This is a genomic window from Nocardia sp. CA-151230 (genome assembly GCF_050942175.1).
Taxonomy (GTDB): domain Bacteria; phylum Actinomycetota; class Actinomycetes; order Mycobacteriales; family Mycobacteriaceae; genus Nocardia.
In genome coordinates, this window is sequence record NZ_CP192061.1 from 399,863 (window position 1) to 456,730 (window position 56,868).

The window sequence follows — 56,868 nt, forward strand, 5'->3', positions numbered from 1 at the left end:
GCTGGGCCAGCGCCCAGCCGGCCAGGCACACCGCGGCCACCACCAGCCACAGCATCTTCAGGGTGGTGGTGAACAGGACCGCGATCAGGATGATGGCGATCAGGTCGTCCACCACGGCCAGACTGAGCAGGAACACCCGGGCGCTGGCCGGAATCCGCGATCCGGTCATGGCGAGCACGGCCAGCGCGAAGGCGATATCGGTGGCGACCGGGATGGCCCAGCCGCGGTCCATGCCCGGCGCGCCCCAGCCGACGGCGGTGGCGATGAGCGCGGGCATCACCACACCACCGACGGCGGCCACGATGGGCAGGGTGGCACGTTTGCGATCGGCGAGTTCGCCGATCACCAGCTCCCGTTTGAGCTCCAGCCCGGCCACGAAGAAGAAGATGGCCAGCAGGCCGTCCTTGGTCCAGTCGGCCAGCGTGAGGTCGAGGTGGAGGGCGGGAATGGCGAGCTTGGTGTCGACCATGGTCGTGTAGCTCGCGCCCCACGGCGAGTTGACCCAGATGAGCGCTGCCGCGGCCGCGATGAGAAGCAGTGCGCCGCCGAAGGTTTCGGTTCTCAGATAGCGGGCCAGCTCGGAACGGACCTGAGTGATCACGGTGCAGCCTTTCGGTCGGTCGACGAAAAAGCGGCGTGCTACACCACTCCAGGGACCGACGGCACAACCGCATGCCGACCAGACTTCCCGGCACACCTTTTGCGCAATTCTAACGGTTGGCCTGGAACTTCTTGACCACCCCATACCCGAAGCGGCCCCCTGATCGTTGATCGGGGGGCCGCTTGCGGGGTGTGCTTGTTCAGGCGTTGCCGGCGCGGATGGATTCGAAGACGTTGGGGTCGAGCAGGGTTGAGGTGTCGCCGAGTTCGCGGCCTTCGGCGACGTCGCGCAGCAGGCGGCGCATGATTTTGCCCGAGCGGGTCTTGGGTAGTTCGGGGACGATGTGGATTTCGCGGGGGCGGGCGATGGGGGAGATCTCGCGGGAGACCTCGGCTTTGAGTTGGGTGATCAGGTCGGTGCCGGTGTCGGTGGCTTCGGCGGTGAGGATGACGAAGGCGACGATGCCTTGGCCGGTGGTGTCGTCGGAGGCGCCGACGACGGCTGCTTCGGCGACGCTGGAGTGGCCGACGAGTGCGGATTCGACCTCGGCGGTGGAGATGCGGTGGCCGGAGACGTTCATGACGTCGTCGACGCGTCCGAGGACCCACAGGTCCCCGTCGGTGTCGAGTTTGGCGCCGTCACCGGCGAAGTACCAGCCTTTCTCGGCGTAGCGGGACCAGTAGGTGTCGCGGTAGCGTTCGTTGTCGCCCCAGATGCCGCGCAGCATGGACGGCCAGGGCTGGTCGAGGACCAGGTATCCGTTGGCCTCGGTCTCGCCGAGACAGACCGGGTTGCCTTCCTCGTCGACGACTTTCGCGCAGATGCCGGGCAGTGGGGTCATGGCCGCGCCGGGTTTGGCGGCGGTGACGCCGGGTAGCGGGGAGATCATGATGGCGCCGGTCTCGGTTTGCCACCAGGTGTCGACGATGGGAGTTTTGTTGGCGCCCACCACGTCCCGGTACCAGCGCCAGGCCTCGGGGTTGATCGGTTCGCCGACCGAGCCGAGCAGCCGCAGGCTCGACAGGTCGTGGGAGTCGGGGATCTCGCGGCCCCACTTCATGAACGTGCGTACCAGTGTCGGTGCCGTGTAGTAGATGGTGACGCCGTATTTTTCGATGATCTGCCAGTGGCGGTGCTCGTCGGGGAAGTTCGGGGTGCCCTCGTAGACGACCTCGGTGGCGCCGTTGGCCAGCGGCCCGTAGACGATGTAGCTGTGCCCGGTGACCCAGCCGATGTCGGCGGTGCACCAGTACACGTCGTGGCCGGGTTTGTGGTCGAAGACGTGGTGGTGGGTGTAGGCGGCCTGGGTCAGGTAGCCGCCGGAGGTGTGCAGGATGCCCTTGGGTTTTCCGGTGGTGCCGGAGGTGTAGAGGATGAACAGCGGGTGCTCGGCGTCGAAGGCTTGGGCCTGGTGCTCGGGGGAGGAGAGTGCGACGGTCTGGTCCCACCACAGGTCGCGGCCTTCGGTCATCTCGGTGTCGATGCCGGTGCGGCGCACCACGAGTACGTGCTCGACGGTCGAATCGCCTTCGGCGAGAGCCTCGTCCACGGCCGCCTTGAGCGGGGCGGGTTTGCCGCGCCGCCACTGGCCGTCGGTGGTGAGGACCAGTTTGGCCGCGGCGTCGTCGACGCGCTGGCGCAGGGCGCTGGGGGAGAAGCCGGCGAAGACCACCGAGTGGGTCAGGCCCAGGCGGGCGCTGGCGAGCATGGCCACGATGGCCTCGGGGACCATCGGCATGTAGATGGCGACGCGGTCGCCCGCGGACAGTCCCAGGCCGGTGAAGTAGTTGGCGGCGCGTGACACCTCGGCCAGCAGTTCGGCGTAGGTGATGTCGCGGGAGTCGCCGGGCTCGCCTTCCCAGTGGATGGCGACCCGGTCGCCGTGTCCGTCGAGTACGTGCCGGTCCACGCAGTTGTAGGCGACGTTGAGCTTGCCGTCGGCGAACCACTTGGCGAAGGGCGCGTCGTCCCAGTCCAGCACCTGGGTGAAGGGCTGATGCCAGTGCAGGCGTTGTGCCTGCTCGGCCCAGAACCCGTCGCGATCGGCTTGGGCTCGAGCATAAAGAGAGGCGTCGCCGTTGGCGGCGGCCGCGAACTCAGCGCTGGGCGGATAGGCATCCAGGTGGTCGGCGGTGGTTTCGGTCATCTCGTCTCTTCTTCTCTCGCATGCAGGCCGCGTAGGGGTGACGGCGGCCACGTTCGACCCTAACCGACTGTGACCTGCGTCGTGTTTCGCCGTCTCGATCGGTGGGCGGGCGTGACGAGGCTCCCATCGGCGGCATGACCGAACCGTGAACGCGAGGTCCCCGCTGCTGTGCGCTGTGTCACGTAGGGTCTCCCATTCGGATGCCCCATGTTGCCGGATTGCTAACAAGCCGAACATTCCCGTTTCGATCCGCTGACAACAGCGACCGCGATCGTTAATGTCCGATTCACCCGAGGCCGACCGTTTCCTGGGATGGGAGAAACGCGTTGCGAATCAAGACGATCACCGCGCTCGCCGTGGCGGCACTGGCCACAAGCCTCAGCCTGACCGCATGCTCCTCCGGTGAGGACAACAATTCCGACTACGTCACAGTGAACGGCGCCGAACCACAGAATCCGTTGGTGCCCACCAATACCAACGAGAACATGGGCGGCCGCGTGGTCGACCGGCTCTGGGCGGGGCTGAAGTACTACGACGCCAACGGCACTCCGCACGACGAGATGGCGCAGTCCATCGTCACGCCGGACCGCCAGCACTACACCATCACCATCAAGCCGGACTGGACGTTCACCGACGGCACCGCGGTGACCTCGAAATCCTTTGTGGACGCGTGGAATTACGGCGCCCTGGGCACCAACGCGCAGCTGCAGAACTGGGTCTTCACCCCCATCGTCGGCTACGACGACGTCGCGGCGAACCCGCCCAAGGCGCCGACCATGTCGGGCCTGAAAGTGGTCGACGACCACACCTTCACCGTCGACCTCAAACAGCCGTCCATCGACTTCGAGCTGGAACTCGGCTTCGCACCGTTCTATCCGCTGCCCGCCGTGGCCTACAAGGACATGAAGGCCTTCGGCGAGAACCCGATCGGCAACGGCCCCTACAAGTTCGCCGGTGCCGGTGCCTGGCAGCACAATGTTCAGATCGACGTGGTGCCCAACCCGGACTACAAGGGCGGGCGGCCCGCCAAGAACAAGGGCCTGCGTTTCAAGATGTACGCGAACATGGACACCGCGTACGCCGATCTGCTGCAGGGCAATCTGGACGGCCTGGACGTGATCCCGGATACCGCGCTGGCCACCTACGAGAAGGACCTGGGCGACCGGGCCATCCACAAGCCCATCGCCTACAGCCAGCACATCGGCATCCAGCCCAATGTCGCCCACTTCTCCGGACCCGAAGGAGTGCTACGGCGCAAGGCGATTTCGATGGCCATCAACCGGGAACAGATCGCCGCCAACATCTTCCACAACACCCGCGTCCCCTGCCAGGACTTCACCGCCTTCACCCTGCCCGGATTCCGCGCCGGTCTGCCGGGTTCCGAAGTGCTGAAGTTCAATCCGGACGAGGCGAAGAAGCTGTGGGCGCAGGCCGACGCCATCTCGCCGTGGTCGGGCACCTTCCAGATCGCCTACAACTCCGACGGCGGTCATCAGGCCTGGGTCGAGGCCACCGCGAACAGCATCAAGAACACCCTCGGCATCGACGCGGTCGGCGCGCCCTACGCGACGTTCAAGAACATTCGCGACGAGATCGTGCACGAGAACGTGGGCAAGGCGTTCCGCTACGGCTGGCAGGGCGACTACCCGTCCATGTTCGAATACCTGACCGCGCTGTTCCTGAGCACCTCGGAAACCAATGACGTGCACTACAAGAGCCCGGAATTCGACCGGCTGCTCAACAGCGCCCTCGCCGCCGCCACACCCGAACAGGCGTATGACGGCATCGCGCAGGCGCAGACCGTGCTGTTCCGGGACATGGCCGATATCCCGATCTTCGACTACAACGTCGCGGCCGGTCGCTCGGACAAGGTGAAGCAGGCGCCCGTCTCCTGGTCGGGGCTGTTCGACTTCGAGAACATCGAGAAGTAGCCCGGCATGGTGTGGTACGTCGTCCGGCGGCTGCTCCAGATGGTCCCGGTGTTCTTCGGGGCGACGCTGCTCATCTACGCGATGGTCTTCCTGATCCCCGGCGACCCCATCCAGGCGCTCGCCGGGGACCGGCAGATGACCCCGGCGGTGGAGGCGTCCCTGCGCGCCCGCTACCACCTGGATCAGCCGTTCTTCATCCAATACCTGGAGTACCTGAAAGGCATTGTCACGCTGGACTTCGGGACGTCCTTCTCGGGGCGGCCGGTGCGCGAGGAGCTTGCCCGCGCGTTCCCGATCACCTTCCGGCTGTCCGTCATGGCCGTCTGCATCGAAGCGGTCTTCGGTGTGACGTTCGGGCTGATCGCGGGGCTGCGCAAGGGCAAGCTCTTCGACTCCACCATGCTGGTGCTCAGCCTGGTGATCATCGCGGTGCCGATCTTCGTGGTGGGCTTCCTCGCCCAGTTCCTGCTCGGCGTGAAGTGGGGCATCGCACCGGTCACCGTCGGGGCGAAGGCGAGCTTCACGGACCTGCTGGTACCGGCGTTCGTGCTCGCGTCGCTGTCGTTCGCCTACGTGTTGCGGCTGACGCGGAACGCGGTGGCGGAGAACATGACCGCCGACTTCGTGCGCACCGCCACCGCCAAGGGGCTGAGCCGCAGACGGGTGATCGTGGTGCACATCCTGCGCAATTCGATGATCCCGGTGGTCACCTTCCTCGGCACCGATCTGGGCTTCCTGCTCGGCGGCGCGGTGGTCACCGAGGGCATCTTCAATATCCCGGGCGTCGGCGGCACGCTCTACCAGGCCATTACGCGCGGGGAACCGCCCACGGTGGTGGCCTTCGTGACGGTGCTGATCGTGATCCTGTTGCTGTCCAACCTGATCGTCGACCTGCTCTACGCCGCCCTCGACCCGAGGATCCGCTATGCCTGAACCCGAGGCCCGCGACAGCCGGCAACCCGCGGTCCGCGAAATGCGGCGTGGCCAGGAGCATTTCGTGGCGCCGCCCGACGAGGTCCAGGTCCTGGCCACCGACACACTGGACGAGACCGCCGCCCCGACCAGCGTGTGGCAGGACGCCTGGCGGCAGCTGCGACGCAATCCCATCTTCCTCGCGGCGGCGGTGCTGATCGTGCTGGTGGTGCTGGTCGCCGTATGGCCACAGCTGTTCACCAGCCAGGATCCGCGCTACTGCAACGGCGACTTCAGCATGCAGAAGCCGTCCGGGGCACACTGGTTCGGCTTCGACAAGCAAGGCTGCGACATCTACGCCCGCACCATCTACGGCGCCCGCGCCTCGGTGGTGACCGGCGTCGGCGCGACGCTGATCTACGTGCTCATCGGCGGCACCGTGGGCGCGATCGCCGGATACTATGGCGGGCTGCTGGATTCGGTGGTGTCGCGGATCGCGGAGGTGTTCTACGCGCTGCCGCTCATGCTGGCCTCCATCGTGCTCATGCAGCTGCTCGCCTCGCGCACGGTGTGGACGGTCATGCTCACACTGGCCTCCTTCAGCTGGCCGCAGGCCGCGCGCATCGTGCGCGGCGCGGTGATCGAGTCGAAGAACAGCGAGTACGTCACGGCGGCGAAGGCGCTGGGCGTCTCCAGATTCCGGACGCTGGTGCGGCACGTGCTGCCCAACTCGGCCGGGCCGCTCATCGTGGTGAGCACCATCGCGCTGGGCGTCTTCATCGTCACCGAGGCGACGCTGTCGTATCTGGGCGTCGGGCTCACCCGGCAGACCGTGTCGTGGGGATCGGATATCGCCGTGGACCAGAAGGAGATTCGCACATCGGCCATCCTGTTCTACCCGGCCACCGCGCTCGCGCTGACCGTGCTCAGCTTCATCATGCTCGGCGACGCCGTGCGCGACGCCTTCGACCCCAAGGCCCGCAAGAGGTGAGCGCCATGACCGAACCACTGCTCGAGGTCCGCGATCTGAACGTGGCCTTCACCGCCGACCGGCGCGAGATCCCGGCGGTGCGCGGGGTGAGCCTGACGGTGTATCCGGGGCAGACGGTCGCCATCGTCGGCGAATCCGGATCCGGCAAATCGACCACCGCGCACGCCATCATCGACCTGCTGCCCGGCACCGGCCGGATCACCTCCGGCTCGGTCCTCTTCGACGGCAAGGACCTGTCGAAGGCCACCGGCCGCGAGATCGTCGGGGTGCGCGGGCGCGGTATCGGCTTCGTGCCGCAGGACCCCATGTCCAACCTGAACCCGGTGTGGAAGGTCGGATTCCAGATCCGGGAAACCCTGGAGGCCAATGGCGTTGCCAAGGGCCGGGCCGCCCGGCAGCGGGCCGTCGAACTGCTCGCCGAGGCCGGTATGCCCGATGCCGAACGACGCGTCAACCAGTACCCCCACGAATTCTCCGGCGGCATGCGCCAACGCGCGCTCATCGCCATCGGTCTGTCCTGCCGGCCGAAACTGCTCATCGCCGATGAACCCACCTCGGCGCTCGACGTCACCGTGCAGCGCCAGATCCTCGACCACCTCGACGGCCTGACCACCGAACTCGGCACCGCGGTCCTGCTCATCACCCACGACCTGGGCCTGGCCGCCGAACGGGCCGAACACCTGGTCGTCATGTACCGCGGCCGCGTGGTGGAATCCGGTCCGGCACTGCAGATCCTGCGCGAACCCCAGCACCTGTACACCAAGAAACTGGTGAACTCCGCGCCCTCGCTGGCCTCGCAGCGGCTGTCCTCGGTGCGCAAGCGGGCCGAGGTACGGGAGCAGGCCGTCCAGGTCGCCGGGCAGCTGGCCGAGACCGACGCCGAATTCGCCAGTGCCCCCGACGATCTGCTCGTCGCCGACCACCTCACCCGGGTTTTCCGCATTCGCGGCAACGCGCCGTGGCGATCCTCCGAACTCGTTGCGGTGGATGATGTCTCGTTCACCCTGCGGCGCGGCACCACCACCGCGATCGTCGGGGAATCCGGTTCCGGCAAATCCACGGTGGCGCAGATGGTGCTGGGCCTGCTGCCGCCCACCGCCGGTCGTGTCACCTTCGACGGTCGCGAGGTGGCGACCCTGGATGCCAAGGCCGCCTTCGCTTTCCGCCGCCGCGTGCAACCCGTGTTCCAGGACCCGTACGGGTCCCTCGACCCGATGTACTCCATCTACCGGACCATCGAGGAGCCGCTGCGCACCCATCGCCTCGGCACCCCGGCCGAGCGCGAGGCCACCGTGCGCGACCTGCTCGACAAGGTCTCGCTCCCGGCCTCGGTCATGCGCCGCTACCCGAACGAGCTCTCCGGTGGGCAGCGCCAGCGGGTGGCCATCGCCCGGGCCCTGGCGCTCTCCCCTGAGCTGGTGGTCTGCGACGAGGCCGTCTCCGCCCTCGACGTGCTGGTGCAGGCCCAGATCTTGCAACTGCTCAACGAACTACAGGCCGATCTCGGCCTCACCTATCTGTTCATCACCCACGACCTGGCCGTGGTCCGCCAGATCGCCGACGACGTCCTGGTCATGCAGGAGGGCAGGGTGGTCGAGGCCGCATCCACCACCGAGGTGTTCGACAACCCGCAATCCGAATACACCCGCCGCCTCCTCGACGCCATCCCCGGTCGCGACCTCCTCGCGGGTTGACCGCCCGGGTGTCGGCGGGCGATCCGATACCCGGCAGTAGCCTCGTACCTCGTGACCGACCCGCTGCAGCCCCTCGTCGACCTGCCCGGCGTGCGCGATGCCGCCGACAAGGCCCGTGACGCCCTCGCCGAGGTGCATCGCCACCGGGCGAACCGCCGCGGCTGGCCCACCACCGCCGCCGAGGCCGCCGTCCGCGCGGCCCGCTCCTCCGCCGCCATCGACGGCGGCACCATCGATCTCCCCGCCGACGGCCGCGTCGACGACCCGATCCTGGCCGGCTCCCTGCGCGTGGGTCAGGCCCTCGACGCCGAGGCCCTCACCAACCTGGTCGGCGTCTGGCAGCGCGCCCCGCTCCAGGCTCTCGCCCGCCTGCACCTGCTCGCCGCCGCCGACATGGTCGACGACGAACAGCAGCTGGGCCGCCCCCGCAGTGTCCCCGGCGTCGCCGAACGGCTGGACCTGTTGGTCCAGACCATCACCAGCACCAAGGCCCCGGCCCCGGTGATCGCGGCCGTCGTCCACGGCGAACTGCTCTCCCTGCGGCCCTTCGGCACCGCCGACGGCATCGTCGCCCGGGCCGCCTCCCGCCTGGTCGCCGTGTCCAGTGGCCTGGACCCGCACAGCCTCGGCGTCCCCGAAGTCTTCTGGCTCCGCCGCCGCCAGGCCTACCTCGACGCCGCGGCCGCCTTCGGCATGGGAACCGCGGAGGGCGTCGGCGGCTGGGTGATCTTCACGTGTGGCGCCCTCGAAGACGGCGCCCGCGAGGCCCGCTCGATCGCCGACGCCGCCTCGGGGTAGTAAGCCCCCTGATCGCGAAACTGCGTGTACGCCAAGGGTTTCCGGGGGCCATACACGTCAAAGCGGGCGGCGTTGCCGCGAATTGCGACCTCACCGCCCGCTAGCACGGACTACCCGGTTACCAAGCGTGCTTTTCTGGTTGTGTTTTCTTCGGCCTCGGCGAGCTCTCCAGGATCCGGCGGTTCATCCCCGCATTGATTGCGAGGCCGTTGCCGTCAATATCCTGGATAACGCAGGCCCACAACTACTGTTGCCCTTGTCGCGGCGTGCTCCGCGTGGGTGCCTGGTGTCCGTGCTGGGAAGGGTGGGATGGGAGGTCGAATCTTCTCTTCCGATCCGATCTTGGCCTTCCGTCCTTCCGTGCCTCCATTGTTACCCCGTGACCGCTGTCACATCAAGACCTGGGGAAACTTTCAAAAACTCGGCGTGTCCCGCCATTTTTCATCCGCGCGTTTCCGGCGGGCCGCCGTCAGCGGCGGCGCCGCAGCAGCCGGTAGGTGAGCGCTCCGGCCGCCAGCGCGCTGAGTCCGACCGCGGCGGTCGCGGCCACCGTGGTGGTGGTCGGAGCCGGGATCCGCGCCCACAGCGACACCGGATTGGAGAAGGCGAGAATCGGCCAGCCGCGGGTGGTGGCCTCGCGCCGCAGGCCCCGATCCGGATTCACCGCCGTGGGGTGACCGACCACCTCGAGCATGGGCAGATCGGTGACCGAGTCGGAGTAGGCGTAACAGCGTGACAGGTCGTAATCATATTGCGCCGCAAGCTTTTCGATGGCCTCGACCTTGCCCGGGCCATAGCAGTAGAACTCGACTTCGCCCGCGTACCTGCCGTTTTCGATGACCATGCGGGTGGCGGCGAAGTGATCCGCGCCCAGCGCCGCGGCGATCGGGGCCACCATCTCCTCGCCGGAGGCGGAGACGATCACCACGTCGTGGCCTCGAATCCGGTGGTCCGCAATGAGATCCGCGGCCTCGGCGTAGATGAGCGGGTCCACGATGTCGTGCAGGGTCTCGGCGACGATCGAGCGCACCTGGTCCACATCCCAGCCCGCGCACATCTTGGTCAGATGCTCGCGCATGCGTTCCATCTGATCGTGATCGGCGCCGGACAGCAGGAACAGGAAGTGGGCGTAGCTGCTCTCCAGCACGGCCCGCCGGCTGAGCAGGCCCTGGTCCAGGAACGGCTTGCTGAACACGAAGGCGCTCGACCTGGCGATCACCGTCTTGTCGAGATCGAAGAAGGCGGCGACTCGTCCGCGTTCGGCTGTCACGTCGTCCAGGATATGGTTCTGCGCCGCGCCATTTCATTCGCCTCTGCCGCGGGCGTGGCGAGGGTCACCGCGAGACCCGGTTCATCCGGGTTAGCCAGGCGGAAGCCGGGCCGTCGGGGCGGGAAAAAGACTCGCCGGGCGGACTTGCAATCCGGTCGGGGCTTGGGTGTAGTATCGCAGATACCTGGACATGGTCCAGGCGCGTTCAGCCCGACCCCCCGGGGCTGAACCCGACGGCCCCAGCCTCCTCCCCCCCCGGCTGGGGCCGTCCTCTATTTACCGGCAGTTCCGGATCCGTTCCCGCTCCCCGAGTTCTGCACAGGTCGCGTGTTATCCACACTCGCCGTGGAGGCGCTTTCGCCGCTGCTCCGATCGGGCGACGCTGACCTGCATGAACTCCGATGTCGCCACCCCACCGGCCCTGTCGCTGGTCGCCGATCCCCGCCTGCGCGACGAGATTCGCCGCATCGCCGCCGCGGCCGACCGCCCGCTCGACGAGCGTGTGCCGCCGCCGGGCCGCCACGCCTGGACCGCCGCGTCCGTGATCATCGTCGATACCGCTGCCGCACATAGCTGTGCGTCCGCCGCCCACCCCCGTCGTCCGGGGATTCTCCTGGTAACCGATGGCGAGCCGGGTTTGCTCGACTGGCAGGCCGCCACCACGGCCGGCGCCGAACAGGTGCTGCCGCTGCCCGCGGCCGCCGACGCCTTGATCGCTGCCTTCGCCGCCCACGACGGCCGGCGCCCCGGCGACGGCGCGGTCCTCGCGGTGGCAGGCGCGGGCGCGGGATCGGGCGCCTCCGTCCTGGCCGCCGCCGTAGCCCTCACGGCCGCAGGCCGTTTCCGCGACCGCACCCTGCTGGTCGACTGTGCGCCTTACGGCGGCGGCCTCGACCTCCTCCTCGGCCTGGAGAGGGCGCCGGGGCTGCGCTGGCCCGACCTCACCATCGAACACGGCCGCGTTTCCGCCCCCGCTCTGCACGAGGCGCTGCCCGCCACTGCGGGACTGGCCGTACTCTCCTGCGGAAGGGGTGCTCCCACAACCGAACTCGACGCGCTCTCGCCGAGCGCGGACCCGATCACCGCTGGGCGCAGTTCCATGGGTGGTGATGCTTCCCGCGTGCAGCCCACACCGTCGCTTCATCCCGCCATGCTTTGTTCGGACGGAACGTCCTCGCTCGCAACGGACCTCGACCGGTCATCGTCCTGCGTGGTCGACCGCGGCGTTGCCGTCTTCGGTCCGCAGGCGTTTTCCGGTACGACCACTGACCCCGCGGCCGAGTTGAGCCGTGTGGCGGCAGGACTCGCGCCGGCCGCAGTGCGAGCCGTCCTCGAGGGCGGCCGGGCGGCCGGTGATCTCGTGGTCGCAGACCTGTCCAGCGACCACGGGCCGCACACCGACCAGGTCCTCGATGTGGCCGATCTGGTGGTGCTGGTGACCCAGGCACGCCTGCGCTCGATCGCCGCGGCCGAATCCGCCGCGGCCTACCTGACCGCGCGAAATCCCAATGTGCGCTTGATCGTCCGGGGTCCCGCGCCCGGTGGCCTCGCCCCGTCCGACATCTCCGAGGCGCTCACCCTGCCGCTGCTCACCGCGGTCCCGTCGCAGCCGGGCCTGACGGAGCGCCTCGAACGCGGGGGCCTGACCGTCCGCCGTCGCGGTCCGCTTCGCACCGCCGCCGAAACCGCCTTGACCGCACTGTTTTCCGAGAATCCCCGCTACGGCGGCCGGCCGCCCGGCGGCCCGGGTCCCTCGTGGTGGCGCATCGCCCGCACTCAGGGTTCGACCTGTGGTTCTCCGCTGCCGCAACCCATGGGAGCCCGAAAATGACAGCGGCACAAGGCAACCGGTCGTCTCGGATCTCTGCAGCCACGGTGCGGCCGCGGCGGGACCCCTCCTTGGGGATGTGGCCCGACGTGCGGGGCTCGCGAGCGGTCCGGTCGCACAGCACGTCCGGCCCGGCCGGGCGGGTCGGATATTGCCGCATCGGGTCCGGGCGGGATCGTCGCCGGCCGGCCGTCAGCCTCGAGGTGCGCGATGAGTGAGCTGGTGACGACCGAGCTGCTGGAGCGGGTGCGGGAGCGGCTGGCGGAAGGGACGGCGGATCCGGATCCGGCGCGGGTGGCAGCGGCAATCCGGGCCGAGGCGGGCGGGGTGCTCGCGGACACCGATCTGTTGCGGGCCTTGCGATTGCTGCAGACCGAGATGACCGGCGCGGGCGTGCTGGAGCCGCTGCTGCACGACCCCGAGGTGGCCGATGTGCTGGTCACCGGGCCGGATTCGGTATGGGTCGATCGGGGGCGGGGCCTGCGGCGCACCTCGGTGCGGTTTCCGGACGAGGCGGCGGTGCGACGGCTGGCGCAGCGATTGGCCCTGGCGGCCGGGCGGCGGCTGGATGATGCGCAGCCGTGGGTGGACGGACGGCTGGCGGGAACCGAAGCGGCGTCGGGGGACTCCTTCGGAGTGCGATTGCACGCGGTGCTGTCGCCGATCGCGCACGGCGGCACCTGCCTGTCGCTGCGCGTGCTGCGCCCCGCCACCCTGGGGCTGGACGCGCTGGCCGCGGCCGGTGCGGTGCCGCCGGACGCGAAGCTCCTGCTGGAGCACATCATTCGTGCTCGGCTCGCCTTCCTGGTGGTCGGTGGCACCGGCGCGGGTAAGACCACACTGCTGTCGGGCCTGCTGGCCAAGGTGGCCCCGGCCGAGCGGATCATCTGCGTCGAGGACGCGGCCGAGCTCGCGCCACCGCATCCGCATGTGGTCCGTCTGGTCGCCCGCCCCGCCAATGTCGAGGGCGCGGGCCAGGTCACCGTGCGCGATCTGGTCCGCCAGGCGCTCCGTATGCGCCCGGATCGCATTGTGGTGGGGGAGGTTCGGGGCGCCGAGGTCGTCGACCTGCTGACCGCGCTCAATACCGGCCATGACGGTGGGGCGGGGACCGTGCACGCCAACTCGCCCGGCGAGGTCCCGGCCCGGCTGGAGGCGCTCGCGGCCCTGGGCGGTATGCCCGCGCCCGCCCTGCACAGTCAGCTGGCCGCCGCGATCCAGGTGATCCTGCACGTCCACCGCCGGCCCGACGGCCGTCGCGCCCTCCGCGAAATCGGCGTGGTCACCCCGGTCGACGGCCGGGTGCGGATCGCACCCGCATGGGCCGCCGGCACCCGGCCGACCCCGGGCGCCGTGCTCCTCAGGAAACTCCTGGACGAAAGGACTCCAGATGACCCCCGCGAGTGAAGACTGCCCGGGCCCGTGCGGTTGCCCTCGGCCCCGGTCGAATTCGTCGTTCCACGGTTCGATTCCGCCCAGCACTACCGACTCGGATCGGCTGTGCTGCAGCTCTTTCGGGCTGCGTGGTTCGCGGTTTCCGGGATTGCGGTTGGCGCGGCGTGATGGCTGTTGCCAGTCGAGTGTCACCGATTCGACGGGTGCCGAAGACGATCCGGGCTCGCAGCAGTCTGGAGGCGACTGATGGGATCCGGTTTCGTCCCGCACGCGCTCGCGCCGGTCTGCCTCGCGCTGGCGCTACTCGTGGTGCCTCCGCCGATCGCTCGGCGGCGCATGTCCCGGCTGTTCAAACTTCGCGAGTGCGGGCGAAAGCCGTCGCGCAGCTCGATGATTCGCGTTGCGCCGTTGTCGGCGGTGCCCCTGATGCTCCTCATCGGCCCCGGTCCGGTGGTGGCCGCTGTGCTGCTGGCGACCACCGTGCTGATTCGATGCCGCCGCACCAGGCGAGAACGGCAGCGGGACATCGAGATAGCACAACTGCTCGAGGGGTTGGAGGCGGTGATCGGGGAGCTGCGGATCGGTGCGCATCCGAGCACCGCGGCCCAAGTGGCGGCCCGTGAGACCGCGGGCGATGTGGCACGGGCCTTCGCGGTCAGCGCGGCGCGGAGCCGGTTGGGCGGGTCCGGCGCGGAGGGCCTGCGGCGTCACGGCTCGGTGGTGACGCGGGAACTGTCCCGAGTCGCCGGAGCCTGGCGGGTTGCCGAGCGGCACGGGCTCGCCCTGGCCGAACTGCTGGCCGCCGCGCGCTCGGATCTGCTGGGCCGCAAGCGCTTCCGCGACCGCACGTCCGCGGCGCTCGCCGGGGCCCGGGCGACCGCCATGGTGCTGGCCCTGCTGCCCCTGCTCGGCCTCGGCCTGGGCGAGCTGATGGGTGCGTCCCCGCTGCGTGTGCTGTTGCTGTCCTCGGCGGGCACGTTGCTGCTGCCCCTGGGGTCCGCCCTGACCTGCGCCGGTCTGCTGTGGGCCGATGCCATCACCGACAAGGTGCTGCGATGACTCCGTCCGTGGCCGCGGTCCTGGCGGCGATCGCGGTGCTCATGCTGCCAGGCAGGGCCGGTGCGGTCCGCAGGCTGCGCCGGCTGCGGTACCCGGCGCACGGTAATCCACTGCCGCAGCCGGAGTTCCGGGCCGAGCCGGATCCGCTCGGGGTCGCCTCCGCCCTCGATCTGCTGGCGGCGTGCCTGCGTTCCGGGCTGCCCACCGCCTCCGCTGCCGCGGCGGTCGCGTCCGAGGCTCCCGATCCACTGGCCTCGGCCCTGCGCCGGGTTGCCGACCTGCTGGCGCTGGGCGCGGATCCGGCCACCGCGTGGGAGCAGGCCACGGCCGGCTCCGCCGAGGAGACGGTGACGGCGCTGGCGCGGCTGGCCCGCCGCTCGGCGCGCTCGGGAACCGGATTGGCCACAGCGGTGGCCGAATTGGCGGAGCGCCGCCGGGGCGAGCTCGAGGATGTGGCCGCGGCCCGGGCCGAGCGGGCCGGGGTGCTGATCGGCGGCCCGCTGGGCCTCTGCTTCCTGCCCGCCTTCCTGTGCCTGGGAATCGTCCCGGTGGTGATCGGCCTGGCGGGCCGGGTGCTGGAAGGCGGTCTGCTGTGACCGCCGGGGGCCGCGAGGTTCACGACCGTGCCGGCGCGGATCAGCCGTGCCGGAGTGAGGGAAGGAGCGAGCATGGGAACGACCGTCCGAAACCTGATCTGGGAACTGCGGACCCGGCTGCTGCACGCCGTGACCGCCGACCACGGCATGAGCACCGCCGAATACGCGATCGGGACGATCGCGGCCGCCGCCTTCGGGGCGGTGCTCTACACCGTCGTGACCGGAGACAGCATTGTGAGCGCCCTGACCAAGATCATCGACAAGGCGCTGAAGACTCCCGTCAAGTGACGTATGCCACACCACCTCCCCATGCCGAGGCGGGCATGGCGACCGTGGAGGCGGCCATTGCGCTGGCCGCCCTCGTCGCGGTCCTGGTCCTGGGCGTCGGTGCCCTGCTGGCGGTATCGGCGCAGGTGCGTTGTGTCGATGCCGCCCGCGAGGCGGCCCGTCTCGCCGCCCGCGGTGATACCGACGTCGGCGTCTCCACCGCCCGCCGGGTCGCACCGCCCGGTGCCCGGGTCGTCGTCCGCACCGACGGTGACCTGGTCGTGGCCGAGGTGAGTGCCCGCGCCACCCTCGTTCCGGTCACTCTGCACGCGGCAGCGGTGGCGGCACGGGAACCCGGAGCATCCCGATGAGGCGCACGACTGTGGATCGGGCCGGGAGCGAGGCGGGTGGAGTAACCGTCACCGCGTGCCTGGCCCTGATCGGCCTGCTGGCCGTCGCGGTCCTGATTGCCCAGGTCGGTGTGGCGGTGGCGGCCCGGCACCGGGTGCAGGCCGCCGCGGATCTGGGTGCGCTGGCCGCGGCCGGTGCGCTGGATGGCGGCGTATCCGCCGCGTGCGGCCGGGCCGCGGACGTCGCGGGCCGGATGGGTGTGCGCCCGGCCGGATGCGTGGTGCTGGGCTGGGACGTGACGGTGACGGTCGCCGGGCGGATATCGCTGGGCCCGCTGGGGGAGCGGGACGTGCGCGCCGCGGCGCGGGCGGGCCCGTCGGACGAGCCGAGGTAGCGAGGCAATATCTCGTACCGAGCGGTTGGTTAGAAATATGATGGCGCGGGCCACATCAGTAGTCGATCAATGTCGAAATTCGATGAATGCGAGAGGCGAATAAGTTGAGTGTCGATTGCTTTCCAATTCGTTCCCGGAGACTCATTCGAATGAATGCACAGGTAAATCCGGGAGCGGCATTATCGAACGGAGCAATCTCTCAGTTAACAGGATAGCATACCTTTTTAATCGACTTGGGTCCTCGGCGTGTCGCGGCCACCCCTCAGCATCCGGATTCCGCCCGATATCAGCCAGCTGACAGGGCCGACCGGTTGGTCGTGTGGAGCTCCGGTCTCACGGCGGAAACGGCCGTGTCACAGTTCGGGAGAGCGGTCGTCATCTTCCCCGAGTTCGACCAGTACGGCCCGCAGTAGCCGGGCCGCGCCGGCCTTGTCCAGCGGGTTGTTGCCGTTGCCGCACTTGGGTGACTGCACGCAGGACGGACACCCGTGCGCGCACACGCAGGACTCGATGGCGCCCAGCGTGGCCGTCAGCCAATGCCGCAGCCGGACGAAGCCACGCTCGGCGAAGCCCGCTCCGCCCGGATGCCCGTCGTAGACGAAGACCGTGGGCAGCCCGGTGTCGGCGTGTTCGGCAGTCGACACGCCGCCGATATCCCACCGATCGCACGTCGCCACCAGCGGCAGCATGCCGATCGCGGCGTGTTCGGCCGCGTGCAGCGCGCCCGCGGTGTGCCGGGCGTCGATCCCGGCCCGGGCCAGCAGGTCCGGCGTGACCGTGTAGAAGACGGCCCGGGTGGGCAGCGTCTGCGCCGGCAGGTCCAGTGGCACCAGGTCCAGCACCTCGCCGCTGGGCAGCCGGCGCAGGTACCCGACCACCTGGCGGGTCACCAGGACCTGCGCCAAAGCCGTTGTGACCGAGCCGCATCGGCGCTCCTCGGTCACCGCCTCGATCTCCAGTGAGGTGACCACCCGCGCACTGGTGCTCCAACCAGGCGTGTCGGCACGCACCAGGGCGACGCCCTCCTCGAGGTCCAGCTCGTCGACCACATAGCTCTCGCCCTGATGCAGGTGCACCGCGCCCGGATGCAGTGTGGCCGGAGCGCGCCCGGCGTCGGTGGTGCCCAGCATGCGGCCCGACTCGACGTCCACCACCGCCACCGCCGTGCCGATGCCGCCGCGCACGTCCACCGCGTCGTGCGGATGCGCGTCGGCGGTCACGAACCAGCGCGCCGACCCGTCCCGCGCGACGCCCGCGCGCCGCCGGATCAAACCCTGTTCGGCCAGGTCGGACAGCAGTTCCCAGGCCTGGAAGGCATGCACTTCGGCATCGCTGAGCGGCTGTTCCATGGCCGCGCACAGTAGATGCGGCCCGAGCACGTACGGGTTGTGCGGGTCGGTGATGGTGGCTTCCAGGGGCCGACCGAGCAGTGCCTGCGGGTGATGCACGAGGTAGGTGTCCAGCGGGTCGTCCCGCGCGATGAGCAGCACCAGCGACCCCTGGGTGCGCCGCCCGGCGCGCCCGGCCTGCTGCCAGAACGAGGCGACCGTCCCCGGATACCCCGCCACCACAACGGCATCCAGCCCGGCGATGTCCACGCCCAGTTCCAGGGCATTCGTGGTGGCCGCGCCCAGCAGCGAGCCGTCCGAGAGCGCCGCTTCCAGCGCCCGCCGGTCCTCGGCCAGGTACCCGGCCCGATAGGCCGCCACACGCCCGGGGAGCTCGGCATCCACCTCCGCCAGCAGCCGCCGCGTGTCCATGGCGACCAGTTCGGCGCTGCGCCGCGACCGTACGAAGGTCAGCGTGCGCGCCCCCTCGACCACCAGATCCGCCATTACGGTGGCGGCCTCGGCCCCGGCCGAACGCCGCACGGCCGCACCGTTTTCCCCGGTCACGCCGCTGCCGAGCAACGGCGGCTCCCACAGCGCCACGGTCCGCGCGCCCTGCGGCGACCCGTCGTCGGTGACCGCTACACACGGCGCGCCGATCAGCTTTTCGGCGGTGGCCGCCGGATCTGCCGTGGTCGCCGAGCACAGCACGAAAACCGGATCAGCCCCGTAGCGCTCGGCTAGTCGCCGTAACCGGCGCAGCACCAGTGCCACGTGCGAGCCGAAAACCCCGCGATAGATATGACATTCATCGACCACGATGTATTTGAGCTGACGCAACAATCGCGCCCACCGCTGATGAGACCGCAGCATTCCGACGTGCAGCATGTCCGGATTGGTGAACACCCATCGCGCGTGCGCCCGCACCCACTGCCGGATTTCCGCCGGCGTATCGCCGTCATACGGCGCGGGATGAATGGTGCGCAGCGGATCTTCACTGGTCAGCTCATTGACCATGCGCAGCTGATCGGCCCCCAGCGCTTTGGTCGGCGACAGATAGAGCGCCGTGGCCCGCGGATCCTGTTGCAACGCGGTCAAAACCGGCAGCTGATACGCCAGCGATTTCCCGGACGCCGTCCCGGTCGACACCACTACGTGCCGCCCCGCCGCAGCCAATTCCGCGGCCCGGCTCTGGTGGCTCCACGGCTCCGCGACTCCGGCCGCCTGAACTGCGGCGATGACATCCGGAGATGTCCATTCGGGCCATTCCGTAATCTGCGCCGCGCGCGGCGGTAGCTCGCTGACATGGGTGAGTCGGGAGTCACCCGAAACAGGGCTTTCAAGGACACGATTCAGCAACGATCTCCCGTAGCTGATGCCGCTGTTGTCTCCGGATCGACGCATCGGATCTCCGCTATTCATCGAAGCGTCACCGCGACACGCCCAACGGGTGCGAAACGTGTGTGCGCCCGCAGCCTCACCTGCCATTTCACTGCAGAGTAGCGACCTGCCTCACACCCTGTTTGCCAGATGCTCGCTCTGTTATCCGGAAGCAAACCAACTTCAAGTACGGATTTGGGCATTATGCCCCTCACCTGCGCATTCGCAAGATCAACTTTTTTGCAAATTGTGGGTAACTCCGCTGTTGAATTCCCGGAAGACATGGTTCACTGGTTCCTGGTCGCAAGCTTCTGTGTTCGAGGGAACGGATCGAAAGTCCAAACCATCAGCAGGATCGATGTTGCGAACGGTGTACTAGGTGCTTTCCTGCAGGGGGAACAGAGTACAGCGGTCTCAACGGACCCGGTGGATGAACCCAGTTGTCCGCCGTTCCGGTATGGAAAGAGAAGGAACAGAATGGCACAGGGAACTGTGAAGTGGTTCAACGCGGAGAAGGGGTTCGGCTTCATCGCGCCCGAGGACGGCTCCGCTGACGTCTTCGTCCACTACTCCGAGATCCAGGGGTCGGGCTTCCGCACCCTCGAGGAGAACCAGAAGGTCGAGTTCGAGGTTGGTCAGGGCACCAAGGGCCCGCAGGCCACCGGTGTTCGCGCGCTCTCCTGAGCGAGCCAACCCCTCAGGTTCCGTCCCCCATCGCCCCCGGCGGTGGGGGACGACCCATATCTGGACCCATTACACTCGATCACGATCAGGGGCTACATCGTCGCCGTGCACCAGCCACGGCGTTCGAACACGGTATAAACGTTGCTGGCAGCGATATCGGACATCGCAGCCGTTTGCCCCAGCCGCGTAGAGCGCGTACACCAGCGCCGACGCGGATCGAGACGAAAGGTGTGTTCGCCGGTGGCAACACGAGACCGCGGTGCAGCGCCGAACCCCCAGGCAGCGCCCGACCAGGGCCGTTCCCTGCGTCGTCTCGTGATTGTCGAGTCGCCGACGAAGGCCAAGAAGATTGCTCCTTACCTGGGCCGCGGCTATGTCGTGGAGGCCTCGGTCGGTCATATTCGGGACCTGCCGCGGGGTGCGGCGGATGTGCCCGCCAAATACAAAGGACAGCAGTGGGCGCGGCTCGGCGTGGATGTCGATCACGATTTCGAGCCCATCTATGTGGTCAGCCCCGATAAGAAGGGGAAGGTCAGTGAGCTGAAGAGCCTGCTGGCCGATGCCGACGAGCTCTACCTCGCCACCGACCCCGACCGCGAGGGCGAGGCCATCGCCTGGCACCTGCTGGAGACACTCAAGCCCAAGGTGCCGGTGCGGCGCATGGTGTTCCACGAGATCACCGAGCCCGCCATCCAGGCCGCCGCGGCCGATACCCGTGAGCTGGACAAGGATCTGGTCGACGCGCAGGAGACGCGGCGCATCCTGGACCGGCTCTACGGCTACGAGGTCTCGCCGGTGCTGTGGAAGAAGGTCATGCCGCGACTGTCGGCGGGCCGGGTGCAGTCGGTGGCGACGCGCGTCATCGTGCAGCGCGAGCGGGAGCGCATGGCGTTCCGGTCCGCGGAGTACTGGGATATCGCGGCCAAGCTGGATGCCGGCGGGCGCAGGCAGGAGGACGGCGGGAATCCGCGGGTCTTCGGTGCGCGGTTGGTCAGTGTCGAGGGCGCTCGTGTGGCGACCGGTCGCGATTTCGGATCCGATGGGCAGCTGAAATCGCAGGGTGTCGTCGTACTCGACGCCGGATATGCGCAGCGGCTGGCGGAATCGCTGCACGGGGTGGATCTCACAGTCAGCTCGGTGGAATCCAAGCCGTACACGCGAAAGCCGTACGCGCCGTTCATGACCTCGACGCTGCAGCAGGAGGCCGCGCGCAAGCTGCGTTTCACCTCCGAGCGCACCATGCGGGTGGCGCAGCGGCTGTATGAGAACGGTTACATCACTTATATGCGTACCGACTCGACGACTTTGTCGGAGTCGGCGATTCAGGCGGCCCGGGCACAGGCCACGCAGTTGTACGGCGCGGAATACGTGAGTCCCACTCCGCGGCAGTACACCCGCAAGGTCAAGAATGCACAGGAGGCGCACGAGGCCATTCGTCCCGCCGGTGACACTTTCGCCACACCGGGACAGTTGCATGCCAAGCTCGACGGCGACGAATTCCGTTTGTACGAGCTGATCTGGCAGCGCACGGTGGCCTCGCAGATGCAGGACGCGCGCGGCACCACGCTGACGGTGCGCATTACCGGCATCGCGAACAGCGGTGAGGAGTGCGTGTTCTCGGCGTCCGGCCGGACGATCACCTTCGCGGGATTCCTCAAGGCGTATGTGGAGAGTGTCGACGAGGAGGCGGGCGGCCAGTCCGACGACGCCGAATCGCGACTGCCGGCCCTGACCGAGGGCCAGGGCGTGACGGCCATCGAGCTCGAGCCGGACGGGCACACCACCAATCCGCCCGCACGCTTCACCGAAGCCTCGCTGATCAAGGCGCTGGAAGATCTCGGCATCGGCCGTCCTTCCACCTACTCCTCGATCATCAAGACGATTCTCGACCGCGGCTATGTGTACAAGCGCGGTAGCGCGCTGGTGCCGTCGTGGGTGGCGTTCGCGGTGATCGGGCTGCTGGAGGACCACTTCGGGCGGCTGGTGGACTTCGACTTCACCGCCGCCATGGAGGACGATCTCGACGCCATCGCAGGTGGCCGCGAGCAGCGCGGAAACTGGTTGTCCTCCTTCTATTTCGGTGGCGATCACGGTGCCGAGGGTTCGGTGGCGCGGTCGGGCGGCCTGAAAAGGATGGTGGGCGAACGACTCGACGGCATCGACGCGCGAGAAGTCAACTCCATCAAGCTTTTCACCGATGACGAGGGTCGCGATGTAGTGGTCCGGGTCGGCAAGTTCGGGCCGTACCTGGAGCGCATGGTCGTCAATCCTGATGACCCGGACGGGAATCCGGTGTCGCAGCGGGCCAACCTGCCCGATGATCTGCCGCCGGACGAGCTGTCGCCCGAGGTTGCGGAGAAGCTGTTCGCGACTCCGCAGGAAGGTCGCTCGCTGGGCACCGATCCGGAGACCGGGCGCGAAATCGTCGCCAAGGAAGGACGTTTCGGCCCGTACGTCACCGAGATCCTGCCGGAACCGGCCGAGGATCTGGACACCACGGCGAAGAAGGCCACCAAGAAGGCGGCCGACAAGCCGAAGCCGCGCACCGGGTCGCTGTTCAAGTCCATGAGTGTGGAGTCGGTGACCCTGGACGACGCGCTCAAGCTGCTGTCGCTGCCGCGCGTGGTGGGTGTGGACCCGGCCTCCGGGGACGAGATCACCGCGCAGAACGGACGGTACGGGCCGTACCTGAAGAAGGGCACGGACTCGCGCTCGCTCACCGGTGAGGACCAGATCTTCACGGTCACGCTGGAGGACGCGCTCAAGATCTACGCCGAGCCCAAGCGGCGGGGCGGGCAGTCGGCCAGTGCACCGCCACTGCGCGAGCTGGGTGTGGACCCGGTGTCGGAGAAGCCGATGGTGATCAAGGACGGGCGGTTCGGCCCGTATGTCACCGACGGTGAGACCAATGCCAGCCTGCGCAAGGGCGACGAGGTCGAATCCATCACCGACGCACGGGCTTCGGAGCTGCTGGCGGACCGGCGGGCGCGCGGGCCGGTGAAGAAGGCCGCGAAGAAGACCGCCAAGAAGGCGGCCGCGAAGAAGACCGCGGTGGCCAAGACCGTGGTCAAGAAGGCCGCGGCGAAGAAGGCGGCGGCCAAGACGGCCGACGGCGTCACCACCAAGAAGGCAGCGGCAGCCAAGAAGACCCCGGCCAAGAAGGCGGCGGCGAAGAAGACCGCGGCCTCGCAGTCCTGACCTGATCGAAGCGCCCCCGTCGCGACGGGGGCGCTTTGCTTTTCGGCCGGTGTTTCTGTCGGTGGCCTGCCGTAGCGTGTAATCCGGAACACGCACCAGCGGAAGGGTATTCGATGACCGTCGACCACGAGCGTGAAGAACTGATCAAGATCCTGGACAGCCAGCGCGAGCTGTTCCGGATCACCGTCCGCGGCATCGACGACGAGCAGGCGCGCCAGCGCACCACGGTCAGTGAACTCACCCTCGGCGGTCTGCTCAGCCACGCGGTGAATATCGAGCGGCACTGGACCACCATCCTCGTCGAGCGCGACCCGAACTCCGAATTCGATGTCTCCCGAATGGATTCCGAGTATCGGCTGGACCCGGAGCAGACGGTCGCCGGCCTGCTGGCCGAGTGGGAGGTGGTGGCCGAGCACACCGGCAAGCTGATCCGCGAGCTACCCAACCTCGACGATTCGGTGCCAACGCCGACCGCGCCCTGGGCGCCGGAGCGGGAATGGCTCACCGTGCGCTACATCCTGCTGCACATCTTCCGGGAGATCGCGCACCACTCCGGGCACGCGGACATCATCCGCGAGGCCCTGGACGGCGCGAACACGACGTATCAGCGCGCGAACTGACTCCCGGCCGGGCTGTCGGGGGTGGCGGCTAAGGTGGTCGGCGTGGCGGGTGTCTTCGATCGGCTGGTCGGCCAGGGTGCGGTCGAGTCCGAGTTGACGGCTGCGGCGGTGGCGGCGCGGGGTGGGGCCGGATCGTCGTCGGCCATGACGCATTCGTGGTTGTTCACCGGGCCGCCCGGATCGGGGCGGTCGGTGGCGGCGCTGTGCTTCGCGGCGGCGCTGCAGTGCACGGACGAGGGGACGCCCGGGTGCGGGCGGTGCCACGCGTGCACGACCACCATGGCCGGGACACACGGCGATGTGCGGCGGGTGGTACCGGAGGGTTTGAGCATCGGCACCAAGGAGATGCGCGAGATCGTGCAGGTGGCGTCCCGGCGGCCGAGCACCGGGCGCTGGCAGGTGGTCGTGGTCGAGGACGCCGATCGATTGACCGAGGCGGCAGGCAATGTGCTGCTCAAGGTGGTGGAGGAGCCGCCGGAGCGCACGGTGTTCCTGCTGTGCGCGCCGTCGGTGGATCCCGAGGACATTTCGGTGACGCTGCGATCCCGGTGCAGGCACGTGCATTTGGCGACGCCGTCGGTGGATTCGATCGCGCGCGTGCTGCACGAGCGGGACGGGCTGGATCAGAAGACCGCCGGCTGGGCGGCCTCGATCAGCGGTGGGCATGTCGGGCGTGCCCGGCGGCTGGCCACCGACGACCAGGCCCGAGCCCGGCGCAAACGAGCCCTGGCGCTGGTCACGGCGACCGCCCGGCCCGCGGCGGCGTATGCGGCCGCCGACGAACTGGTGAAGTCGGCCGATGACGAGGCCAAGCAGGTCAGTGCCGAGCGGGACGGGAAGGAACGCGACGAACTGGCCACCGCGCTGGGCGCGGGCGGCACCGGTAAGGGCACCGCCTCGGCCACCCGCGGCTCCGCCGGTGCGCTCAAGGATCTGGAGAAACGCCAGAAGTCGCGGGCCACCCGCACCGGGCGCGACGCCCTGGACCGGGCCCTGATCGATGTCGCGGGTCTGTACCGGGACGCGCTCGCGGTCCGATTCGGCGCGGCCGCCGCGGATTCCTCCTCCGGCGTGACCCTCACCCACCCGGACATGGCCGACCAGATCCGCGAACTCGCGACCGATGTCCGCCCCGAGGGTCTGCTGCTCTCGATCCAGGCGGTGCTCGATTGCCGCGAGGCCCTCGAGACCAATGTGAAGCCGCGCTTCGCCCTCGCCGCCATGGCCGCGGCCCTGATCGCGGCCCGTTCCGCCTGACCACACCGTGTCCCCGATCGCCGCGAGCTCCCGTTTTCGCGATTCGGGCCCGAGACGATAGACTCGCACCGCCGGAAGGCACGCCGCCTTAGCTCAGTCGGTAGAGCGCTTCACTCGTAATGAAAAGGTCGGGGGTTCGATTCCCCCAGGCGGCTCCAAACAAGCAGGTGGAGAGCGATTCCCGCTCTCCACCTGCTGTTGTTTCGGGATCTGAAGCCTTGTGCCCGCGGCATCGGTGAACCGCTCGGATCGAAATCGTCTGCCGGACATGTGAACTCATTGCATGCATGCGGTCTTGCCCTGTGCGATCGTGGCGCGCCGACCGTGGAACCCGGCGGTCGGTCGCGAAACACCGATCCAAACCCGGTCTGGTCGACGCGTCAGCTCCACGAAAGTCCAGGTCAACTCGCTGGCAGCGCACGTCGTTGCGCTGCGGAGGTCGCCTGGTGATCAACCATCCACGGATATTGACAGTATCTCCCGCTCAATGTCAGTCTGAGGAAAACGCGATCATGATTCGTTGCGAACAAATCATTCGGTGAACCCGATGTAAGAGAAGTTCCCTGAATCGACTCGGAACTCTACGGTCAGTCTGTTCAGCAGTGCCCGATTGCGAGTCGGCGGAGGGCTCGTATGGATCTGAACACCGTCGTCGACGTCATCCGCCCGCCTGCCGGCCGGCCGGGGGCGGACTGGCACACCGGAGACGCGTGGCTGGCCGGTGGCACATGGCTGTTCTCCGAGCCGCAGCCGAACGTCCACAGGCTGCTCGACCTCACCGAACTGGGCTGGCCCCACCTGGTGGCCGACGGCGAGGGCCTCGAGATCGGGGCGACGTGCACGATCACGGAGCTGCACGAGTTCGTACCGCCGGGCGGCTGGCCCGCCGGCAGTCTGCTGCACACCAGCTGCGAGGCCTTCCTGGCGTCGTTCAAGGTATGGAATGCCGCGACGGTGGGCGGCAATATCTGCATGTCCCTGCCGGCCGGACCGATGATCACCCTGACCGTGGCGCTCGAGGCGACCTATCGCGTGTGGGCCGTGGACGGAACCGAGAGAACGATCGCGGCGAAGGATTTCGTCCTCGGCAACCATCGAAATGCGCTGTGGCCCGGGGAAATCCTGCGTAGCGTGCACATTCCCGGTGACGCTCTGCGCAAGCGCTGGGCGCACCGGCGATTCACGCTGACCAAGCTCGGTCGATCCACGATATTCATGGTTGCGACCCAGACGCCTGGCACCCGTGATCTGTTGCTCACCATCACGGCGGGTACCACGCACCCGGTTGTGCTGCGGTTCGACACCGTGCCCGGCGCCGATACCCTGCGGGACCACATCGATGCGATACATGCCGATGTATGGTTCGCCGACCCCAACGGCACACCGGGCCACCGTAAGCATCTGGCGAAGCACTACGCCGAGGAAATCCGGGTCGAACTTGGCGGCCTGCGGTGAAACTCGGGGGCTTGCGATGAGCTATACCGTGAACGGGAAGACGTTCTCCCAAGAGCCGCAGCCCGGTCAGTGCCTGCGGACCTTTCTGCGTCACCTGGGCTGGTTCGGGGTGAAAAAGGGGTGCGACGCCGGTGACTGCGGTGCATGCACGGTCTGGCTCGACGGTCGTCCGGTGCACAGTTGCCTCACGCCGGCGTTCCGTGCCGACGGGCATGAGGTCACGACAATCGAGGGGCTCGGTTCACCCGAGGACATGCACCCGATGCAGCGGCAGTTTCTCGAGGCGCCGGGATTCCAGTGCGGCTTCTGCACAGCGGGCATGATCATGACGGCATCCGCCCTGACCGACGAACAAAAGCAGGACCTGGCGCACGCGTTGAAGGGAAACCTGTGCCGCTGCACCGGCTATCGGGCAATCGAAGACGCGGTCAACGGCGTGGCTGCCATCGAAGTCGCCGCACCGGGCCGAGCGATCGGTACGAGTGTCGGTACGCCGGACGGGGCCGATGTGGTGACCGGGCGCGCCGAGTACACAATGGACACCGAGCTGCCCGGCATGCTCCACCTGAAGGTGCTGCACTCACCCCATGCCCATGCGCGCATTGTCTCCATCGACAAGTCCGCAGCGCTGGCCGTGCCCGGAGTGCACCGCGTGTACACGTGGGAAGACGTGCCCCGGAGGCTGTTCTCCACCGCGATCCACACAGATCATCTCGTCGACCCCGACGACACCTACATCCTGGACAATGTGGTGCGCTTCGTCGGTCAACGGGTGGTCGCGGTGCTGGCCGAATCGATCGGCGCCGCGGAAGAGGGTTGTCGCAAGGTCGCCGTCGAGTACGAGGTGCTGCCGGCGGTATTCGATCCCGAGCAGGCGATGCAATCCGGTGCGCCGCAGCTGCACGGATCCCACGACCCGTTCGTGCACGACCCGGTGCACAACATCCTCGTCGAGTTGCACGGCGAAATCGGTGATGTCGCACAGGGATTCGCCGAAGCCGACGTCGTTCACGAAGGTACGTACGTCTCACCGCGGGTGCAACACGCCCATCTGGAGACGCACGGATCGATCGCCTGGATGGAGGCGGGCCGGCTGCATGTGCGGACCAGTTCGCAATCGCCGTGGATCGCCAAGGGGAAGCTGGCCCACCTGTTCGACCTGCGTCCCGATCAGATTCGGGTGTTCTGCAAGCGCGTCGGCGGCGCCTTCGGCGGTAAGCAGGAAGTGATCAGCGAAGATCTGGTGGCGCTGGCAACGCTGGACACCGGCCGGCCGACTTGTCTGGAATACACACGCGAGGAGGAGTTCACCACTGCCTCACCGCGACATCCGATGAAGATCACGGTGAAGCTGGGGGCGCGGTCCGACGGAACACTGACTGCTTTCGAGTTCCGCAATGTCTCCAATACCGGTGCCTACGGCAACCACGCCGGCGAGACGTTGTTCGCCGGAGGCGGCGCGATCGCGATGTACCGCTGTCCCAACAAGAAATTCGACGGCTACTCGGTCTACACCAACACCGTGCCCAGTGGCGCACTGCGCGGCTACGGCATGACTCAGCCGGTCTTCGCGGTGGAGTCGGCGATGCACGAGCTGGCCGTCGCCCTCGGCATGGATCCACTGGAGCTGCGCCGCCGCAACATCGTTCGGCCCGGTGACGCGTTGCTGTCGATCGAGGACGAGGCCAACGATGTGGCGTTCACGGAGGACGGGCTGGCCGCGTGCATCGACCGGGTCGACGCCGCGCTGCGTGCCCACCCTGACGGGCAGGCGCTGGGGGAGGACTGGCAGATCGGCACCGGCACAGCCACATCGATGCACGAAACCGCACCGCCGACCGAACATGTCTCGGTCGGGCTGGCCACCCTGGGCGCCGACGGCATCTATGAGATCGCCGTGGGCACTGTGGAATTCGGTGAGGGGACACCGACGGCGCACGTTCAGATCGCCGCGGCCGAACTGGGCACCACTCCGGCACGGATCCGGCTCGTCCAGGCCGACACCGACCACACCGGTTTCGACACCGGAGCATTCGCGAGCGCGGGGCTGTTCGTCGCCGGCAATGCGGTGCAGCGGACGGCCGCGGCGTTGCGCGACCGGATTGTGCGCTTCGCCGCCACGCATACCGGGGTGGACTCGGTCTCGTGCGCCATGGATGACGATGCCGTGCGCTGTGGCGACACCCGCGTCGCATTGACCGAATTGGCGGCGGCCGCCCGCCGCCGGGGTACGCGGTTGACCGAATCGCGCAAGGCGTACGGCTCGCCGCGCAGCCTCGCCTACAACACGCAGGCCTTCCGAGTCGCGGTGCATCGCGTGACCGGCGAGATCCGCATCCTCTACAGCGTGCAGGCCACCGACGCCGGGGTGGTCATCAATCCCGCACAGGTGCGCGGGCAGATCGAAGGCGGTGTGGCCCAAGGCCTCGGCTTCGTGCTGACCGAGAACTATCTCGTCGACGGAAACGGCGTCATGACCAATCCGACGCTGCGCAACTACCGCATACCCACCTACTCCGACGTTCCGCGCACCGAGGTGATCCTGGTCGGCTCGACCGACTCGGTGGGGCCGCTGCGGTCCAAGGGGATTGCCGAGTGCTGCATCAACCCGGTCGCGCCGGCACTGGCGAACGCGGTGTATGACGCGACCGGTGTCCGATATCGCGAACTGCCGCTCACTCCCGACCGAATCTTCAGGTCCCTGCGGCCGGTCCGGGCGACCTCGACCGGCTGAGTGCCGGAGACATCGATGACCCGCGAGCAGTCGGCCATCAACGCCGCCACCGTCATCATCGGCGAAACGGTCCGTCCCGGCTGCGAAAAAGCCTTCCTGTCCTGGCAACACGGGCTGAACAGCATGGCGTCGAGCTATCCGGGATTCATCGCTGCCGAGGTCAACCCGCCGACAGCCGTGCAGCCGCAATGGTCGGTGATCTACCGCTTCGACTCGATCCCGAATCTGCGCGCGTGGATCAACAGCGCCACGCGTCAGGACCGGCTCGCCGAAGGCCGGAGCTACCTCGAGGGCGCACCCACGCAGCAGATCGTGACGGGCGGTGCCGCGCCGCCCGACACCCTCGTCACGGCCGTGGTGACCCATCGGGTCCCGCCCGAGCACATCGACGAGTTCCTGGCCTGGCAGGAGCGACTGCGGTTGGCGGAGAACAAGTTTCCGGGTTTCCGGGGTGCCGAGATCTTCCGGCCGATCGAGGGCGTGCAGGACGAGTGGACCATGCTCTACCGCTACGACACCGCCGCTGACCTGGACGGGTGGCTGACCTCGGCCGAGCGCCGGCAGCTGCTCGACGAAGGGAAGCGGTTCAGCGACTTTCGATTGCGCACGATCGACAACTCGTTCGGCAGCTGGTTCGAGTTCGACGAGCAGGGGGGCCGGGCGCGGACGCCGTCGCGGACCAAGACGTCGATCGCGGTGTGGGTCGGCCTGTATCCGACGGTCGTGCTGCTCACCTTGGCGCTGGCGTCGGCGCGGCTCCCGATGTGGCTGGGCATGCTGATCGGAAACCTGTTGTCCAGCTTCGTCATGACCTTCGTGACGATGCCGTTCTATGTGAATCCGTTGCTCGAACGGTGGCTGCACCCGGACCCCGATGCGCCGAGCACGGCGACCAATGTGCGGGGCGCCCTGTTGATCGCCGCGGTGATGGTGTTCTGGGCGGCCGTGTTCTGGCTGGTGACCGTCGTGTTCTGGAAATTGCCGTGAGAAGGAGGAGTGATCGTTATGGCCGAATCCAATGGCCACACAGTCCCGGAATTCATGCGCCCGGTCGTTGCCGACGAGCCGCCCGCGAGTGCGCGCACCGTCGCCGAGCACGCGGTCCTCGCGCTCAACGAGTCGATGTTGCAGCTCTACGAGACATCCCTGGTGAAATTCAAGCAGAACATGCGAGACCAGGTGCCCATCATCCTGGCGCTGTTCACCGGCGAAGGCGGGCAGATGATCCTCTACCGGCCCGGCCGGGAGCCCGAATACGCGCCGCCGGTGCCGATCGTGTACCAGCTGGCCAAGTCGGTGGGTCACAGCACCATGGCCATCTACGAGATCGTCTCTCCGTACCTGTTCGATGCCTACGCGAATCAGCTGTGGCGGGCCCCGCTCGAGATGTACCGGGCGCAGCATCGGACGGCCCTCGAAGGCCTTGCCGCCCTGGATATCTCCGAGGACGACCGCTCCCTCCTCCGCGAGATTCTGCAGCGCAATCTGACCTTCATGGACGAGTGCCTCGCGCAGGGCGGTTACAGCTACGACGAAGTCGAGAAGTACATCCGCGGCGTCGTACCGCGTTCGGCCAAGTCGATCGGCATCGGCTCGGGCGCCCAGGTGGGCCACTGGATGAAGGTCATCGAAGGGTGGAAGGAGCAACTCGGCACGGACTGGGAGCGCACCTACGCAGTCAGCAACTCGCTGTACATCGCACGTCAGAACAACATCCTGTACAGCATTCTCGTCCAGTTCATGGGCACCGAGACGATGGGCGATCGGTTGCTGCTCGTCGAGACGCCGGAATTCGAGACCACACCCGAGAAGATGCTCGACGTGCTCGGCCGCATCGTCGCCGACCGTTCGCTCGGCATGGTCTTCTTCCGTGACTACTTCCTCATGGACGTCGAACTGCTCGGTGGCGGCGGCCGGGCGGCCATCGAGCGGGAGATGGCCGAACGGGGCAAGAAGGCGTTGCTGCCGACCCTGGCGCCGTTCCATTCCAACGATTGGCCGTGGAAGACGGACCCGGCCAAGGGAACCGGCCCGGCGCGGATGGAAGACGTCGCCGCGGGCGCGGTAATCCGCCCGGAATCGGTCGGCTGATGACGGATTCGACGATGGATTTCGTGCAGCGCACCATCGAGATCGCTCGTACCAGCGTCACCGAGGGCGGGCTGCCGTTCGGCACCGTCGTCGTCAAGGACGGCGAAATCCTCGCCGAAGGCAGGAATTGCGTCGCTGCGACTCACGACCCGACCGACCACGCGGAGATTCGCGCCATCCGCGAGGCGTGCCGGAAGCTGGGCACGGAGTACCTGACCGGATGCACGGTGTATGCCATCGCCCATCCGTGCCCGATGTGCCTGGCCGCGCTGTATCACTGCGCGCCCGATCAGGTCGTCTTTCTGGCCACCCGCGAGGACTGCGCGCCGTATATGGCCGGTGGAAGCGACAAGTACTTCGAACCCAGCACTTTCTATGGTGAAATCGCCAAGCCCTGGGACCAGCGGCGTCTGCCCATGCGCTACCAGCCGCGCGACGATGCCATCGCGGTATACCAGCTCTTCCGGGAACGCAACGGCGGCGATCAACCGTCATGACGGCGGCGGGCGGCTGGACCCGATGATCTCCGCCGGGCGGCTCGAAGGAAAAGGTGAGGACCGTTGTCGGTCCTCACCTTTTGTCGTTGGGGGATCAGGAGACCAGGCCGCGGCCGGTGGTCAGGGGGAGATCCATGGCGGTCAGGAGGCCGGGGCGGGATTGGACGACCGCGGGGACGGCGCTGACCAGGCGGGCCGCGGTGCCGACGACGCCGGCTTCGGCGTGGTCGCCGTTGCTGTAGAGCTGGAGGTCGAGCAGGTAGTCGGGTTCGCCCTTGACTTCCACTCGGTAGCAACCCTTTCCGGCCGGTTGGGGCCAGTCCGGGGCGAGGTCGGGGTGCAGGCGGGTGGTGTGTTCGAGGGTGAGGACCTCACGGCCCCTACTGATGCCGTGCACCTGGAATCGGAGGGCGGCGGCGGTGCCGGCGGCGATGGTGCGGCTGCCCACCTTCAGCTCTTCGCTCGCTGGTAGGCGCTCGAAATGCTGTGTGACGGAGTCGAGTTCGATGTCCAGGGCGGCGGCGAGCTGGCGGATGACGCTGCCCCAGGCGAGGGTGAGGACGCCGGGCTGGAGGAGTAGCGGCAGGTCGTCGAGGGCGCTGCCGAAGCCCATGATGTCGAACAGGACCTTGGGGTTGTCGTAGGTGGAGTAGTCCATCACCTCCGAGCAGATGATCTTGTCGATGCGCTCGGAGCCGCTGGACAGGAGGAGGGGCAGCCAGTCGTTGGCCCAGCCGGGGTCGATGCCGTTGACCCACAGGGAGGCTCCGCCCTCCTCGGCCGCCTCCAGGATCGGGGCGATGGCCTCGTCGGGGAGGGTGCCGTAGGGGAATTGCAGGAAGACGGGGCTGCTGGAGACGACATTGATGCCGGCACGGAGGAAGGTCTTCAGATCCTCCACCGCCTCCATCAGGCGGTCGTCGGCCATGGCGGTGTGGACGATGCAGTCGGGCTTCAGGGCCAGGAGCGCCTCGGCGTCCTGGGTTGCGGTAACGCCGATCTCGCGGTCGAGACCGGCCAGCTCGCCCGCATCCTTGCCGGCCTTGGCGGCGCTGGAGACCCAGACGCCGACCAGGTCGAGCTCGGGGCGGGCGATGATGGAGCGCAGGGTGCGGCGGCCGACATTGCCGGTGCTCCACTGGACTACGCGGTACTTCATGGGAAAACTCCTGCGGCGCGGCGGATTACAGGTCGGGGATGGGAAGGTCGAGGTTGGGCGCGGCGATGCCGCCGTCCACCTCGAGCACCTTGCCGGTGATGTACCCGCCCGCGCGGGAGCTCAGGTAGACGATCGCGGCGGCGATCTCCCACGGCTCGCCGAGCCGGTGCAGCGGGGTGGCGTCCTCCATCTGCTGCTTGATCTCCGGTTGCTGTGCAACGACTTCCAGCGCGGAGGTGAGCACCGAGCCGACCGCGATGGCGTTCACCCGGATGCGGGGGGACAGGTCGGCGGCGGCCAGCCGGGTCCAGTGCGCGAGGGCGGCCTTGGCGGTGCCGTAGGCGAGGAAGCCGCGGCCGGGGGAGCGGCCCATCATCGAGGAGATATTGACGACCGAGCCGCCGTCGTTCTTCAGCATGTGCGGCACCGCGGCCTGGGTGAGGGCGTGGGCGGTGGAGACATTGAAACGGAATGCCTCCTCGAGGAATTCGGGGGTGGTGGTGAGGAAGGTATTGGGCATGGTGCCGCCGACATTGTTGACCACGATGTCGATGCGGCCGAGTTCGGCGGCGGCGGTTTCGGCCAGCGCGGTGACGGCGGAAAGATCCGACAGGTCCGCGGGGACCGTGATGGCGCGGCGGCCGAGCGCGTGGATCTTGCCCGCCACCTCGTCGAGTTGGGCGGCGGTGCGGGCCGAGATGGCCACGTCAGCACCGGCTTCGGCGAGGGCGAGCGCGGTGGCGGCGCCGATGCCGCGGCCCGCGCCGGTCACGACGGCGACGCGGCCGTCCAGTCGGAAGGTGTCCAGGATCATCGCGAATTCAGTCCTTCTGGGGGTGACGACAGTCACAAGCAACCTTAAGCATTTGTTCTTAATCGTCAAGGAGAAGTTCTTTATCCGCTGGTGAACGGCTATGGTGCAGACTGTGGCAAGGACCGGCGGCAGGTAGCAGTGACGGTGTACGAATGGCAGTGACAGAAGCGCGGGAGCGCATCATTCTCGCGGCGGAACAGCTGATCGCCGAGCGTGGGCAGGCGGTGCCGCTGCGCGATATCGCGGCAGCCGCGGGACAGCGGAACAACTCCGCGATCCAGTACCACTTCGGCTCCCGCGACGGGCTTATCGAGGCCGTGGTCGAACACCGGCTGGCCACCCTGGAGGTGCGGCGGCTGGAATTGCTGGCCGAACAGGCCGGTACCGGTGCGACGGGCGTGCACGACCTGCTGGAGGCGCTGGTCATTCCCATGCTCGAGCTGAGCGACCGGCACGGGATCAACCACTACGCGCGGTTCCTCGAACAGATCCACACCCATCGGGCCGTCACCGACGCGGCCAATCTGGAATCCGCGCGGCGCACCTCGGTGCGGGTGATCATGCAGCAGCTGGAGCGGGAACTCACCGATCTGCCGAAACGGTTGCGGCTGCGGCGGTTACGCGCGCTTCCGACCGTGCTGTTCGCGCTGCTGGCCGACCACGAGCGGGCCGTGGAGGCCGGCCGGGTGGCCGCGGGTGACGTGGCGGCGTGGGGCGAGATCGTGGACATGCTGGCGGGGGTGCTGACCGCTCCGGTGGTGGAGCGCGCGCCGATCCGCTGACGCCGGAACGCGAACGGCCCGCCCCGGATCGAATCCGGGGCGGGCCGTTCCGAGCGCGATGAACTAGTGCTGGTGAGGCTGGGGGTAATTCGGCGGCGCGGGCTGCTGGTAGCCGCCCTGCTGCGCGTAGCCCGGCTGCTGGGCGCCGCCGGACGGAGGCGGATAACCTTGCGGCGCATACTGATTCGACGGCTGCGCGGCATAACCCGGCTGGTTCGGCGCCGGGTAGCCCGGCTGGGGCTGCGGAGCCTGGTAATTCGGCTGCGGCGCGGGCTGGTTCGGCGCCGGCTGGTAGCCCTGCGGCGCGCAGCCCTGGGACGGAACGGTATTCGCGGCGGGCGGGTAGGACGGCGGTGCGGCGTAGCCGGGCGCGGCCGCGCCGTTCGGCGGCGGGTAGCCCTGGTCGGGCGTGCCGGTCGGCGGCGAGAAGGAGCCGACCGGGGCCGGGTAGCCGTGGACCGGGGTGCTCGCCTGGTCGTAGGGGCTCGGCGCCGGCGTGTACATGGGCGTGGCGGCCTGGTCGTTCTCGCGCTTCTTCTTGAGCGCGAACCAGACGCCGCCGCTGATGAGAATGACGAACAGCAGGCCTATGAGGCCGAACGCGCGGTCGACGACGTTGATGCAGACTCGGATGAGAATGAGCACGGCGATGGCGCCGACAATGGCGATCGCGCGGCGCGCCGCGCCACCTGGTTGCTGTGACATGAGTGAGGTCCCCCGAACTCGAAAACGATTGCCGGGGCAGCATACCCAAGCAGGCTCGACTTCTCCCGGGTGCGAAGTTCGGTGCGACCTGGCAGGGCGGTGGTGGTGCGGCTACCGTTGATGGTCGTGGACACCACGGCAGCAGCAGTCATGGAAACGCCCGCCCGGCTGCGGTGGCTCGGCGTCGGGCTACCGCTGCTGACCGGTGGGGCGGCGGCCGGCGGGCTGGCGCTGCTGCACTTCCGGGATCCGCACGTGCAGGGGTCCTACGGGGTGTGCCCGTTCTACGAACTGACCGGATACTGGTGCCCCGGCTGCGGCGGGTTGCGCGGGCTGCACAACCTCACCGATGGCCGGATCCTCGACGCCATCCACAGCAATGTGCTGCTGCTCCCGCTGACATTGGGCTTCATCGCCTGGTGGGGCGCCTGGGTGGTGCGCGGGTGGCGGGGCAATCCGGTGCCGCCGCGACTACCGCAGGTGCTGCCCAGGTACGCGGTGTGGGTGGCGCTGGCATTTCTCCTGGTCTTCACGGTTGTGCGGAACACACCGTGGGGTAGTTGGATCGCGCCCGTTTAGGCGGGGCATGCTCTGCGTATGAGCGATTCGCTGAAGGAGCGCGTGCGGCAGAAGCTGATCCGGCAGCTCGAGGAGGATGGGCCGCCGGACCCCGATCAGGAGGACACCCGGCAGCTCTCCGTGCAAGTCGACCTCGATGCGCTCGACGCGGTGGCCGAGGACGATCCACTCGTCGAGGTGCTCGCGGCCCGTTACATGGTGCCCTGACCGGCTTCCGGCCGGTTCAGAAACCGCAGGCAGCCCCGCCCGCGGCCGAACTGCCGAAGGGGCGGGTCTCGGGGACCGGGTTCCAATGTCCCTCGGTGCGGGCGTAATTCCACGCCGGGCCGCGCGCCACCAGGGTGGCGATGGCGTCGACGAGGCGGTCGACATCGGCGGCGGTGGTGCCCAGGCCGATGCTGGCGCGCAGGGCGGCATCGACCCCGAGGCGGGACAGCAGCGGGTGAGCGCAGAAGCGGCCGTCGCGCACCCCGATGCCGTGCTCGGCGGAGAGATAGGCGGCCACCTGGCCGGGCTCGAAGCCGTCGACGGTGAAGGCGACAATGCCGACCGCGTCGGTGCTGTCGCGCCAGATCCGCAGGAAGTTCACGCCCGGAACGGTTTTCAGGCCGTAGCGCAGGCGGTGGGTGAGGTACTGCTCGTGCTCGATCACGGTGGTCTCGTCCAGCTCGGCGAGAGCGTCGCAGGCCGCGGCCAGGGCGGCGACGCCCAGCACGTTCGGGGAACCGGCCTCGTGGCGCTGCGGGGCGGGGGCCCATTCGACAACCTCGGTGCTCACCGAGCGCACCGCGCCGCCGCCGGCCAGGTAGGGCTCGGCCGCGTCCAGCCAGTCCCGGCGGCCGACCAGCACGCCCGCGCCGAACGGGGCGTAGGTCTTGTGGCCGGAGAAGGCCAGGTAGTCGATGCCGGTGGTGAGCAGGTCGATTCGGCGGTGCGGGGCCAGCTGTGCGGCGTCCACCAGGATGCGGGTACCGCACTGATGGGCGATCCAGGCCAGCCGCTCCAGCGGCAGCAGTTCGCCGGTCACATTGGAGGCGCCCGTAACAGCCAGCAGCGCAGCGGGTTTCGAGCACAGCTCGGCGACCAGGCGCTGGATGGTCTCCTCGATGGTGTCCGCGACCGGAACCACCCGGCGGCCGCGCCGGGTCCAGGGCAGCAGGTTGGCGTGGTGCTCCACATCCAGCACGACGGTGTCACCCGGCACACAGGCGGCGAGCAGGTTCAGTGAGTCGGTGGTGTTGCGGGTGAAGACCACCACCTGGTCGTCGGTCGCGTTCAGGAAGCGGGCGACCGAACCGCGGGCCGACTCGTAGCAGTCGGTGGAGACCCGGGAAGCGTAACCCGCGCCGCGGTGCACGCTGGCGTAGTAGGGCAGCAGGTCCGCGACCCGGTCGGTGACCTGCCGCAATGCGGGTGCGCTGGCGGCGTAGTCGAAGTTGGCGTAGCCGGCCGTCCCGCCCTGGACGAGCGGGACTCGCAGGTCACAGCCGGAGACGGCGGCGAGGGCGGCACAGGTCTGGTCGGCGAAAGCAGTCATCACGAAATCCCGTCGGGTTCATGGACACGCGATCGGGGAAACAGGAATCGATCGAGAGTCCGCGCTTGCCGCGCCCGGTCGGACGTCGGCCCGGTCGTCACCCGGAGCACCCCACCGCGGAGGAGGGTTGCCGACCAGCAAGCCGGGGCTTCGCACTGGTACTCATGACCTGATTGCAGAGACTCGCAGACGCGTCGCGGGCTTGTCAACCCTGACCGGCGTGGCCCGGCGGGGTCAGACCTTCTCGGCCCAGACGCATCGTTCGAGGTCCGGAACCCGTTCGCCGCCCCGGCCGGCGGGTGCGAGAAAGCGCTCGGTGTATTCCGCACCGCCGACCTGTTCGAGCTCGCGCCAGCCGTATTCGGCGAGCAGTCCGGACACCGCGCCGGGATGCAGCCCGAAGCGCCAGATACCTTGCCCAGCAACGAATCTGCGGTAGGCCGACTCGCATCCGTCGAGGTTCGAACCGTCGAGAAAGTCCTGCCGGATGTAGCTGAAGATCAGGCTGCTGCCCGCGGGCGCGGTGGCGAGCGCCGCGAAGGTGGCGCGCACGGCCTGCTCGGTCAGGTACTGGGTCACGCCCTCCCAAAGGAACAGGGTCGTCGACTCGGCGCGGTATCCGGACTCGGCCAGCGCGGTGGCGAGGGGCTGGCGCTCGAAGTCGATCGGGATCGGAACGACGGCGCCCGGCAGTGGGATTCGCCGCTGCTTGAGTGCGATGTTCACCGGCAGGTCCACCTCGAAGGCCGGTATCCCTGCCGGTGCGGCCAGGCGGCAGGCACGGGTGTCGAGGCCTGCGCCGAGTACGACCAGGGCTGCGGCGCCGTCGCGGAGGACGGCTGCGGTCCGCTCGTCGAAGTACCTCTTGCGGCAGGCCAGGCTGTTCCAGATGCCGGGATCCTGCCGGTCCATCACCCCGCGCAGCCAGCGCCGGGCGCGTGGCCGGCGCACCAGCGGGCGCAGCCCGGCGGGCAGCATTCGGATGGCGAGATCGTCTGTGAGTAAACGGTTTTCCGTGGGTTCGGCGTTCTCGGTCGCGGCGATGAGCATGGGGATCAGGGAGGTGCTGGCGGCTCTGTCGGCCATGGTGGCGCTACTCTTTCTGCATCCGACAAGTATCTGAACAAAGGCAGTAGTTGCATGGATGCAGATAAATATACGCTGCTGTCGCAGGGCAGCGCCGCCTATCGCGAGTACCTGACCGCGCAGGCCGTGGTCGCCCACACCACCGCGCAGGCGCTCGGGCTCGGCCCGACCGACTTCTTCGCGCTGAACCTGATCGCGCTGGCCGGATCCATGACCGCGGGCGAGCTGGCCGACCGCACCGGGCTGTCCACCGGTGCGGTCACCCGGCTGGTGGACCGGCTCGAGCGGGCCGGATATGTCCGGCGGGTGGCCGATCCGGCCGATCGGCGGAAGGTGGTGATCGAACCCGCGCCGGATCCGGGCGGCCGGATCGATGCCGTCCTCGCGCCGCAGCGGACGCGGATGGCGGAGGTGTTCGCCGATTACGGGCCGCAGCAGCTCGAGGTGCTGTTCGACTATTTCGCGCGGGCCGCCGGCGCACTGCGGGAGACCGCACATCAACTGCAGCGGCCCTGAGAGGGTGTGGTGAACAGCACACCCGTTTCGGAAAAATCGTCCGAAAGTTGGATCGGGTGGGCCGCAAAGTTCGAATCGCGCGATCGTTGCTGGGGCGTATGGTCGGAGTCGAAGTTAGGGTAGCCAAAGTGGTGTGCCCCCGAGTTGACCACGAGGAGCCCGACCATGCTGGAGACCAGCACCCCGTTCTCGACGCTCATTCGCACCGCGACCGAGCAGCAGCACAACGAGGCGGAACACTCCACGTTCATGCGCGACATGCTCGGCGGACAGCTCGGCGTGGAGGCCTTCTACCGGTACACCGCCCAGCTCTGGTTCGTCTACGCCGCTCTCGAAAAGCACTCCGCCGCACTGGCTTCCGACCGGGTCGCGGGCCCGTTCGTCAAGCCCGAACTGGCGCGGCTGGCCTCGCTGGAGGCCGACCTGGCCCACCTCGGTGGGGCGAACTGGCGCGATGAACTGAGCGCGCTGCCCGCCACCGCCGCCTACGCCGCCCGCATCGAGGAGTGCGCGGGCGACTGGCCGGCCGGCTATGTCGTCCACCACTACACCCGCTACCTGGGTGATCTCTCCGGCGGCCAGGTCATTCGCGGTACCGCCGAGAAGCTGTGGGACCTGCCCAAGAAGGGCGACGGCGTGCGGTTCTACGTCTTCGAGGACATCGCCAACCCGGCCGCGTTCAAGCGCGACTACCGCGAGGCCCTCGACCGGCTTCCCCTCGACGGCCCCGAGGTCGATCGCGTACTCGACGAGGCGCGACTGGCGTTCACGATGAACACTGACCTGTTCCGTGAGCTGGGTGCGGAATTCAGCGCGCGGAACTGAAACTCGCAACCCCGAAGGTCGCCGACCCCCGTTGATCGACAGGGGCGGCGGCCTTCGTCATTCCCGGGGGCGTCGTCGACCCTGTTCGTCGGGGGCAGGGTCGGCGATCTCACCCTTGCGCCGGGCCGTGGTGATGGGTTGCCATGGAGGGCATGAGTTTTCCGCTGCTACTGAGTTTCGTGGGGTTGTGTGTGCTGCTCGCGCTCACACCGGGGCCGGATACCTTTCTGGTACTGCGATTCTCGATGGCCGGATCGCGACCCGGAATCGCGGCCGCGGTGGGCTCGGCGTTCGGTGGGATCGTGTGGGCCACCGTGGTCGCGGCCGGGGTCGCGGCGCTGCTGGAGCAGTCGGCGACCGCGTATCGCACGCTCAAGGTGATCGGCGGAATCTACCTGGTGTACCTGGGCGTTCGGGCGCTGCTGGCGCATCGGCGCGGGCCGGGTGCGGCGGCCGGCGGGGCGGATGTCGTGGCGGCGCAGGGTGAGCCGGCGTCCCTGCGCTCGGCGTTCGCTGCCGGATTGCTGTCGTGTGTCTTCAATCCGAAGGTGGGGTTGTTCTACCTCGCGGTGCTGCCGCAGTTCCTGACCCAGGTGACTTTCCTCAACACGCTCACGCTCGGGGCCATCGAATCCAGTGTCGCGGCAATCGAAATGATCCTGCTGGCGGTGGCGGCCGCGCGGGCGGTGGAGTTGCTGCGACGGCCGCGCGTCCGGGTGCGGCTGGAGCAGGCGAGCGCGGCGATCCTGGCGGCGCTGGGCATCGGCACGGCGGCCTCGGCCGCGGCCTGAGTCGGCGCCGGAGTCAGTCGGCGATCTCGGCGCGGTGGTACGCGCCGTTGTAATACACCAGCGGGCCGACCGCCGGGGAGTTCTCGGTTTTGTCGTGCACCTGGGTGACCAGGCCGATGACCAGGGTGTGGTCGCCGATCGGGAGGAGCTGATGGACCGTGGCGCGGACCCAGATGGGGGTGCCGTGCAGGACGGGTTCGCCGGTGCCGAGCGTCGTCCACAGGGATCGGTCGGTAAAACGCTCCTCGGCGGTCCGGCTGAACCGCTGGGCCAGATGCTTCTGATGCTCGCCCAGGAAATGCACCACCAGCGATTCGGCCCGCACCATGGCCTCGATGCTCGAGGAGGTCTCGGCGATATTGAACGAGATGAGCGGCGGCTGCGCGGAGAGCGACGCGAACGAGGTGGCGGTGAAGCCCACGGGACCCTGATCGGACTCGAGCGTGACGATGGTGACCCCGGCCGGATAGTGCCGCATGGCAGCGCGGTACTGCTGCGCGGTAATACCGCTCAGATCGTCGGGCACGTGTAGCTCGGTGCCGGGCGTCGGGGAATCGCTCACGTCACGAAACTACGTGGTCGAGCGCCCGGTTATTCCACCCTGTAAGAAATTCCTCGGTTCACGCCGGTGGCAGCGCTCGGCCCGCGCCGGTGATGAAGCTCAGTCCACATCGATGGCCAGGCCCGCGGTGATCCGGACCAGTTCCCCGAAGGTGGTGCGGAACAGTGTGTTCGGATGTCCGCCCGCGGCCCACAACTCCTGATACCGCGACAACGCCGTGTCGACGAAGGTCGGCAGATTGGTGGGGTGCCCGAGCGGGGCGACACCCCCGATGGGCTGCCCGGTCACCTCGCGGACCATGGCCGCGGGCGCCCGGGAGAGCGTACCCTCGAGGCGCTCCCCGGTGCGGCTCAGATGCACCTGGTGCGCGCCGGACACCAGCAGCAGCACCGGATCGTCGTCGAGCAGGAAGACCAGCGATTTGGTGATCGCCCCGACGGTCACGCCGAGCGCGTCGGCGGCTTCCTGCGCGGTGTGGGTGGGACTGGGCTGGGTGATGATCACCCCGTGATGGCCGCGCGCGATCAAGGTGTCGGAGACCTTCGACGCGACCGGTGGCAGGGACCTGCGCATGGCAACCAGGGTAGAGCGATTGCGGTGGATGTGCCGGGGATCAGTAGTCGGGATAGCCCTCCTCCGGGCCCAGCAGCTCGGTGAGGCGGTCGCGCACGATCGGGGCCAGCTCCTCGACGGTGCGCTGCGAAACCCACTGGTGCGCACAGGAATCGAAGACCCGTTCCAGGTCGATCGCGGACAGGGCGTGCAGCTCCGCCGCGGCGGCCGTCTGGAGTGCGGCGTAACCCGGGTACGGGCGGCCGTCGGCGATCTTCTGGGCCCAGGTGACATTGCAGCAGCATTCGTACAGGGCATGAATCGCGCGGCGGCGGGGGAGCGTATTGAAGCGGTCGAGGCCGATTCCGTGATGCATCAACATCCAGACCTCACACACGGGACGGGCGAGTTGTGCGGACCCGCTAATCGTCCGCCGGAAAGCGGTTCGAAGACACTGGGACGCAGCAGATTTAGCACAGGATTAACACCGGCCCGACACGCCCCCGGCACCCCCGATACGCTGGACCGATGACCGAATGGAAGGCTTTCGAGGTCGAAAGCAAGGACCACATCGCCCAGGTGACGCTCACCGGTCCCGGCAAGGGCAATGCCATGGGCCCCGACTTCTGGCGCGAACTGCCGCTGATCTTCGGCGAACTCGACGCCGACCCGGACATCCGCGCCATCGTGCTCACCGGATCCGGCCGGCACTTCTCCTACGGCCTGGACCTGCCGGCCATGAGCCCGCTCTTCGGGCCGCTGCTGGCCGACAGGGCGCTCGCCGGGCCGCGCACCGACTTCCTCAAGCACGTGCGCAGCATGCAGGACTCCGTCACCGCGGTCGCCGACTGCGTCAAGCCGGTCATCGCGGCGATCTCCGGCTGGTGCATCGGCGGCGGACTGGACCTCATCGCCGCCGCGGATGTCCGCCTGGCCAGCGCCGACGCGAAGTTCAGCCTGCGCGAGGCCAAGGTGGCCATCGTCGCCGACATCGGCTCGCTGCACCGGCTGCCGGGCATCATCGGCGAGGGGCACGTGCGTGAACTCGCCTACACCGGCAAGGACATCGACGCGGCCCGCGCCGAGAAGATCGGCCTGATCAACGACGTGTACGCCGACCAGCAGGCCGTACTGGACGCCGCCCACGCCATGGCGCGCGAGATCGCCGCCAACCCGCCCCTGGTGGTGCAGGGCATCAAGGACGTCCTCGACCAGCCCAAGCGCGGCAGGATCGCCGACGGGCTGCGCTATGTGTCGGCCTGGAACTCGGCATTCCTGCCGTCCGAGGACCTCACCGAGGCCATCCAGGCGGTCTTCGAGAAGCGCCCCCCGGAGTTCAAGGGGAAGTGACCCCAAGGGGCTTCTGCCTCGTAAAAGGACCCCATGCCTCCGGTTCCCGGCCTATCGTTTTGGGCGGGGGACCGGAGGTTTGGCCATGGCTACATCCGAGGTGAGCGAGTCGACCGGTGAGGGCGGCTTCAGCCATCGCGAAATAATGGTGATCCTCAGCGGGCTGCTGCTGGGCATCCTGCTCGCGGCGCTCGATCAGACCATCGTGTCCACCGCCATCCGCACCATCGCCGACGATCTGAACGGGTATTCGCTGCAGGCCTGGGCAACCACCGCGTATCTGATCACCGCCACGCTGGCCACCCCGCTGTACGGCAAGCTCTCGGACATGTACGGGCGCAAGCCCTTCTACCTCGCCTCGATCGCCATCTTCGTGACCGGCTCGCTGCTGTGCACCTTCGCGCAGTCCATGTACGAGCTGGCCGCCTTCCGGGCGCTGCAGGGGCTGGGCGCGGGCGGGCTCATGTCACTGGCGCTGACCATCGTGGGCGACATCGTGAGCCCACGCGAAAGGTCCAGGTACCAAGGGTATTTCCTGGCCGTGTTCGGTACCTCGAGTGTGATCGGGCCGGTGCTGGGCGGGCTGTTCGCGGGGCAGCACAGCATTCTCGGGATCGCGGGCTGGCGCTGGGTGTTCCTGGTGAACGTGCCCATCGGCCTGTTCACCCTGGTCGTGGTGACCCGGGTACTGCGCCTGCCGCCGCGCGAGAAATCCCGTGACCGCGTGGACTACTGGGGCGCGCTGGCGCTCATCATCGCCATCGGCCCGCTGCTCATCGTGGCCCAGCAGGGGCGCGAATGGGGCTGGGGCAGTGCGCGATCCATCGTCTGCTACCTGATCGGCGCGCTCGGGGTGATCGCCTTCATCCTGGTGGAAGCCGCGCTCGGAGAGGCGGCGCTCGTCCCACTGCGTATCTTCGCCGATCGCACCTTCGCGCTCGGCGTGGTCATCTCGTTCGTGGTGGGCGCGGGCATGTTCGGCGGAATCCTGCTGCTGCCACAGTATTTGCAGGCCGACCGGGGTGCGAGCCCGATGCTGGGCGGACTGCAGATGATCCCCATGGTGCTGGGCATGATGATCGGCTCGGTGGTGTCGGGGCAACTGATCTCGCGCACCGGGCACTACCGCGTCTACACGCTGCTGGGCTCGGCCATGATCACCGTCGGGCTGTTCCTGCTGCACTACCTCGAGGCCGATACGGCGTTCTGGGTCGTGGTGCTTTTCATGCTGTGCGTGGGCTTCGGGCTGGGCAATCTCATGCAGCCGCTCATCGTGGCGCTGCAGAATGCGTTGCCGCCCAAGGACATGGGCGTCTCCACGGCTGCCGCCACCTTCTTCCGGCAGATCGGCGGCACGCTCGGCGCCGCAGTGTTCCTGTCGATCCTGTTCGATCGGCTCGGACCCAATATTCGCGCGCAGCTGATGGAGGCGGGCAAGGACCGCAAGTTCCAGGACGCCGTCGCCGCCGGGGCGCACGACGGGAATCCCGCGGATATGGCGCTGTCGCAAGGATTTCTGAACCACGACACCTCGGCGGCGCAGGGGGTGCTGAACGACAGCTCGGTGATCCAGAAGCTCGATCCCGTGCTCGCACACCCGTTCAAGGTGGGATTCGCGGAATCGCTGTCGACGGTCTTCCTGACCACGTCCGCCGTCACCCTGCTCGCGTTCGTGCTGGTGGTGTTCTGGAAGGAAGTCCCGCTGCGCACGACCGCCGGGCTCGCGGCCGCTGCCGAGTAGGACCGGGGATTCGGGAAAACGAAAGGGGCGGCGCGGAATCCGCGCCGCCCCTCGTCAGCGGGTGCTCAGTGGCCGCCCTGCTCCTTCAGGCGAGCGTAGGCCTCGTCGACCAGCTTCTCGGCCTTCTCGCGGCCCTCCCAGCCCTCGACCTTGACCCACTTGCCGGGCTCCAGGTCCTTGTAGTGCTCGAAGAAGTGCGCGATCTCCTTGCGCTGGAACTCCGGGATGTCCTCGACGTCCTGGATGTGGGCCCAGCGCTTGTCGCCGGCGGGCACCGCCACCAGCTTCTCGTCGATGCCGGCCTCGTCGCTCATGATGAGCACGCCGACGGGACGGGCCTCGACCAGCACACCCGGGAACACGGACTCGGGCAGCAGCACCATGCAATCCAGCGGATCGCCGTCGCCGCCGAGGGTGTTCTCGATGTAGCCGTAGTCGGCCGGGTACATCATCGGCGTGTACAGGTAGCGGTCCAGCCGAACGCGTCCGGTCTCGTGATCGACCTCGTACTTGTTGCGCTGACCCCGGGGGATCTCGATGGTGACGTCGAACTCCACGTCATCTCCTTTTCGGTGGGCGGTATAGCTGCCGACTCGCCAGCTCGTTCAAGGGAACGACTGCGCAACGAGGATAGTGTGGACCGCGGTAGAGCCATCAGCCCCACCACAGGTATCAGGGAGACAGCGGCAGGTGTTTGGTCGGAACAAGCAGAACATCGGTGGTCTGGAGGCCAAGCGGCGGCGCAGAACCTGGATCGTGGTGTCTTTGGTGCTGGTCGTCGTGGTGGCGGCGGCCGGGGCGGTAGCGGTGATCCTGAAGCCGTGGACGGAGGAATTCCGGCACGGGGGGTTGACGATCGCCGATCCGCCCGCGCCCGTGAAGCCGATTCCGCAGGTCGCGCCCGCCCCGGTGACCGCGCCCGCCGCCTCCTCGAACGGGCTGGCCGCCGCGCTCGGACCGGTGGTCGGCAATCCGGACCTCGGGATCTTCGCCGCCTCGGTCTCCGACGGGGACACCGGCAAGGTGCTGTGGACCATGGAGCCGGACAAGGGCATGATCCCGTCCTCCACCGCCAAGATCCTCACCACCGCGGCCGGACTGCTCGCCCTGGCGGACGATCACCGGGTCACCACGAAGGTGGTGACCGGCTCGGCTCCCGGCGAGATCGTGCTGGTCGGCGGCGGCGACCCGACCATCACCGCGCAGCCGGACGGCAAGGGCTACTACCCGGACGCGCCCCGACTGCAGGACCTGGTCGCGCAGATCAAGACCGCCGGGCAGCGAGTGGACTCCATCGTGGTCGACACCTCCGCCTACGCGGGCCCGAACTTCGCGCCCGGCTGGGACAACGCCGATATCGCGGGCGGCTCCATCGCACCGCTGGACCCGGTCATGATCGACGGCGGCCGCCTGGACCCGCTGGTCGAATATTCGCCCCGCACACCCACTCCCGCCCTCGACGCGGGCCGGAAGCTGGCTACCGAACTGGGCGTTGATCCCGCCAAGGTGAAGCTGGGCACCGCCCCGGCGAGCGCGAACCAGCTGGCCGCCGTGGAGTCCGCGCCGCTGCGGGAACGCATGCTGCAGGCCATGGTGCACTCCGACAATGTGCTGGCCGAGGCCATCGGCCGCGAGGTCGCGGTGGCGAGCGGGCAGGAAGCCTCCTTCACCGGCGCGGTGACCGCCATGACGACCGTGCTGCAGGCCGCCGGATTCGATCTGACCGGCCTGAAAATGGCCGACAACAGCGGACTCTCGACCGACGACCACATTCCCCCGCGCCTACTCAACCGGGTGCTGACCGTGGCCGCGCTGCCCAACGGCGCCGGTCCCCAAGGCAATTCGACCGCCGACCCGGCCGCGACCACCACCGACGGCTCCCCGCTCGCGCCGCTGCTGGACTTCCTGCCGGTGGCGGGCGGCACCGGTTCCCTGGCGACCCGCTATGTCGACCGGGATCGAGACGGGGCGGGGTGGATCCGGGCCAAAACCGGAACTCTGTCCGTCTCGAGTGCGTTGGTGGGTTATGTGCTGGACCGCGACGGACGGGTCCTGACGTTCGCCTTGATGTCGAACGATCGGCCGCCGGAGGTGAGCCGACCCGCGCTGGATGCCGTCGCCAACGCACTGCGCAACTGTGGCTGCTCCTGACGGGTGGATGAATATGACCGGATCCGAAAACCCCGCGGCCCCTGCTCGCACCCGGACCAACCTGACGGGTGTCGTGGACTGGAACGTGGCCGCCCGCACCGGCGCCGCGCTGGTGCCCGCCGGGCCGCGGACATCCCGGTACTCGGCCGAACACGCGGTCGCCGAACTCGCCGCGGCCTCGGTGCGTGCCGAGGGCCCGGTCCGCGAGGTCAGCGGTCTCGACGACGGGTCGGTGGTGCCGGACGCGCTGATCGTGGACCGGCCCGGCTGGATCCACGCCGCCGCCGAATCCATGGCCCAGCTCACCGGCAGCGGCGTGGAACCAGGAGAGAAGGGCAAACTCGTCGGCAAACCGGCCGGACTGCAGGCGGGGGCCATGCTGGCGTTTCTGTCGACGGCCATTCTCGGCCAGTACGACCCGTTCACCGGGCCCGACGGCACGCTGCTGCTGGTCGCGCCCAACATCATGGCGGTGGAACGCGCCCTCGGCGTGCCGCCCAGCGACTTCCGGCTCTGGGTGTGCCTGCACGAGGTCACCCACCGGGTCCAATTCTCTTCCGCCCCTTGGATCGCCGGCTACATGCGCCGCAATGTCGAGGTGCTCGGTGAGGCGGGCGACGAACCCCTGGCCGACATGCTGGCCCGGCTCGTCGACGCCGTGAAGGAGCGCCGCCGCGGCAGCGACGACCCGGCCGGCGGCGTCATCGGGCTGCTGCGCGCCACCCAGGCCGCACCGCAGCGTGACGCTCTCGACCGCCTGCTCATGCTCGGCACGCTGCTGGAGGGTCACGCGGACCACGTCATGGACGCCGTCGGACCCGCCGTGGTGCCCTCGGTCGCCCGCATCCGCGCCGCCTTCGATCAGCGCCGTAAACGCCCCGCCAACCCCATCCAGCGGCTGCTGCGGGCACTGCTCGGCATGGACGCCAAGGTCGCCCAGTACGTGCGCGGCAAGGCCTTCGTCGACGAGGTCGTCGACACCGTCGGCATGGCGCGGTTCAACACCATCTGGACCGAACCCGAAACCCTGCCCCGCACAGACGAAATCGGCGAACCGCAGCGCTGGGTCGCCCGCGTCCTCGGCTGAGCCGTTGCCGCCGCACCGTGTCCCGAGGCCCGCGTGCGACGATCAGGGCGTGAACGATCGGCCCCGGCTGCCCGAGACGCCTGCCGCACTGGAGATGCGGCACGCCGTGCGGGAATGGCTGGGACGGTACGCGCCCGACGGGGTGGTCGCCGTGGCCCTGTCGGGTGGGGCGGATTCGGTCGCGCTGACAGCAGCCGCGTGTGCGGAGGCGGATGTGGTGGACGCCCTGACGGTGGATCACGGCTTGCAGCCGGGGTCGGCGGAGGTGGCCGCGGCGGCGGTCGCACTGGCGTCGAAGCTGGGCTGCCGGTCGGCGCAGGTACTGACCGTGACGGTCGAGCGTGCCGGGACAGGCCTCGGCATCGCAGATCGTGACCCGGACATCGGCCGCTCCCCGGGCCTCGGCGACCGCGCGGGCAAGGCCCGGTACCCGGGTGGTCCGGAAGCGGCGGCCCGGCGCGCCCGGTACGCGGCGCTGGACGAGGCCCGGCAGGGATTGCCGGTGTTGCTCGGGCACACGCTGGACGATCAGGCCGAGACGGTACTGCTCGGGCTGGCGCGTGGGTCGGGGGCGCGGTCCATCCGGGGGATGCCGGAATTCGATGCGCCGTGGGGGCGGCCGCTGCTGGGGGTGCGGCGGAGCGTGGCCCGCGAACTGTGCGCGGATCTGGGGATCACACCCTGGGAGGACCCGCACAACAGTGCGCCGGAATTCACCCGGGTACGCCTGCGACACGAGGTGCTGCCGCTGCTGGAGGACGTGCTCGGCGGCGGCGTGGCCGCCGCGCTCGCGCGCACGGCAGCGCACCTGCGGGAGGACGGGGAGGTGCTGGACGCGCTCGCCGGAGAGTTGCTGGCAGCTGCCCGGGACGGTGACGGGCTGCGAATCGAGATGCTCGCCACTGCCGCCCCCGCGGTCCGCCGCCGTGTGATCCGCGAATGGTTGCTCGAGCGTGGCGCAAAATCATTGACGGACAGCAATTTACGGGCGGTCGAGGCGCTGGTCACGCGGTGGCGGGGTCAGGGCGGGGTCGCGGTGGGCGGTTCGGCCAGTGGGACGAGGTTGGTTGCCGCGCGTGAACATGGCAGGCTCATACTCGGTTCGGAGTGAACCCGGAGTCGGGTCGACATCACTGAAGGGATACCAGCGGACGTGTACGGGGACGACATCGCGTCGGTGCTGATCAGCGAGGAACAGATCGCCGACAAGGTCGAGGAACTGGCCGAACTGGTCGCCAAGCGCTATCCCGCCGATGCCCCCGAGGGCGACCTACTGCTGGTGGGCGTGCTCAAGGGCGCCATCTTCTTCATGACCGACCTGGCCAAGAAGCTCACCGTGCCGACGCAGATGGAGTTCATGGCCGTCTCGTCCTACGGGTCCTCCACCTCGTCGTCGGGCGTGGTGCGCATCATGAAGGACCTGGACAAGGACATCGCCGGTCGCAATGTGCTGATCGTCGAGGACATCATCGACTCCGGCCTGACCCTGTCGTGGCTGCTGCGCAACCTGTCCAGCCGCAACCCGGCCTCGCTCGAGGTGGTGACGCTGCTGCGCAAGCCCGATGCGCTGCGCACCCAGGTGGATGTGATGGCCGTGGGCTTCGACATCCCGAACGAGTTCGTGGTGGGCTACGGCCTCGACTACGCCGAGCGCTACCGCGATCTGCCGTACATCGGCACCCTGGACCCGAAGGTCTACGGCGGGGAGTAACAACTCTCGAGGATCGAAACGAAGGCCGCTGCCGGTTACCGGGAGCGGCTTTCGGCATTGATGTGACGAAAATCACTCGGTCGGCTGGTTTGGGGCGTGGGCCGGGGGGAGTGGTCGTTGCTGGATGTCAGCGCTCGCGTCGAGCAGGAATCGGGTGTGGGGGTGACTTTATGTGTAACTGCTGGTCAAGTGTCCGCTAAGGGGTGGGTGGGGGAGTGTCGGCGAATGGCCAGGAATTCGCGGGTCCGGTTAACAGAATGTTTCGGTGGAGTCCTATGCTGTCTGTAACAAACCTGACGGCTGTTTTCTGATCCTGTTGCAAACTTTTGGGTCAGATACGGCTGGAAAATCAAGACCGATTCTGATAGCAAGGGGCTATGGACCCGCATTTGCGCGACCTGCGGTATTTCGTCGCCGTCGCTGAGGAACTGCATTTCACCAACGCCGCTCAACGGCTGCACATCGCACAACCCACCCTGTCACGACAGATCCGTCAGCTGGAGCGCCAGCTCGACGTCGTGCTGTTCGACCGTAACCAGCGCAGCGTGGCCCTGACCGTCGCCGGCAAGGAACTCCTCGAAGGCGCGCGGAAGATTCTGGAATTGTGGGAAGTCACCAATGTCGCCCTGCAGGAGGCCGGTGAGGTGCTGCGCGTCGGCATCCAGTCCTCCATCGGCCGCGGCCTGATCACCGACCTGGAGAGCGCCAGCGGCCACCGGCTCGCCCTGCACTCCGCGTCCTGGACCGACCCGTCCAGCGGGCTGGCCGGCCGCCAGGCCGACCTCGCGCTCATGTGGCTGCCGGTGCCCGACACCAGCCGCTACCGCTGGCAGGTGCTGCGCACCGAACCGCGCTGGGTGCTGCTGCCCGAGAACCACGCCCTGGCCGGCCAGGAGCACATCGACTTCGCCGACCTGATCGACGAGCCCTTCATCGCCATGCCGGCCGAAGCCGGTGCGGCACGGGACTTCTGGCTCGGTGCGGACGCCCGCGGCGGCCGCCAGGCCAAGATCGGCGCGGAAGCGGCCACCGCCGAGGAGCGCCTCGAGGCGGTCAGCCTCGGCCTGGGCGTGTGCCTGCTGGCCGAGAACAATGTCCCCATGTACCGCTGGCCCGGCCTCACCGCCCGCCCGGTCACCGGCCTGGCTCCCTGCGAACTGGCGGTGGCGTGGCGCGCCGACGACGACCGCCCCACCATCCTCGAGTTCGCCGTCCGCGTCCTCGACGGCGGCTTCGCCGAGAAGGAACCGGTCGCGGCCCAGTAGGCCCCGGCCCGGACCGGTCGCGGCAGAGGGTCGGAGGTTGCCGCGGTCCGTCCGGGAGTACGGGATCGAGACAGAAGAACAGCGCCGCGTCACCGAGTGACGCGGCGCTGTGCTGTATCCGGGCGCGCCGTGACCGGGTGCGCTCAGGGAGCGACGCGCTGCCAGGGATGGGCGGCCTCGATCTGCGCGGCCAGCCGGAGGATGGTCGACTCGCTGCCGGGCGGGCCCGCGATCTGCGCCGCGACCGGGGTGCCGGTGCGGGGATGCAGGCCCATGGGTAGTGACAGCGCGGGCCAGCCGACCAGGTTCCACAGCGGCGTGAAGGGCGAGAACTTCGTGTTCGCAAGGACATTCGCCAGCCAGGGGCGGGAATGCCAGCGGCGGGCGCGCGGGGCGGGGGTCGCCAGGGTGGGCGTGATGACCACGTCGTAGCGCTCGAAGTAGTCGAGCAGCCGGGTCTCCACGCGATCGACCTGCGACGGGCGTAGCAGTCCGGACTTCAGCACCGCCCTGCCGAGAGCGACGTGTATCCGGGTGCGGCGCTGCAGGCGATCCGGGTGCGGGACGGTCGCGGCCTCGCGGGCGGCATTGCCCAGCCAGCGCAGCAGTAGCGCGAAAGTCGAGCCCTGGTACGGGAGTTCGGCGACGCCGATGATGTGGCCCGCCCGGGAGGCGGCCGCGGCGGCCTTGTCGGCGGCGGCGGTCCAGGCCAGGTCGATATGGCCGAGTGGCGTCGGAGCCCCGGTGGCCAGGCCGATGCGCAGGGTCGAGGGCGTCTCCAGATCGGCCAGGTCGGGGCGGTCCGCGAGCACCGAGAGCATGAGCGCGGTATCCGCGACCGTGGTTGCGAGGACCCCGTTCTCGGTCATCCCGCCCCACGAGTCCAGCCCCACCTCGGCGGGCACCAGACCGCGGCCGGGCTTGAGGCCGACCACGCCGCAGCAGGCGGCCGGAATGCGGACCGAGCCGAGCCCGTCATTGCCGTGCGCGATCGGGACCATGCCGGAGCCGACCGCCGCGCCGGAACCACCCGACGAGCCGCCCGCGGAGTAGCGAGTGTTCCACGGGCTGCGGGTGATGCTGCCCGGGCCGTCGGTGACACCCCAGAGCCCGAATTCGGGCACCGTGCTGAGGCCCACGACAACCGCGCCCGCGGCCCGCAGCCGCCGCACAACAGGGTGATCGCCGGTGGCGGGGGTATCGGAACCGGCCAGCGAGCCGCCCCGGGTGACCTCGCCGGCGACGTCGATATTGTTCTTCACCGCGATCGGCACGCCGGCCAGCGGCAGCATGTCCAGATCCGGTCGTTCGGCCACCGTGCGGGCCTCGGCGCGGGCCGCTTCCTCGCGAACGAGGCTGAAGGCGTTCAATTTCCGATCGCGGCCGCGAATCCGGTCCAGCGTCGCGCCGACCACGTCCTCGGGCGAGATCGAGCCGTTCTGGACGGCCGCGGCGATGCCGGTGGCCGTGGTCAGGTCCACGGGGGGACGGTCGGATGGGGTGTCGGAATCGGCCGTGGTGCGTGCCACACCTACCTCCTCGGTGGTGCCGGCTGTGGCGATTTCAGCCCCTGGCGCCGTGCCCTCGTCGTACATGCTGGTCTTCCCGTCGCCTAGTGTCGAAATCGGGTGATCCGCTCGTGAGCCGCAAGTTATCATTCCGGCTAGCAGTCGGGGATGATGGTGTGGGGTGTGGCGGGTTCTTTGTCCCAATCTCGGAATCCACGACATCCTCGGATCGACAGTGCGGATCGACGACATCCGTGCCGAGCCAGAGGGGTGCGGACATGGCTTCTGGTTCCGACCACCGTTCCGGCGGTTACTCGGCAAAAACGGAATCAAGTGCGATCGCCGCCTTCACGGCGGCGTGGGATTCCACTGCGGCCCCGCCCCGGATCGCCGACTATCTGCCCGACGCCACCACGCTGCGACGGGGTGCGCTGATCGAGCTCATCCGGGTGGACATCCGCCACCGCTGGCTGCGCCGCCCCGCCGGGACCGAGGTCTCCACGCCCAAACGGCTGCGCGAGTACTGCGCCGAGTTCCCGGAACTCGCGGACCGGGATCTGCCCGCCGGGCTGGTGTACGAGGAGTTCGTCATCCGCCGGCACAGCGGTGAGAGCGTGGATCCGCGCGACTGCCTGCGCGAATATCCGGATCAGGCGGCCGAGCTGCGGGAACTGCTGAATGCCGACGACGACGATCAGAGCACGCGGCGGGCCGGGCTGGACGAGTCCACGCGCGGTGACTTCGGGTCCGAACGCTCCGACCGGACGCGGCTCGAGGCGCCCACCCGGACCGTGGCGTCCGTGGACGGCGACACCACCCGGGTACCCGCACCGGGTGAGGTGACGCTGTACGAGGATCCCTCGCAGCTGGTCGGCGCACCGGCCGAGCCCACCCGGGCCACCGGCGGGATCACCACGCCCGAGACCGGGGAACTGCTCGATCGCATCGAAATCGGCCAGCGCATCGACGATTTCGACCTGCTGACCAGTCTTGGTTCCGGGGCGTTCGCCAGGGTCTTCCTGGCCCGGCAGCGCTCCCTGCAGCGGCTGGTGGCGGTGAAGATCTCCGCCGACCACGGCACCGAGCCACAGACCCTGGCCCAGCTCGACCACGACTACATCGTGCGCGTCTTCGACCAGCGGCTGATGTCGGGCCTGCGCACCGAATCCGGGCGCCGCCTGCGGCTGCTGTACATGCAGTTCCTGCCCGGCGGCACCCTGCTCGGCGTGCTGCGCTGGGTGCGGGCCACCCCGCCCGGGCAACGCAGCGGACAGCTGCTGCTGGACGCGGTCGACGCGGCCATGGAGGAGAAGGGCGAGATCCGGCCCACCGACTCCAGCGTGCGGGCCGAGCTGGCCGGGCTGTCCTGGCCGGAAACCGTCGCGTGGCTGGGCCGCCGGCTGGCCGAGGCACTGGACTACGCGGACGGGCACGGGGTCCTGCACCGGGACGTGAAGCCCGCGAATGTGCTGCTCACCGCCGAGGCGGTACCGAAACTGGCCGACTTCAACATCAGCTTCAGCCGGAATATCGACAGTGCCGGCCCGGTCTCGTACTTCGGCGGTTCGCTGTCCTACATGTCACCGGAACAGCTGGACGCGTGCCATCCCGGCACCGCCACCACCGCCGGCGACCTGGACACCCGCGCCGACATCTTCTCCCTCGGTGTGGTGCTGTGGGAGCTGCTCACGGGGGCGAAACCCTTCGACGACACCACCGCCGGGCCCGGCGACCACGGCGACCGCACCACCCTCGAGGCCATGCTGGCGCGGCGGCGTGGCGGCGTCGACACCGCCGCCCTCGCCCGGGTGCCGCCCGACTGCCCCGCCGCGCTGCGCCGGGTCCTGCTCACCTGCCTGGAGCCCGCTCGCGAACAGCGCTGGAGCAGCGGCGGGATCCTGGCCAAACAGCTCGACATGTGCCTGGACGAACGTGCCCGCGACCTGGTCGACCCGCCGCCGCACAGCTGGCGGATGCAGTTGCGGCCGTGGATGATTCCGCTGGTCACGCTGGCCATCGTGGTGCCGAACCTGCTGGCGTCGCTGTACAACATCGCGCACAACCGGGCTTTCATCATCAATCACCTGTCCGAGTCGGCCATGCACACCTGGATGGTCACCACGACCACGGTGAACCTGGTGTTCTTCCCGCTCGGGACGGCCGTCATCGCCTATCTGTGCCGGTCCCTGATCTTTGTGCCGCGCGGGGTGCGCCTGGGCCGCGAATACGACCCGGAGACGCTCCGCAGAGCCCGCGCGGACGTGCTGCTGGCCGGGGAACGCATCTCCCTGGTGGTGTTCTCGCTGTGGGTGATCGCGGGCGTCACCTTCCCGACGGTGCTGCGCATTACGGCCCCCGACCTACCGGCCCGCGGCATGGTGCACTTCCTGGTGTCGCTGGTGGTGTGCGGGGCCATCGCCGTGGCGTATCCGTTCTTCCTGGTGGCCTTCTATCTGGTGCGGTGCATCTATCCGATGTTCCTGCGGCACGGGGACATCAGCGCCGAGGACGCGGTGTGGTTGCACCGGCTGGGCCACCGCTGCACCACCTATCTGGCGGTCGCGGCGTCGGTCCCGTTGCTGGCGGTGGCGGGCGTGACGTTCCTCCCGCCTGAGGACATTCCGCAGGTGATCGTCGCGGTGCGGGTGCTCAGCGTCGGCGGGATCGCGGCCTTCGTCCTGATCTATGCCATGTTCCGGGCGCTGGAGGCCGACCTGGCGGCGCTGGAGCGGGTGGTGTCGTCGACCCCCTCGTCGCGGGCGCCCGGAAACGGGGCGGTTACCGAATCGTGAGTGAACTCGCAGCGCAAGCCCTCGCCCGCTTCGCTGCCGACTGGGAATCCACCCTGCGCGGCGACCGCGACGAACCGCCGCCCCTGGCCGGCTACCTGCCCGACGGGCACCAGGTGCGGCTCGCGGTCCTCATCGATCTGGTGCGGGTGGACATGCGGCAGCGCTGGCGGCGCGCCGGAATGGAGAAGCGGCTCGCGGAGTACCGCAGGGAATTCCCGGAGATGGGGACCAGCCCGGACTTCGCCGACCTGGTGTGCGAGGAGTACGTGGCCCGCAGCCGCTTCCGGCCGGTGGACGTGGACAGCTTCACCGCCGAGTACCCGGAGGCGGCCACCGAGATCCGCCGCCGCTTCACCGGCGACACCCCACAGCCCCCGCCGCCCGTGCTGCCCGAGGGCATCGGAACCGGCCGCCGCCTCGACGATTTCGACCTGCTCACCGATCTCGGCGGCCGCGAACACAGCCGCATGTTCCTGGCCCGGCAGCGGTCCATGCAGCGGCTGGTCGCGGTGCGGGTGGAGGCGGGCGCGGACAGCGACACCGACACCGTCGCGCAGCTCGACCACCAGCACATCGTGCGGGTCTTCGACCAGCGTCTGATCGACGACGGCAGCACCGGAAAACCGTTGCGGCTGCTGTACATGCAGTATCTGCCCGGCGGCACCGTCGACGGCGTGCTGGCCCGGCTGCGGCAGGAATCCGCGACGGCCGGGCGCGACAGCGCCGATGGCGGACTGCTGCTGCGGGCCATCGACGCGGCAATGGAGGCCAAGGGTGAGATCCGGCCGGCCGGGTCCCGGGTGCGGGCGGAGATCGCCGGGCTGAGCTGGCCGGAAACCGTGGCGTGGGTGGGACGGCGGCTGGCGGAGGCACTCGACTACGGGTTGCGGCAGGGGGTGCTGCATCGCGACATCCGGCCCGGCAATGTGCTCTTCACGGCGGAGGGGGTGCCCAAGCTCGCGGATTTCGCGCTGGGGCCGGTGTACTGGAGTGGGTCGTTCCTCGGAGCGAGCGCGAATGATGCCGGGGCGCTTCGGTATCGGTCGCCCGAGGCGCTGGCCGCACAGCTGGATCCGGCCGCGCCGCTGCCGGACACCCGCGGCGACATCTATTCGCTCGGACTCGTGCTGTGGGAAATGCTCACCGGCGCACTGCCATTCGATGATGTGGACGCCGGGACCGATGCCGGGGCGGTGCGGGCCATGCTGGCTCAGCGGATGGCGGGCGTGTCCACGGCCGCCCTGGACACCCTGCCCGCCGACACCCCGGCCGCGCTGCGGCGGGTGCTACTGGAGTGCCTGCGGCCCGATCCCGCGCGCCGCTGGCAGACCGGCGGCCAGCTGGCCGGACAGCTGAACCTGTGCCTCGATTCTCGGGCGCGGGACCTGGTGGATCCGCCACCGCACACGCTGTGGGCCCGGTTGCGCGGCTGGCCGGTGCCGATCGCGATGCTGTGCGTGGGCCTGCCCAATGCCGTGGCCAGCTGGTACAACGTCCGGATCAATCAGAGTCTCATCGTGGATGAGCTGCCGCTGGTGGACCAGCAGCGGTTCGAGCAGGTGGCGTTGGTGAACAATCTGGTCGCCTTCCCCTTGGCGGCGCTGCTGCTGTTGTGGCTGGCGCGGCGGCCGCTGACCGTCTCCTACCGATTGGCCCGCGGGCATCGGTACACCCCGGCCCAGCTGGCCCACGCCCGCGCCGACACCTTGCTGATGGGGGAGCGGGCGGTGTGGGTGCCGTTCGCCATGTGGCTGATCGCCGGGGTGGCGTGGCCGCTGGCTCTGGCGGGCATGGGAGCGCGGTTGCCGCACAGTGCCTTCGCGCACTTCTTCACCGCGCAGGTGGTGTGCGCGACCATCGCACTGGCCTATCCGTTCT

Annotated in this window: 50 protein-coding genes, 1 tRNA gene and 1 riboswitch (2 of these 52 only partly in view); of the genes, 37 read left to right on the top strand and 14 right to left on the bottom strand. The window is 68.7% G+C overall.

Annotation, left to right across the window (positions count from 1 at the left end; genetic code table 11):
• Together nhaA and acs are read right to left on the bottom strand one after the other, a co-directional pair.
• Positions 1 to 598, bottom strand: the 5' portion of a protein-coding gene (nhaA, locus tag ACQP1O_RS01740; RefSeq protein WP_433567546.1) for a Na+/H+ antiporter NhaA. 626 nt of this gene lie to the left of the window's left edge; only the first 598 of its 1,224 coding nucleotides appear in the window; it begins with the start codon at positions 596 to 598; its stop codon lies off the left edge, out of view.
• 202 nt (positions 599 to 800) lie between these two features.
• Positions 801 to 2,747, bottom strand: coding sequence for an acetate--CoA ligase (gene acs / locus ACQP1O_RS01745; RefSeq protein WP_433560926.1), 1,947 nt, complete (start codon positions 2,745 to 2,747; stop codon positions 801 to 803).
• A 326-nt stretch (positions 2,748 to 3,073) separates the two neighbouring features.
• On the opposite strand from acs, the gene ACQP1O_RS01750 reads away from it, so the two are divergent.
• From ACQP1O_RS01750 to ACQP1O_RS01770, 5 genes are read left to right on the top strand one after another with little or no spacing between them, the layout of a single operon-like run.
• Positions 3,074 to 4,678 (top strand): peptide ABC transporter substrate-binding protein, encoded by a 1,605-nt coding sequence (locus tag ACQP1O_RS01750; protein ID WP_433564188.1) that lies wholly within the window; start codon positions 3,074 to 3,076, stop codon positions 4,676 to 4,678.
• 6 nt (positions 4,679 to 4,684) lie between these two features.
• On the top strand, positions 4,685 to 5,611 hold the full coding sequence (locus ACQP1O_RS01755) for an ABC transporter permease (protein WP_433564189.1): 927 nt from the start codon (positions 4,685 to 4,687) through the stop codon (positions 5,609 to 5,611).
• Positions 5,604 to 6,581: an ABC transporter permease gene (locus tag ACQP1O_RS01760; RefSeq protein WP_433564190.1), complete on the top strand. Its 978-nt coding sequence runs from the start codon at positions 5,604 to 5,606 to the stop codon at positions 6,579 to 6,581. The genes ACQP1O_RS01755 and ACQP1O_RS01760 overlap by 8 nt, the downstream gene beginning before the upstream one ends.
• Positions 6,582 to 6,586: 5 nt before the next feature.
• Positions 6,587 to 8,275, top strand: coding sequence for a dipeptide ABC transporter ATP-binding protein (locus tag ACQP1O_RS01765; RefSeq protein ID WP_433564191.1), 1,689 nt, complete (start codon positions 6,587 to 6,589; stop codon positions 8,273 to 8,275).
• Between the two features lie 51 nt (positions 8,276 to 8,326).
• Positions 8,327 to 9,073, top strand: a complete 747-nt coding sequence (locus ACQP1O_RS01770; protein ID WP_433564192.1) for an oxidoreductase — start codon at positions 8,327 to 8,329, stop codon at positions 9,071 to 9,073.
• Between the two features lie 469 nt (positions 9,074 to 9,542).
• Here ACQP1O_RS01770 and ACQP1O_RS01775 read toward each other — a convergent pair whose 3' ends face one another.
• Positions 9,543 to 10,343, bottom strand: coding sequence for an HAD family hydrolase (locus tag ACQP1O_RS01775; protein WP_379391106.1), 801 nt, complete (start codon positions 10,341 to 10,343; stop codon positions 9,543 to 9,545).
• Between the two features lie 391 nt (positions 10,344 to 10,734).
• Here ACQP1O_RS01775 and ssd point away from each other — a divergent pair, with 391 nt between their 5' ends.
• From ssd to ACQP1O_RS01810, 7 genes are all read left to right on the top strand, one after another.
• Entirely contained in the window at positions 10,735 to 12,174 is a 1,440-nt protein-coding gene (gene ssd, locus ACQP1O_RS01780; protein WP_433564193.1) for a septum site-determining protein Ssd, read from the top strand.
• Positions 12,175 to 12,381: 207 nt separating this feature from the next.
• Positions 12,382 to 13,578 (top strand): TadA family conjugal transfer-associated ATPase, encoded by a 1,197-nt coding sequence (locus ACQP1O_RS01785; RefSeq protein WP_433564194.1) that lies wholly within the window; start codon positions 12,382 to 12,384, stop codon positions 13,576 to 13,578.
• Between the two features lie 234 nt (positions 13,579 to 13,812).
• Positions 13,813 to 14,625, top strand: coding sequence for a type II secretion system F family protein (locus ACQP1O_RS01790; RefSeq protein ID WP_433564195.1), 813 nt, complete (start codon positions 13,813 to 13,815; stop codon positions 14,623 to 14,625).
• The gene (locus ACQP1O_RS01795) at positions 14,622 to 15,221 is read left to right on the top strand and encodes a type II secretion system F family protein (RefSeq protein WP_433564196.1); all 600 of its coding nucleotides are present in this window, start codon (positions 14,622 to 14,624) and stop codon (positions 15,219 to 15,221) included. Before ACQP1O_RS01790 ends, ACQP1O_RS01795 begins: the two co-directional genes overlap by 4 nt.
• A 72-nt stretch (positions 15,222 to 15,293) precedes the next feature.
• Positions 15,294 to 15,509 (top strand): DUF4244 domain-containing protein, encoded by a 216-nt coding sequence (locus ACQP1O_RS01800; protein WP_433564197.1) that lies wholly within the window; start codon positions 15,294 to 15,296, stop codon positions 15,507 to 15,509.
• Between the two features lie 35 nt (positions 15,510 to 15,544).
• A complete protein-coding gene (locus tag ACQP1O_RS01805; RefSeq protein WP_433567547.1) occupies positions 15,545 to 15,859 on the top strand; it encodes a TadE family type IV pilus minor pilin in 315 nt (104 codons plus the stop codon).
• Positions 15,856 to 16,233 carry an Rv3654c family TadE-like protein gene (locus tag ACQP1O_RS01810; RefSeq protein ID WP_433564198.1) on the top strand — a complete coding sequence of 126 codons (378 nt, stop codon included), beginning with the start codon at positions 15,856 to 15,858 and terminating at the stop codon, positions 16,231 to 16,233. The genes ACQP1O_RS01805 and ACQP1O_RS01810 overlap by 4 nt, the downstream gene beginning before the upstream one ends.
• A 353-nt stretch (positions 16,234 to 16,586) precedes the next feature.
• Here the strand turns inward: ACQP1O_RS01810 and ACQP1O_RS01815 are convergent, their stop codons facing one another.
• The gene (locus tag ACQP1O_RS01815) at positions 16,587 to 18,983 is read right to left on the bottom strand and encodes a DEAD/DEAH box helicase (protein ID WP_433564199.1); all 2,397 of its coding nucleotides are present in this window, start codon (positions 18,981 to 18,983) and stop codon (positions 16,587 to 16,589) included.
• Between the two features lie 435 nt (positions 18,984 to 19,418).
• Between ACQP1O_RS01815 and ACQP1O_RS01820 the strand changes: the two genes are divergently transcribed.
• The 10 genes from ACQP1O_RS01820 (at position 19,419) to ACQP1O_RS01865 (ending at position 31,477) form a co-directional block, all read left to right on the top strand.
• Entirely contained in the window at positions 19,419 to 19,625 is a 207-nt protein-coding gene (locus ACQP1O_RS01820) for a cold-shock protein (protein WP_011206895.1), read from the top strand.
• Positions 19,626 to 19,940: 315 nt separating this feature from the next.
• Entirely contained in the window at positions 19,941 to 22,823 is a 2,883-nt protein-coding gene (gene topA, locus ACQP1O_RS01825) for a type I DNA topoisomerase (RefSeq protein WP_433567548.1), read from the top strand.
• Positions 22,824 to 22,936: 113 nt separating this feature from the next.
• A complete protein-coding gene (locus ACQP1O_RS01830; protein ID WP_433564200.1) occupies positions 22,937 to 23,443 on the top strand; it encodes a DinB family protein in 507 nt (168 codons plus the stop codon).
• 42 nt (positions 23,444 to 23,485) lie between these two features.
• On the top strand, positions 23,486 to 24,700 hold the full coding sequence (locus ACQP1O_RS01835) for a DNA polymerase III subunit delta' (RefSeq protein WP_433564201.1): 1,215 nt from the start codon (positions 23,486 to 23,488) through the stop codon (positions 24,698 to 24,700).
• A gap of 82 nt (positions 24,701 to 24,782) precedes the next feature.
• Positions 24,783 to 24,858, top strand: a tRNA-Thr gene (locus ACQP1O_RS01840).
• 475 nt (positions 24,859 to 25,333) lie between these two features.
• Positions 25,334 to 26,155, top strand: coding sequence for an FAD binding domain-containing protein (locus tag ACQP1O_RS01845; protein WP_433564202.1), 822 nt, complete (start codon positions 25,334 to 25,336; stop codon positions 26,153 to 26,155).
• A 16-nt stretch (positions 26,156 to 26,171) separates the two neighbouring features.
• Positions 26,172 to 28,889 carry a molybdopterin-dependent oxidoreductase gene (locus tag ACQP1O_RS01850; protein WP_433567549.1) on the top strand — a complete coding sequence of 906 codons (2,718 nt, stop codon included), beginning with the start codon at positions 26,172 to 26,174 and terminating at the stop codon, positions 28,887 to 28,889.
• Positions 28,890 to 28,904: 15 nt separating this feature from the next.
• The gene (locus ACQP1O_RS01855; RefSeq protein WP_433564203.1) at positions 28,905 to 29,876 is read left to right on the top strand and encodes an antibiotic biosynthesis monooxygenase; all 972 of its coding nucleotides are present in this window, start codon (positions 28,905 to 28,907) and stop codon (positions 29,874 to 29,876) included.
• Positions 29,877 to 29,894: 18 nt separating this feature from the next.
• Positions 29,895 to 30,980 carry a hypothetical protein gene (locus ACQP1O_RS01860; protein WP_433564204.1) on the top strand — a complete coding sequence of 362 codons (1,086 nt, stop codon included), beginning with the start codon at positions 29,895 to 29,897 and terminating at the stop codon, positions 30,978 to 30,980.
• A gap of 14 nt (positions 30,981 to 30,994) precedes the next feature.
• Positions 30,995 to 31,477, top strand: a complete 483-nt coding sequence (locus ACQP1O_RS01865; protein ID WP_433567550.1) for a nucleoside deaminase — start codon at positions 30,995 to 30,997, stop codon at positions 31,475 to 31,477.
• Positions 31,478 to 31,571: 94 nt separating this feature from the next.
• Here the strand turns inward: ACQP1O_RS01865 and ACQP1O_RS01870 are convergent, their stop codons facing one another.
• Complete coding sequence (locus ACQP1O_RS01870; RefSeq protein WP_433564205.1) at positions 31,572 to 32,636, bottom strand: NAD(P)H-dependent amine dehydrogenase family protein; 1,065 nt, start codon at positions 32,634 to 32,636, stop codon at positions 31,572 to 31,574.
• A gap of 25 nt (positions 32,637 to 32,661) precedes the next feature.
• Positions 32,662 to 33,450, bottom strand: coding sequence for an SDR family oxidoreductase (locus ACQP1O_RS01875; RefSeq protein WP_379383355.1), 789 nt, complete (start codon positions 33,448 to 33,450; stop codon positions 32,662 to 32,664).
• 152 nt (positions 33,451 to 33,602) lie between these two features.
• Here ACQP1O_RS01875 and ACQP1O_RS01880 point away from each other — a divergent pair, with 152 nt between their 5' ends.
• On the top strand, positions 33,603 to 34,232 hold the full coding sequence (locus tag ACQP1O_RS01880) for a TetR family transcriptional regulator (protein WP_433564206.1): 630 nt from the start codon (positions 33,603 to 33,605) through the stop codon (positions 34,230 to 34,232).
• A 63-nt stretch (positions 34,233 to 34,295) separates the two neighbouring features.
• On the opposite strand, the gene ACQP1O_RS01885 is transcribed toward ACQP1O_RS01880, so the two are convergent.
• Positions 34,296 to 34,937 (bottom strand): hypothetical protein, encoded by a 642-nt coding sequence (locus ACQP1O_RS01885; protein ID WP_433564207.1) that lies wholly within the window; start codon positions 34,935 to 34,937, stop codon positions 34,296 to 34,298.
• 120 nt (positions 34,938 to 35,057) lie between these two features.
• Between ACQP1O_RS01885 and ACQP1O_RS01890 the strand changes: the two genes are divergently transcribed.
• Together ACQP1O_RS01890 and ACQP1O_RS01895 are read left to right on the top strand one after the other, a co-directional pair.
• Complete coding sequence (locus tag ACQP1O_RS01890; RefSeq protein WP_433567551.1) at positions 35,058 to 35,516, top strand: DUF2752 domain-containing protein; 459 nt, start codon at positions 35,058 to 35,060, stop codon at positions 35,514 to 35,516.
• Between the two features lie 18 nt (positions 35,517 to 35,534).
• Complete coding sequence (locus ACQP1O_RS01895) at positions 35,535 to 35,723, top strand: hypothetical protein (RefSeq protein WP_433564208.1); 189 nt, start codon at positions 35,535 to 35,537, stop codon at positions 35,721 to 35,723.
• A 16-nt stretch (positions 35,724 to 35,739) separates the two neighbouring features.
• On the opposite strand, the gene ACQP1O_RS01900 is transcribed toward ACQP1O_RS01895, so the two are convergent.
• Together ACQP1O_RS01900 and ACQP1O_RS01905 are read right to left on the bottom strand one after the other, a co-directional pair.
• The gene (locus ACQP1O_RS01900; protein WP_433564209.1) at positions 35,740 to 37,053 is read right to left on the bottom strand and encodes an aminotransferase class V-fold PLP-dependent enzyme; all 1,314 of its coding nucleotides are present in this window, start codon (positions 37,051 to 37,053) and stop codon (positions 35,740 to 35,742) included.
• 56 nt (positions 37,054 to 37,109) lie between these two features.
• Positions 37,110 to 37,223, bottom strand: a riboswitch (SAM riboswitch).
• Positions 37,224 to 37,287: 64 nt separating this feature from the next.
• On the bottom strand, positions 37,288 to 38,139 hold the full coding sequence (locus tag ACQP1O_RS01905; RefSeq protein WP_433564210.1) for an SAM-dependent methyltransferase: 852 nt from the start codon (positions 38,137 to 38,139) through the stop codon (positions 37,288 to 37,290).
• A 54-nt stretch (positions 38,140 to 38,193) separates the two neighbouring features.
• Between ACQP1O_RS01905 and ACQP1O_RS01910 the strand changes: the two genes are divergently transcribed.
• The 3 genes from ACQP1O_RS01910 to ACQP1O_RS01920 all read left to right on the top strand — a co-directional run bounded on the left by ACQP1O_RS01910 (position 38,194) and on the right by ACQP1O_RS01920 (position 40,271).
• Positions 38,194 to 38,655: a MarR family winged helix-turn-helix transcriptional regulator gene (locus ACQP1O_RS01910; RefSeq protein ID WP_433564211.1), complete on the top strand. Its 462-nt coding sequence runs from the start codon at positions 38,194 to 38,196 to the stop codon at positions 38,653 to 38,655.
• 165 nt (positions 38,656 to 38,820) lie between these two features.
• A complete protein-coding gene (locus ACQP1O_RS01915) occupies positions 38,821 to 39,480 on the top strand; it encodes a heme oxygenase (biliverdin-producing) (protein WP_433564212.1) in 660 nt (219 codons plus the stop codon).
• Positions 39,481 to 39,632: 152 nt separating this feature from the next.
• Entirely contained in the window at positions 39,633 to 40,271 is a 639-nt protein-coding gene (locus tag ACQP1O_RS01920) for a LysE family translocator (RefSeq protein ID WP_433564213.1), read from the top strand.
• A 13-nt stretch (positions 40,272 to 40,284) separates the two neighbouring features.
• Here ACQP1O_RS01920 and ACQP1O_RS01925 read toward each other — a convergent pair whose 3' ends face one another.
• From ACQP1O_RS01925 to ACQP1O_RS01935, 3 genes are all read right to left on the bottom strand, one after another.
• Positions 40,285 to 40,833, bottom strand: coding sequence for a flavin reductase family protein (locus tag ACQP1O_RS01925; protein ID WP_433564214.1), 549 nt, complete (start codon positions 40,831 to 40,833; stop codon positions 40,285 to 40,287).
• Between the two features lie 99 nt (positions 40,834 to 40,932).
• Positions 40,933 to 41,406 (bottom strand): YbaK/EbsC family protein, encoded by a 474-nt coding sequence (locus ACQP1O_RS01930; RefSeq protein WP_433564215.1) that lies wholly within the window; start codon positions 41,404 to 41,406, stop codon positions 40,933 to 40,935.
• 40 nt (positions 41,407 to 41,446) lie between these two features.
• Positions 41,447 to 41,767 (bottom strand): 2-oxo-4-hydroxy-4-carboxy-5-ureidoimidazoline decarboxylase, encoded by a 321-nt coding sequence (locus ACQP1O_RS01935; RefSeq protein ID WP_433564216.1) that lies wholly within the window; start codon positions 41,765 to 41,767, stop codon positions 41,447 to 41,449.
• A gap of 146 nt (positions 41,768 to 41,913) precedes the next feature.
• On the opposite strand from ACQP1O_RS01935, the gene ACQP1O_RS01940 reads away from it, so the two are divergent.
• Both ACQP1O_RS01940 and ACQP1O_RS01945 read left to right on the top strand, forming a co-directional pair.
• On the top strand, positions 41,914 to 42,735 hold the full coding sequence (locus ACQP1O_RS01940; RefSeq protein ID WP_433564217.1) for a crotonase/enoyl-CoA hydratase family protein: 822 nt from the start codon (positions 41,914 to 41,916) through the stop codon (positions 42,733 to 42,735).
• A gap of 85 nt (positions 42,736 to 42,820) precedes the next feature.
• Positions 42,821 to 44,476, top strand: coding sequence for an MDR family MFS transporter (locus tag ACQP1O_RS01945; RefSeq protein WP_433564218.1), 1,656 nt, complete (start codon positions 42,821 to 42,823; stop codon positions 44,474 to 44,476).
• A gap of 65 nt (positions 44,477 to 44,541) precedes the next feature.
• On the opposite strand, the gene ppa is transcribed toward ACQP1O_RS01945, so the two are convergent.
• Positions 44,542 to 45,033 carry an inorganic diphosphatase gene (gene ppa / locus ACQP1O_RS01950; protein ID WP_433564219.1) on the bottom strand — a complete coding sequence of 164 codons (492 nt, stop codon included), beginning with the start codon at positions 45,031 to 45,033 and terminating at the stop codon, positions 44,542 to 44,544.
• 133 nt (positions 45,034 to 45,166) lie between these two features.
• On the opposite strand from ppa, the gene dacB reads away from it, so the two are divergent.
• The 5 genes from dacB (at position 45,167) to ACQP1O_RS01975 (ending at position 50,690) form a co-directional block, all read left to right on the top strand.
• Positions 45,167 to 46,627, top strand: a complete 1,461-nt coding sequence (gene dacB / locus ACQP1O_RS01955; RefSeq protein ID WP_433564220.1) for a D-alanyl-D-alanine carboxypeptidase/D-alanyl-D-alanine endopeptidase — start codon at positions 45,167 to 45,169, stop codon at positions 46,625 to 46,627.
• A 13-nt stretch (positions 46,628 to 46,640) separates the two neighbouring features.
• Positions 46,641 to 47,714: a zinc-dependent metalloprotease gene (locus tag ACQP1O_RS01960; RefSeq protein WP_433564221.1), complete on the top strand. Its 1,074-nt coding sequence runs from the start codon at positions 46,641 to 46,643 to the stop codon at positions 47,712 to 47,714.
• A 94-nt stretch (positions 47,715 to 47,808) separates the two neighbouring features.
• Positions 47,809 to 48,825: a tRNA lysidine(34) synthetase gene (locus tag ACQP1O_RS01965; protein WP_433567552.1), complete on the top strand. Its 1,017-nt coding sequence runs from the start codon at positions 47,809 to 47,811 to the stop codon at positions 48,823 to 48,825.
• A gap of 42 nt (positions 48,826 to 48,867) precedes the next feature.
• Positions 48,868 to 49,425 (top strand): hypoxanthine phosphoribosyltransferase, encoded by a 558-nt coding sequence (gene hpt, locus ACQP1O_RS01970; RefSeq protein WP_354831477.1) that lies wholly within the window; start codon positions 48,868 to 48,870, stop codon positions 49,423 to 49,425.
• Positions 49,426 to 49,802: 377 nt separating this feature from the next.
• Complete coding sequence (locus tag ACQP1O_RS01975; RefSeq protein ID WP_402762132.1) at positions 49,803 to 50,690, top strand: LysR family transcriptional regulator; 888 nt, start codon at positions 49,803 to 49,805, stop codon at positions 50,688 to 50,690.
• Between the two features lie 143 nt (positions 50,691 to 50,833).
• On the opposite strand, the gene ACQP1O_RS01980 is transcribed toward ACQP1O_RS01975, so the two are convergent.
• On the bottom strand, positions 50,834 to 52,219 hold the full coding sequence (locus tag ACQP1O_RS01980) for an amidase (RefSeq protein ID WP_433564222.1): 1,386 nt from the start codon (positions 52,217 to 52,219) through the stop codon (positions 50,834 to 50,836).
• A gap of 257 nt (positions 52,220 to 52,476) precedes the next feature.
• Between ACQP1O_RS01980 and ACQP1O_RS01985 the strand changes: the two genes are divergently transcribed.
• On the top strand, positions 52,477 to 54,990 hold the full coding sequence (locus ACQP1O_RS01985) for a serine/threonine-protein kinase (RefSeq protein ID WP_433564223.1): 2,514 nt from the start codon (positions 52,477 to 52,479) through the stop codon (positions 54,988 to 54,990).
• Positions 54,987 to 56,868, top strand: the 5' portion of a protein-coding gene (locus ACQP1O_RS01990) for a protein kinase domain-containing protein (RefSeq protein WP_433564224.1). 320 nt of this gene lie beyond the right edge of the window; only the first 1,882 of its 2,202 coding nucleotides appear in the window; its start codon is at positions 54,987 to 54,989; the stop codon falls past the right edge of the window. Before ACQP1O_RS01985 ends, ACQP1O_RS01990 begins: the two co-directional genes overlap by 4 nt.

Bases quoted from the DNA above. Each gene is read 5' to 3' on its own strand.
- acs (WP_433560926.1), bottom strand. From the start codon at position 2,747: ATGACCGAAACCACCGCCGACCACCTGGATGCCTATCCGCCCAGCGCT.
- ACQP1O_RS01755 (WP_433564189.1), top strand. From the start codon at position 4,685: ATGGTGTGGTACGTCGTCCGGCGGCTGCTCCAGATGGTCCCGGTGTTC.
- ACQP1O_RS01760 (WP_433564190.1), top strand. From the start codon at position 5,604: ATGCCTGAACCCGAGGCCCGCGACAGCCGGCAACCCGCGGTCCGCGAA.
- ACQP1O_RS01765 (WP_433564191.1), top strand. From the start codon at position 6,587: ATGACCGAACCACTGCTCGAGGTCCGCGATCTGAACGTGGCCTTCACC.
- ssd (WP_433564193.1), top strand. From the start codon at position 10,735: ATGAACTCCGATGTCGCCACCCCACCGGCCCTGTCGCTGGTCGCCGAT.
- ACQP1O_RS01785 (WP_433564194.1), top strand. From the start codon at position 12,382: ATGAGTGAGCTGGTGACGACCGAGCTGCTGGAGCGGGTGCGGGAGCGG.
- ACQP1O_RS01790 (WP_433564195.1), top strand. From the start codon at position 13,813: ATGGGATCCGGTTTCGTCCCGCACGCGCTCGCGCCGGTCTGCCTCGCG.
- ACQP1O_RS01795 (WP_433564196.1), top strand. From the start codon at position 14,622: ATGACTCCGTCCGTGGCCGCGGTCCTGGCGGCGATCGCGGTGCTCATG.
- ACQP1O_RS01800 (WP_433564197.1), top strand. From the start codon at position 15,294: ATGGGAACGACCGTCCGAAACCTGATCTGGGAACTGCGGACCCGGCTG.
- ACQP1O_RS01805 (WP_433567547.1), top strand. From the start codon at position 15,545: ATGGCGACCGTGGAGGCGGCCATTGCGCTGGCCGCCCTCGTCGCGGTC.
- ACQP1O_RS01810 (WP_433564198.1), top strand. From the start codon at position 15,856: ATGAGGCGCACGACTGTGGATCGGGCCGGGAGCGAGGCGGGTGGAGTA.
- ACQP1O_RS01815 (WP_433564199.1), bottom strand. From the start codon at position 18,983: ATGAATAGCGGAGATCCGATGCGTCGATCCGGAGACAACAGCGGCATC.
- ACQP1O_RS01820 (WP_011206895.1), top strand. From the start codon at position 19,419: ATGGCACAGGGAACTGTGAAGTGGTTCAACGCGGAGAAGGGGTTCGGC.
- ACQP1O_RS01830 (WP_433564200.1), top strand. From the start codon at position 22,937: ATGACCGTCGACCACGAGCGTGAAGAACTGATCAAGATCCTGGACAGC.
- ACQP1O_RS01845 (WP_433564202.1), top strand. From the start codon at position 25,334: ATGGATCTGAACACCGTCGTCGACGTCATCCGCCCGCCTGCCGGCCGG.
- ACQP1O_RS01850 (WP_433567549.1), top strand. From the start codon at position 26,172: ATGAGCTATACCGTGAACGGGAAGACGTTCTCCCAAGAGCCGCAGCCC.
- ACQP1O_RS01855 (WP_433564203.1), top strand. From the start codon at position 28,905: ATGACCCGCGAGCAGTCGGCCATCAACGCCGCCACCGTCATCATCGGC.
- ACQP1O_RS01860 (WP_433564204.1), top strand. From the start codon at position 29,895: ATGGCCGAATCCAATGGCCACACAGTCCCGGAATTCATGCGCCCGGTC.
- ACQP1O_RS01865 (WP_433567550.1), top strand. From the start codon at position 30,995: ATGGATTTCGTGCAGCGCACCATCGAGATCGCTCGTACCAGCGTCACC.
- ACQP1O_RS01870 (WP_433564205.1), bottom strand. From the start codon at position 32,636: ATGAAGTACCGCGTAGTCCAGTGGAGCACCGGCAATGTCGGCCGCCGC.
- ACQP1O_RS01875 (WP_379383355.1), bottom strand. From the start codon at position 33,450: ATGATCCTGGACACCTTCCGACTGGACGGCCGCGTCGCCGTCGTGACC.
- ACQP1O_RS01880 (WP_433564206.1), top strand. From the start codon at position 33,603: ATGGCAGTGACAGAAGCGCGGGAGCGCATCATTCTCGCGGCGGAACAG.
- ACQP1O_RS01885 (WP_433564207.1), bottom strand. From the start codon at position 34,937: ATGTCACAGCAACCAGGTGGCGCGGCGCGCCGCGCGATCGCCATTGTC.
- ACQP1O_RS01890 (WP_433567551.1), top strand. From the start codon at position 35,058: ATGGTCGTGGACACCACGGCAGCAGCAGTCATGGAAACGCCCGCCCGG.
- ACQP1O_RS01895 (WP_433564208.1), top strand. From the start codon at position 35,535: ATGAGCGATTCGCTGAAGGAGCGCGTGCGGCAGAAGCTGATCCGGCAG.
- ACQP1O_RS01900 (WP_433564209.1), bottom strand. From the start codon at position 37,053: ATGACTGCTTTCGCCGACCAGACCTGTGCCGCCCTCGCCGCCGTCTCC.
- ACQP1O_RS01905 (WP_433564210.1), bottom strand. From the start codon at position 38,139: ATGGCCGACAGAGCCGCCAGCACCTCCCTGATCCCCATGCTCATCGCC.
- ACQP1O_RS01910 (WP_433564211.1), top strand. From the start codon at position 38,194: ATGGATGCAGATAAATATACGCTGCTGTCGCAGGGCAGCGCCGCCTAT.
- ACQP1O_RS01915 (WP_433564212.1), top strand. From the start codon at position 38,821: ATGCTGGAGACCAGCACCCCGTTCTCGACGCTCATTCGCACCGCGACC.
- ACQP1O_RS01920 (WP_433564213.1), top strand. From the start codon at position 39,633: ATGAGTTTTCCGCTGCTACTGAGTTTCGTGGGGTTGTGTGTGCTGCTC.
- ACQP1O_RS01930 (WP_433564215.1), bottom strand. From the start codon at position 41,406: ATGCGCAGGTCCCTGCCACCGGTCGCGTCGAAGGTCTCCGACACCTTG.
- ACQP1O_RS01935 (WP_433564216.1), bottom strand. From the start codon at position 41,767: ATGTTGATGCATCACGGAATCGGCCTCGACCGCTTCAATACGCTCCCC.
- ACQP1O_RS01940 (WP_433564217.1), top strand. From the start codon at position 41,914: ATGACCGAATGGAAGGCTTTCGAGGTCGAAAGCAAGGACCACATCGCC.
- ACQP1O_RS01945 (WP_433564218.1), top strand. From the start codon at position 42,821: ATGGCTACATCCGAGGTGAGCGAGTCGACCGGTGAGGGCGGCTTCAGC.
- ACQP1O_RS01960 (WP_433564221.1), top strand. From the start codon at position 46,641: ATGACCGGATCCGAAAACCCCGCGGCCCCTGCTCGCACCCGGACCAAC.
- ACQP1O_RS01965 (WP_433567552.1), top strand. From the start codon at position 47,809: ATGCGGCACGCCGTGCGGGAATGGCTGGGACGGTACGCGCCCGACGGG.
- ACQP1O_RS01975 (WP_402762132.1), top strand. From the start codon at position 49,803: ATGGACCCGCATTTGCGCGACCTGCGGTATTTCGTCGCCGTCGCTGAG.
- ACQP1O_RS01985 (WP_433564223.1), top strand. From the start codon at position 52,477: ATGGCTTCTGGTTCCGACCACCGTTCCGGCGGTTACTCGGCAAAAACG.